The sequence below is a fragment of the Rhodococcus sp. T7 genome, from assembly GCF_009872365.1.
Taxonomy (GTDB): Bacteria; Actinomycetota; Actinomycetes; order Mycobacteriales; family Mycobacteriaceae; genus Rhodococcus_F.
On the sequence record NZ_WXYH01000022.1, the window covers coordinates 1 to 57082 of the forward strand.

Here is a 57082-nt window from a genome sequence, read left to right on the forward strand (position 1 = left end):
CGGGTCTGACACCCCCAGCGTCCGCTGGGAACCATGAGGAGCGGGAGCCCCCCGCCCCTTTTCCATCACATCAACCGGGGGCGGTTGACAAGTACTCACGGGCCGTAGACCTGGCTATTAATCGCCATAGTCAGCAATGTACACCTGGCTATGGTTATGGCAAGTCAGGTGTGATGAACGCCTCGGATCGACGGTTTGTGCTGCGTATATCCCGCGTCGGTCCTAACGTGAGGCATGGCTGTTCTGACCCCCGGCTTCCACGGCAGACCGCGCAGCGAGCACGCCCTCCCGCCCGGTCAGTACGAGGTCACCGATTTTCCGGTCCTCTCCGCAGGGCCGACGCCCCGCGTCCCGACCGACACGTGGACCCTGACCGTCACCGACGAGACCGGCGGGCGCCGCGAGTGGTCGTGGGCCGAATTCATGGCGCTGCCGCAGGAGCGCCCGACGGTCGACCTGCACTGCGTCACGCGATGGTCGAAGTTCGGCACCTCCTGGAAGGGCGTCTCCCTCGACACCCTGTTCGCGGATGTCGAGACGTCCGCGGGATTCGTCCTCGTCGGGTGCGACGGCGGCTACACCACCAACCTCCCCGTCGCCGACCTTCTCGGCGGCAAGGCGTGGATCGTGCACACCTACGAGGGTTCGCCGCTCGCGCCGGTGCACGGGGGTCCGGCCCGCCTGCTCGTGCCGCACCTCTACCTGTGGAAGTCCGCGAAATGGGTTCGGTCTATCCAGCTCGTCCCCCAGGACGTTCCCGGCTTCTGGGAACAACTCGGGTATCACGATCGCGGCGACCCGTGGCGGGAGCAGAGGTATCAGGGTGACCAGTGAACTCGTGGGCCGCGCCGTGCTCGGCTGGCGGGTGGCCGAACTCGTCGAGTCGTGGCCCGAGACGGCGAGTGCGCGTGCCCTGGTCCTCGAGGTACCCGACTGGCCGGGGCATCGCGCCGGGCAGCACGTCGATCTCCGTCTGACCGGACCCGACGGGTACACCACCGAGCGGAGCTACTCGCTGGCGTCGCCGCCCGCGCGCTCGTCCGGCGGGTGGCGCCTGCAGTTGGTCGTCCAGCGGGTGCAGGACGGTGAGGTGTCTCCGTATCTGACCGACGTGTTCGCCGCGGGCAATCTGATCGAGGTGCGCGGACCGATCGGTGGCTGGTTCGTGTGGTCGCCGCGCGAGGGCGGCGGCGCGCCTGTGCTTCTCGTCGCGGGTGGGTCGGGCATCGTGCCGCTGATGTCGATGATCCGGGAGCGCCGGTTCCGCCGCGATCGCACACCGTTCCGGCTCGTGTACTCGCTGCGGACGCAGGCCGACGAGTTGTTCGCGGACGAGCTGAACAGACCGGGGACCGGCGACGGGGGAGTCGAGACGTTCGTCCTCCGCACCCGTGAGGACTCGCCGCGGTCCGGCCGTCCGGCCGGTCGGATCAGCGCTGCCGATCTCGCGGCGTGGGGATGGCCCGCGGACTTCGCGCCGCGCTGCTTCGTGTGCGGGCCTACCGGTTTCGTCGAGGAGGTGGCTCGTCTGCTGCTCTCGCTCGGGCACTCGCCGGACGACATCAAGACCGAGCGGTTCGGTCCCTCCGGGCCGTGACCGGAGGAAGGGGCTTTCGATGAGTACGTTGCAGGGCAACGATTTCGAGGACGGAAACGTTCTCGGTGGGCCGTTCGCGGAGATCTTCGTCCACGACCTCACCGCGGCGACCGGCCGGTGCCGATTCTGCGGTCTCGACGGACCGATGGCCGCCGTCCACGTCTATTCGCGTGCGCCCGGCGTCGTCGCGCGATGCCCGGGGTGTCAGGAAGTACTAATGCGGCTCGTGTCGACTCCGCGCGGCCTCGAACTCGACGCCAGCGGTCTCGCGCACCTGTCCTGGAGGCTGTAGCTGCTGACTATGGAATCTGCAAGTCAGCTAGGCTGAGGTGCATGGATGCGGCACGGTTGGACGGCTTTCTCGCAGATCGCGACACCTGGCGGGCCACGCACTGCTCGATCGGCAAGGCGATGGACGTGATCGGCACGCGCTCGGCCGTCCTGATCCTGCGCGAGGCCTACTACGGCACCACGCGATTCGACGACTTCGCGAAACGGGTCGGCATCACCGAGGCCGTGGCGGCGTCCCGGCTGCGTGAACTGACCGCCGAGGGCCTGTTCGAGCGGCAGCCCTACAAGGAGCCCGGGCAGCGCACCCGCTACGAATACGTGCTCACCGAGAAGGGCCGCGACCTCCTGCCTGCCGTGCTCGCGCTGATGCAGTGGGGCGACAAATACCTTCAGGGCGAGTGCGGACCGCCGATCGGGCTGCGGGACGACGCCACCGGCGAACCCGTCCGCGTCGAGGTCCGCAGTCCGGGCCGGGAGGTGCCGCTGGCGGAACTGCGGCTGACCCCCAACTTTGCGGAGGGCGACGCCCGCCCGTGAGTACTTCTCAACCGCCGGCGGTTGATAAGTACTCACGGATCAGAGCCAGAAGCGCATCAGATAGTTGCCGTACTGCGCGTAGATCTCCGGCACCCCGGACAGTTCGAACAGTCGGTAGATGAAGTCGAAGAACACCACGTTGATCGACGGCACGAACAGCAGCGCCACGAGGATCAGCAGTCCGTACGGTTTGAACTGGTCGACGGACCTGCGGGTGCGGGGCGGCAGGAACGGCTCGAGTGCGGCGTACCCGTCGAGTCCGGGAACCGGCAGGAGGTTGAGGACGGTCGCCATCACCTGCAGGAATGCGAGAAAGCTCAGGCCCGTCCAGAACACCAGGTGGTCGCCGCCGAGCCCGAACCAGCGGATCACAGCGAGGAGGACGATCGCCGACACCAGATTCACGGCGGGTCCGGCGAGTGACACCCGTGCCTGCACCTTCGGCGGGAACAGTCCGGTGCGCAGGTACACGGCGCCGCCGGGCAACCCGATCCCGCCGAGCGCGATGAACAGCACCGGCAGGCCGATCGACAGCAGCGGGTGGCTGTACTTCAACGGGTTGAGCGTCAGGTAGCCGCGCACCTCGACGTCGGTGTCGCCGTGCCGCCACGCCGTGAACGCGTGCGCGAACTCGTGCAGGCAGAGCGTCACCACCCATCCCGCGACCACCAGCAGGAACACCCCGACATGCCCGAGGACCGATTCCCGCTCGGCACGCCACGCGAGGACACCGCCGGCGACCGCGACCGCGACGACGAGCAGGAAGACCGGACTGGGACGGACCGCGGTGGTCCGCGCCCTGGGCAGGTTCATCGGACCAGCAGCCACTCTTGGTCGTGGCGGTAGAACGTCGAACGCTTGACGTCGCGCGGGTTCGGCACGCCGTCCCGGGTGAGAGCCGCGGCGGGCGACCCCAACTGCACGGCGCGACCCTCGACCCAGCGGCGCGGCAGCCAGCGCCGGCGAGGTTCGATCGACGCCCGCAGACCGGGCATCCGCGGCGTCGGGGTGATGTTCATGTTCGTCGTCGTCCCCGAGAACAACCGGGTGTCGTCGACGTACGCCTCGCCGACGAGCGGGCCGCCGTCCGGGCCCGTGACGGTGGCGCATCCGACGAGCGCGATCCCCGCGTCGTCGCGGATGAGGGGGACCGGTTTGGCCGTGCCCTTCAGCGCGGTGCGGGCGCCACGCGCGCCGGCGGACAGGTGGTAGGCCTCCGTCGCCTCCGAACGGTGCTCCGCGACGTAGGCGAGTTCGATGTGCAGCCGTTCGGTGCGCATCAGCCGGGTCAGGGTGGCCGCGAGGGCGGCGTCGCTGCCGACCACGATCAGTCGCGGATCCGCGACCACATGCAGTTTGGAGAAGACCTCGTCGAAGTCGTCCTTGTCCGGAACCGTGGGTGCGCTCGAGGCGGAAATGGAGCCCAGAGGTAGGGGAAGCGGCGCGTCGCCGCAAATGAGCACTACGGGGGTCAACGCCACTCCTCGCCCGGATGTCCCGCCGCGATTTCCGCAGCTTCCCTTTCCGATCATCCTAGTGGCACGCCCGAGTTGGCCTCCCCAGCCGTACTGTGGGGTCTGTTCTCCGCGCCCTCGGCTAGACTGTTCCCCCGGCCACTGCCTACGAACGGCAGGACCACGCAGTCGGATACGACTGTACGTCGACCGTAGGAGACAACGTCATGCCGGCAATCGTCCTGATCGGCGCCCAGTGGGGCGACGAGGGCAAGGGCAAAGCGACCGATCTACTGGGCGGACGCCTGCAGTGGGTGGTGCGCTACCAGGGCGGTAACAACGCCGGACACACAGTGGTACTTCCGAACGGCGACAAGTTCGCACTGCATCTCATCCCGTCCGGAATCCTCACTCCGGGAGTCACGAACGTCATCGGAAACGGTGTCGTGGTGGACCCGGGGGTGCTGCTCACCGAACTCGCCGGACTCGAACAGCGGAGCGTGGACACCAGCCGCCTGCTGCTCTCGGCCGATGCGCACCTGATCATGCCGTACCACGTTGCCATCGACAAGGTCACCGAACGCTTCCTCGGGGCCAAGAAGATCGGCACCACCGGCCGCGGCATCGGGCCTTGCTACCAGGACAAACTCGCGCGTGTCGGCGTCCGCGTGCAGGACGTGCTGGACGAGAAGATCCTCACCCAGAAGGTCGAGGCGGCACTCGAGTTCAAGAACCAGGTGCTCGTCAAGATCTACAACCGCAAGGCCCTCGACCCGCAGCAGGTCGTCGACGAGGTGCTCGAGCAGGCCAACGGTTTCAAGCACCGCATCGCGGACACGCGCCTGCAACTCAACGAGGCGCTCGAACGCGGCGAGACGGTGCTGCTGGAGGGTTCGCAGGGCACGCTCCTCGACGTCGACCACGGCACCTACCCGTACGTGACGTCGTCCAACCCGACGTCCGGTGGCGCAGCGGTCGGTTCGGGCATCGGCCCCACCAAGATCACGACGGTGCTGGGCATCCTCAAGGCGTACACCACCCGCGTCGGTTCGGGCCCGTTCCCGACCGAACTGTTCGACCAGAACGGCGAATACCTGGCCAAGACCGGCGGCGAGGTGGGTGTCACCACCGGCCGTGCCCGGCGCACCGGATGGTTCGACGCCGTGATCGCCCGCTACGCAACGCGTGTCAACGGCATCACCGACTATTTCCTCACCAAGCTCGACGTGCTCAGCAGCCTCGACACCATCCCGATCTGTGTCGGCTACGACGTCGACGGTGTGCGGCACGACGAGATGCCCATGTCGCAGACCGACGTTCACCACGCGAAGCCGATCTACGAAGAAATGCCCGGCTGGTGGGAAGACATCTCCCACGCCCGGACGTTCGAGGAGCTTCCGAAGAACGCGCAGAACTACGTCCTGCGTCTCGAGGAACTGTCGGGTGCGTACATCTCCTGCATCGGCGTCGGCCCCGGCCGCGACGAGACCATCGTCCGCCGCGACGTGGTGCGGTAGTCCGACTTTCGCGCGCCGAATGTGGCATCGGCCGAGTTGAATTCAACCGGTGCGGCATTCGGCGATCCGCGATACATTCGAGCCGATGATCAGGACTGTTGAAGCGAGCACCCGGACACCTCCCGGTCGGTGGTATGACAGCTTTCACGCAGCGGCCACCGTCCTCGAGGCGTTCGGTTCCGGGCACGACCCTACGGATTCCGGCCGGTGCGTGGCGGTGGTGTCGACGGATCTCGGTGTCTGGGTATTCGAGGGTGATCCGAGGTCGACGGTGGATGCGTTCATCCACGCCGTGGAGCGGGCGATCGTCGCCGGCGGGCAGGCGTTCGTGCTGGGTTGTGCCGTTGTGAGCGGGACGGATCAGCGGGTCGTGCGGACCCTTCGGGTTCCCGACGGCGACAGGATGGTCGCGGCCGCCGCGATGGCGCGCGAACTCGTCGTCGATACGCAGGAGCCGATCAGAACAGCACCGGGTCGTCGAACCCGGGAGTGTGCTCGAGGGCCAGCAATTCGCGCTTGGTGAGGGTGCCGCCACCTGCGGAGAAGCCACCCACCTGCCCACCCGCGGCGAGGACGCGATGGCACGGGATCACGACCGGCAGCGGGTTGCGGCCCAGCGCCTGACCGACGGCCTGCGCGGCGCCCGGTTTGCCGAGTTCCGCCGCGATGTCGCCGTAGGTGAGGGTGGTGCCCGGGTCGATCGCGCGGGTGATGTCGTATACGCGGCAGTCGAATTCGGGGACCCCCTCGAAGTCGAGGTCGATCCACCGCAGATCGTCGAGTGCGCCGCCCAGATGTTCGCGTATTCCGTCGATGGCCTGCTGGACCGGTGTGGGTGGCTGGTGCTCCACCGCGTCCGGGAAACAGTGTTCGACCCGCTGCCGGGTGGACTCGGGTGAACCCTCGGGCAACTGCACACCCACGATCCCCGCGGCCCGCCACGCGATGGCGCACGTGCCGAGGGCGGTGTCGAACAGGGCGATTCCTGTGGTCACCAGCCCAGTATGCCTCCGACCTCCGACACCTACCGTCCGTGAACCGTGGCCGGCGGAGGTTCGATCAACTGCAGTGGCCGCCGGGGCGCCGAGGTCCCGGATCATGCCAGTCCGGATCTTCTGGACTGCTCGGCGGGTCGGGAAAGATGCCGCCGAGAGGGGCGCCGATCCGGAACTGCTCCAGGCGAAATACGCCCTTACCTCCCTCTTTCGGGCCGAAGTGTGCGACCGCGGCGGCCAGGAGAGCCATGCACAGGAGCGTGATCAATGTCGTCATGGATCCGAGCTTCGTGAGAACTGGCTTGGAGTTGAATAGCCAAGAGGGTGATACTGGACTGCATGATGACTCGTGTACTCGGAGCTCGCTCCCTGGCCAGGGACCTCGGCAACTGGCAGGACGACAGCGGCCGCCGCTCGGCGGCGCGACCCGCCTACCGGGCTCTGGCGGAGAGCATCCGCCTGCTCGTGCACGACGGTCGCATCCCGCTGGGTGTCGCGTTGCCGAGCGAACGCGAACTGGCGTCGGTGCTGGAGTTGAGCCGCACCACGATCACGTCGTCGTACTCGGTGCTCCGGGACGAGGGGTATCTCATCAGCAGGCAGGGGTCGCGCAGCACGGTCGCGTTGCCGCTCGGGGCGCGGCAGAACGGGCTGATGTTCCGGGCGCACCAGCCCGGATCCGACGGTGCGGTGGTCGACCTCAGTTACGCCGCGATGGCCGCGCCCGCCGAAGCGGTCGAACAGGCCTACGCCTATGCGCTGCAATCACTTCCGCAGTTCCTTCCGACTCACGGGATGGAGCCGGTGGGGATCGGCGCGTTGCGGGAGGTGATCGCGGCCCGCTACCGGGCGCGGGGGCTGGAGACCTCGCCCGAGCAGATCATGGTCACGTCCGGGGCCCAGCACGCGCTGCGGCTGCTCCTGAACGTGCTGACGGCGCCGGGGGAGCGGGTGCTGGTCGATCACCCCACCTACCCCAACGCGCTGGAGGCGATCCGCAGGGTCGGCGCGCGTCCGGTCCCCGTGCCCGTCCGGCCGGAGGGCGGTGCGTCGGGGGCGTGGGATCTCGACGGAATCCGCAGCGCGGCCCGGCAGACCGCGGCCCGGATGGCGTACCTGATTCCGGACTTCCACAACCCCACGGGGCTGTGCCTGGACGCGTCCGGACGGGCCGAGCTGGCGCGGATCGCGCGTGACACCCGCATGACGCTGGTGGTGGACGAGACGATGGTCGACCTGTGGCTCGACGAGCCGTCACCCGGTCCGGTCGCGGCGTACGCCAAGGGCGCGGCGAAATCGGAGGTCGTGACGATCGGGTCGGCGGCCAAGTCGTTCTGGGGTGGGCTGCGCGTCGGCTGGATTCGCGCGGATCCGGCGCTGATCACCCGGCTCGCCGGGGCACGGGCAGCGGTCGACCTGGGGACACCGGTGATGGACCAGCTCGCGGCGGCGCATCTGCTCACCGACGACGAGCTCGTCCTCGCGCGTCGCCGGGCCGAGCTGCGGGAGCAGCGGGGCGCGATGCTCGACGCGCTGGCCGACCGCCTCCCGGACTGGGTCCCGACCATCGGTTCGGGAGGGATGTCGCTGTGGCTGCGCATGCCTGCGCCGGTCTCGACGGCGCTGGCCGCGACGGCCCCCAACTTCGGCGTGCTGCTGGCCGCTGGACCGCGGTTCGGGGTGGAGGGTGCGTTCGAACGGTTCGTTCGGCTCCCGTACGCGCGGACGTCCGACGAGTTGCGCCGCGGCGTCGACGGCATCGCGGCGGCGTACGAGACGCTGGCCGTCGACCGTGAGCTCGCGGAACCGTCCCTCGTCGTCTGAGCACGTGAGTGGCAAAGTGTGCCGGGGCACGCGTTGCCACTCACCTGCGGTCAGGTCCAGACGGTGTCGATGTCGACGCCCTCGCGGGCCGGCGGGGTGGGAGCGCCGGCGGGGGTGCGGGAGAACCGGGGCGCCGGGGCGTGCTGGGTGACGCCGTCGAGGTCGATCAGCGAGCCGCGGGCGGCGAGGTGCTCGTTGGCGGGTGCCTCCGCGAACGTCAGCACCGGCGACACGCAGGCGTCGGTGCCGAGGAAGATGGCAGCCCACTCGTCGCGGGTCTTCGACAGGAACTTCTCGGCGAAGACCTTCTTCATCTGCGGCCACGCCGACACGTCCATCTGCTGCGGCAGTTCGGCGGGGTCGAGTTCGAGGCCCTGCAGCAGCAGGGCGTAGAACTGCGGCTCGATCGAGCCGACGGCCATGTACTTGCCGTCGGACGTCTCGTAGGTGTCGTAGAACGGCGCACCGGTGTCGAGCAGGTTCACGCCCCGCTCGTCGGACCAGACGCCGCGGCCACGGAACGCCCACATCATGTGCGACAGCGCCAGCGCGCCGTCGACCATCGCCGCATCCACGACCTGCCCCTTGCCGGACGACTGGCGTTCCACCAGCGCCGACAGGATCCCGAAGATCAGGAACATCGAACCGCCGCCGAAGTCGCCGACCATGTTCAGCGGCGGCACGGGACGCTCACCCTTGCGGCCGATGGCGTGCAGGACCCCGGTCAGCGAGATGTAGTTGATGTCGTGGCCGGCGGCGCTGGCCAGTGGACCTTCCTGGCCCCAGCCGGTCATCCGTCCGTATACGAGTCGCTCGTTGCGCTCCAGGCAGACGTCCGGGCCCAGGCCCATGCGCTCGGTGACACCGGGCCGGAAGCCTTCGATCACGACGTCGGCGCGCTCGATCAGCCCGAGCACCTTCTCGACCTGTGCGGGGTCCTTCAGGTTGGCCTCGACGACGCGGCGGCCGCGCTGGATCTGGTCGTACGGACCGCCCGGTGGGATCACGCCGGGGCGCTGGACGCAGACCACGTCGGCGCCGAGATCGGCCAGGAGGGCGGCGGCGTGCGGGCCCGGTCCGAGGCCTGCGAATTCGACGACGCGAATGCCCGCGAGGGGGCCCTTCTTCTCTGAAACTGGAGCAGACACGCGAGTTCCTCATTCCGGTGCGAGACGACCTGTCGAATCGACGTTAACTTGCGGTCGCCGGGCCGTGTGCCCCGGGTCACGGGATACCGCCGCTGGTGACGTCGCACTCTTGCCTGTCCACGGGTGCGCGGGGCACAGTTGATTCATGAGTCTTCAGGGTGAGCTCGTGAGTTTCGTGGCCAGCACCGACCTGGACGTCTCGGAGATGTTCTACGTGGAGACCCTGGGGCTGACGCGCGTCTCGCGGGACGAGTTCGCGTTGGCCGTCGACTGCAACGGTGCCCTGCTCCGGGTCACGCTGGTGCAGGCGAAATCAGACACCGGGTACACGGTGCTGGGGTGGAAGGTCGCCGATCTGAACGGGGTTGTCGATTCGCTGCGCAGCAAGGGCATCGAGTTCACCGAGTATCCGGGGATGGATCAGGACGAGCACGCGGCCTGGCTCGCACCGGACGGCATCCGGGTCGCGTGGTTCCGGGATCCGCACGGCAACGTGCTGTCGCTGTTCGAGGATCCGACCTGACGAGCGTCAGCCGCGGCCGGCGAGCAGTGCCTCGGTAGCGGCCCACAGCCGTGCGGCGAGTGCCGCGTCCCGTGCGTCCTTGCCGGGCTGAACGGCCTTGCAGCCCTTGATGTATTGGCCGGTGAACTTGCCGCTCTCCGTCGCGGTGGCGGTCCACACCGCGGTCTCCGCTGCCTTGGCGACCTCGGCCATGAACGGTGTGAGGAGTGTGCCGACCACCTGGTGGCCGAACGGCAGACCCCGGCCGAGCGCGGTGCCGCGGACGAATCCGGGGTCGGCGCAATTGACGACCAGCCTCGCGGGATCGGACCGGCGCGCCAACTCGCGGGTGAACAGGGTCAGGGCGAGCTTGGAGTTGTTGTACGCGCGCTGGCCGTGGAACGTGTCCTTCGTACCGTCGAGGTCGTCGAAGTCGAGGCTGCCGCCGCGATGCCCCGACGAACTGATGTCGACGATGCGCGACGGACGCCGGTGACCGGCGGCGTCGGCCGTCGACGCCCGCGCCATCGCCGGTGCCAGCGTCGTCGCCAGCACGAAGGGCGCGAGGTAGTTCACGGCGAACGTCTCTTCGATGCCGTCCACCGTCAGCCGGCGCTGTCCCACGTCGACGCCCGCGTTGTTCACCAGCACGTCGATCCGCGGGAACCGATGCAGCAGTTCCCCGGACAGCGTGCGGACCCGGCCGAGCGAGGACAGATCGGCCGGCGCCGAATGCAGCCTGTCGCGGTCCGCGCTCTCGGACAGGTCGGCGATCGCCGCGTCGATCCTGTCCTGGTCCCGGCCGACCAGGACGACGGTGGCGCCGCGCCGCGCGAGTTGGCGGCAGGTTTCCAGGCCGAGGCCCGAGGTGGCGCCGGTGACCACCATGGTGCGGCCTGCGAGGTCGTTCGACTCGGTCATTCTCGCCTCCCGAATGCAGGTCTCTACGAGAGTAGGGCAACCGGGAGGGCCGCAACGGGGAACGCGCTGTCGGTCCCGCTAGCGCCGGTGCCCGTACCCCAGCCAGGCCCGCCGGCGCTGACCGAGCGGATCGTTCTCCACCCTGCTCGTGTCGTCGATGACGAGCGTTTCCCGGCGCTCCGGCGAGTACCGCGGCCATCCCGGCGCGGGGGTCCCGTGCCGGGCGAAATGCAGCCAGTGCGACTGGACGGTGTCGGTGACGGCCCGCAACCCGCGGCGTCCGCCGAGCGCGGTGAGCAACCGCGCCCACGGCCCGGTCAACCCGAACACCGCGTACAACTCCGTGGCGTGGGTGGCGCCCAACCCGAGGACGTGGAGCAACCGGGGTGCGAAGTCGTACCGGTAGCTGTAGGTCGGGGCGACGGTCGTGTGGCCCTGTGCGCACAGGACGGACGGTTCCCAGAACGTCACGTCGCCGCCGAGGTCCGCGGCCGCACGCCGGCCGGGGTAACCGGGGTAGGCGGCGATCGCCCGCTCCTTCACCGACGCGTCCACGTGCGAGAACATCTTGTCGATCCGGGTGGGATCGGTGGGCAGAATGTTCAGGAACCGGGGAAAGACCCTGCCCTCGTGGCGGTTCGTGCCGATGATCAGCGGGACCGGGTGCCCCGATCCGGACGCGAAACTGTCGAGCGGATGGGTGGGAAGGAAGAAGCCGTCGACGACGGGCGCGAATGCGCGGGTGCCGGGTTCCTCGTCGGCGCCCCGGTGCGCCAGCGTCGTCCCCGCCGCGACGAAGTCGGCCGGATCGGCGGTCTCGAGCCACGTCGCGGCCTCGGACAGCGGGACCCCGGCGATCTCGAGGAATTCGCGCGACCACCGGGCCGCCCGCTCGGGGTGGTAGGCGGAGGCCACCGGCGGGCTCTCGGCGATGGCCCGCGCGAACAGGCCTTTCGCGGCGGGTGTGGTCATCAGGGTGGTGACGGCGTTGGCGCCCGCGGATTCGCCGAAGACGGTGACGTTGTCGGGGTCGCCGCCGAATTCGGCGATGTTGCGCTGCACCCATTCGAGTGCGGCCACCTGGTCGCGGAGGCCGAGGTTGGAGTCGAAAGGTCTTTCGGGGGTGGAGAACTGGGTGAAGTCGAGGTATCCGAGGGATCCGAGGCGGTAGTTGATCGACACGTACACGATGTCGCCGCGGCGGACCAGCGACTGGCCGCCGTAGAGCGACGAGGACGAGGTCCCGCCGGAGTAGGCGCCGCCGTGGATGAACACCATCACCGGTCGCGGCGTCGCGGATGTGGGACCGGGGGCGAGCACGTTGAGGGTGAGACAGTCCTCGTCGGTCCCACTGTCCTGCGGTGCGGGGGACCCGAAGTGGAACGCCCGCCGAACCCCCGACCACGGCTCGACCGGGTGCGGGGCCCGCAACCGCAGCGGCCCGACCGGGGGAGCGGCGTAGGGGATGCCCCGCCACGCTGCCAGGTCGTCGATCCGGCGCCCTCCGACGGCGCCGGCATCGGTGTGGACTTCCAGACCGCTCACAGGCCCTGCCCGTGATAGCCCGCGTACCCCTCCCACGCCAGCCTGCGCTCCCGGCGCGGGTCGTCCTGGACGGTGGTGACGGTGTCGAACACGAGTGTTGCCCTCCGGTCGGTGTCGTACTTCGGCCACGACACCAACGGTGTTCCCCGCGAGGCGAAGTGCAGCCAGTGTCGCTGCACATTATCCGTCACGTCCTTCAGGCCGCGTCGTCCGCCCGGCAGGGTGAGACCGCGGCCGATCAGAGTGTCGGCGATGTCGAACACGGCGAACAGTTCGAACCCGTGCGTGGCGTCCAGACCGAGCCACTTCATTGCACGCGGCGCGAAATCGAAACGGTAACTGAAGGTGGGGGCGTACGCGGAATGGGCTTCGGCCAGTTCGATCGACGGCCTCCAGAACGTCAGGTCGCCGCCCAGATCGACGGCGGCGTCCGGTGCCGGGTAGCCCGGATACGCCGCGGTGACGCGGGCCTCGGCGGCGGGGTCGGTGAGTGCGAACATCCGCCCGATCCGGTCGGGGTCCGTCGGCAGTGCGTCCAGGAATTTCGGGAACAGGGTGCCCTCGCTGGCGTTGGTGCCGATGATCAGCGGAACCCGGTGCGCCGAGCCGTCGGCGAACGCGTCGAGAGGCGGCTTCGGCAGGAAGGCGCCGTCGATCACAGGTCCGAACGGGTGCAGTCCCGGCGTCTCCGAGAGCACCTTCGCGCCGAGACGGTTCCCGGCCCGGCCCAGCGCGCCGACGGGTGACGACGCGAGCGCCTCTGCGGCAGTGCCGGGTTCGGCTCCGAGTAGCGTCACGTAGTCGGATGCCCACCGGGCGGCTCGGTCCGCCGTCGTGACGAGACCGGGCGCGGAACTCTCCGAGATCGCCCGCGCGAAAAGGCCTTTCGCGGCGGGTGTGGTCATCAGGGTGGTGACGGCGTTGGCGCCCGCGGATTCGCCGAAGACGGTGACGTTGTCGGGGTCGCCGCCGAATTCGGCGATGTTGCGCTGCACCCATTCGAGTGCGGCCACCTGGTCGCGGAGGCCGAGGTTGGAGTCGAAAGGTCTTTCGGGGGTCGAGAACTGGGTGAAGTCGAGGTATCCGAGGGATCCGAGTCGGTAGTTGATCGACACGTACACGATGTCGCCGCGGCGGACCAGCGATTGTCCGCCGTAGAGCGCGGTGGCCGACATGCCCAGCGTGTACGCGCCACCGTGGATGAACACCATCACCGGGCGCGCCCCTGACGTGCCGGGCGTGGCCAGCACGTTGAGCGTCAGGCAGTTCTCGCTGCTCGGCTGATATTTGCCCGGCCGCAGCGCGGTGAACTTCTTGTGCTGCACGGCGGCGTCGCCGAACTCGGTGGCGTCGAGTTCCCCGGACCACGGCGTGACCGGGTGGGGTGCGCGCAACCGCAACGGACCCACCGGGGGAGCGGCGTAGGGAATTCCCCGCCACGCGACCAGGTCGCCGACGCGCCGGCCCCGGACCGCCCCTGCGGTCGTCCTCACCAGCGTGTCGGTCGTGAGAGTGTCAGACGCCATGTCGGCGACTATACGGAGACCGTCTGAGGAGACGCTGTCATCCGCCGGTGGTGCTCCGTGCGGGTCAGCGCCGCGCCTCCAGCAGTCGCAGCCACACCTCGCTCACGGTCGGGTACGACGGGACCGCGTGCCACAGCGTGTCGAGCGGCACCTTCCCGACCAGGGCGACGGTGGCGGCGTGGACGAGGTCGGCGACGTCGGTGCCCGCGAACGTCGCCCCGACCAGGGTGTCGGTGGCCCGATCGACCACGAGTTTGGCGTGACCGCTGAAATCGTCGCGGGCCAGTGACGAACCGGCGACGGCGATGTCGACCTCCACGGTCTCGACGTCCACACCGGCGTCGCGCGCCTCCTGCTCGGTGACCCCGACGGCCGAGACCTCCGGATCGGCGAACACCACCTGGGGGACCTGCCCGTGGTCGGCGGTGGCCCGGAATCGGGACCCGTCCAGCGGCCTGCCCTCGGCGCGAGCGGCGATCACGTCTCCGCAGACGCGGCCCTGGTACTTGCCCATGTGAGTGAGCAGCGCGCGACCGTTGGCGTCGCCGACGGCGTACAACCACTCGTCGGCCGTCGTCAGATGGTCGTCGGTGGTGAGGTATCCGCGGGAGTTCAGCAGCCGCGCGTCGAGGCCGAGCGACGACGTTGCCGGGGTACGCCCGGTCGCGACCACGATCTCGTCGACGACGATCGGGTCCTGTCCCACCACGTCCAGGGTGACCGGACCGCCGTGGATGCGACCCATGCCGGTGTCGCGGGCGTCGGCCCGTTCGACGCCGCGAAGGTCCGCGCCGAACAGGATCCGCGCACCCTTCTTCTCCAGGTTGCGGGCCACCCGTTCACCGGCGAACGGCTCGTTCTTCGGGAGCAGCGCCCGGCCGCGGACCACCATCGTCAGTTCCTGAGCGCCGAGGTCCAGCAGCCACGTCGCGCTCTCACAGGCCACGACGCCGCCGCCGATCACGGCGACCCGGCGCGGAATCTCCTTCAGGTTGGTGGCGTCCCGCGAGATCCACGGCAACGCCGCCCGCAGGCCGGGGGTGTCCGGGACCGCGGCGGTCGTCCCGGTGGCGACCACGACGGCGTGCCGGGCGCGCAGCTCGCGGGAATCGCCGACCGTCACCGTGCGGTCCCCCGTGATGCGTGCCGATCCCCGGATGACGTCGATCCCCGCCGCGTCGGCCCACATCACCTGCGACGAGTCGTCGTGGTTGTTGGTGAACGAGTCGCGGCGCGCCAGCACGGCGTCCACGTCGAGCGGCCCGGCCGACACCCCGGGCATGTTGCGGGCCGCACCGAGGACCTCACCCGGACGCAGCAGCGCCTTGCTGGGCATGCAGGCCCAGTAGGAGCATTCCCCGCCGACGAGCTCGTGCTCGATCAGCGCCGCCGTGCGGTCGCTGCCGGCGATGGCGTAACTCGCCGCGTTCTCACCCGCGGGGCCGCCTCCGATCACGATGACATCGAACTCTTCCGCGCCGCTACCGGAGTCAGTCATACCTGTAACCGTAAGCCGGTCGGTGCACGATGTCAGAGGTTCCGGCGGGCCTCCCGCGTTGTTACCGCCGAGTAGATACTGTGTCGGGATGACGCGGCAGAAGATTCTGATCACGGGGGCGAGCTCGGGGCTCGGCGAGGAGATGGCCCGGCGGTTCGCGGCGCAGGGCCGGGACCTCGCGCTGTGCGCGCGCCGCGTCGAACGACTCGAGGCCCTACGTGACGAATTGCGGGCGTCGCATCCCGGGATCGCCGTCGCCGTCCGCGAACTCGACGTCACCGACCACGACGCCGTCGTCCGGGTCTTCGGCGAACTGCGCGACGAACTCGGCGGACTCGACCGCGTCGTCGTCAACGCCGGACTCGGTAAGGGCGCCAGGATCGGAACGGGCCGGGCCGACGCCAATCTCGCCACCGCCCGCACCAACTTCGTCGGCGCCCTGTCGCAGTGCGAGGCGGCGCTCGGCATCTTCCGCAAGCAGAACTCCGGGCACCTGGTGCTCGTGTCCTCGGTCAGCGCGGACCGGGGTCTGCCCGGCCCGAAGGCGGCGTACTCGGCGAGCAAGGCGGGGGTCTCGGCCCTCGGCGAGGCGCTGACCGCGGAACTGTCGAAGAGCCCGATCGCGGTGACCACCCTGCTTCCCGGGTACATCGCCACCGACATGTCGAGCAAGGCGGGCGACAGTTCCGGGCTGACGGCAACCCTCGCCGACGGCGTCGACGCGATGGTGGCGGCCATCGAGAAGGAGACGAGCCGCGCTGCGCTGCCGGGCATCAAATGGCGGGGAATCGACGTCGCATTGCGCTTCCTTCCTCATGCATGGACATCCCGGTTCGTGTAGGACTGACCTATGACGACCGCCCAGGAATCCTCGTCCCTCGGCCTGCAGCGTTCGCGACCACGGGTCGTCATCATCGGGGGAGGGTTCGGCGGCATCTACGCGGCCCGCCGGCTGCGCGACGTCGACGTGGACGTCACCCTGCTCGACCGCGGAACCAGCCACGTCTTCCAGCCGCTGCTGTACCAGTGCGCGACGGGCCTGCTGTCCGAGGGCGAGATCAGCAGCCCGCTGCGCCACCTGCTGCGCGGGATCCGCAACGTGCACGTCGCCCTCGGCGAGGCGCAGGGAATCGACGCAGCCGGCCGGGTGCTGACCGCCAGCCGCTTCGACGGCTCCACGTTCGAACTTCCCTACGACTACCTGATCGTCGCGGCGGGCATGCGGCAGGCGTACCACGGGCACGACGAGTACATCCAGTGGGCGCCGGGAATGAAGACCCTCGACGACGCACTCGCCATTCGCCGAAAACTGATCTCCGCCTTCGAGATGGCCGAATCGCTGCCCACCGCGGAGGAGCGCAGGCCGTGGCTCACGTTCGCCGTCGCGGGCGGTGGACCCACCGGAGTCGAACTGGCGGGTCAGATCCGGGAACTCGCCGTGCACGCGCTCGCCAACGAGTTCCAGTCCATCGACCCCTGCGAGGCCCGGGTGCTGCTGCTCCACGGCGGCGACCGCGTTCTCCCGTCGTTCAACCGGAAACTGTCCGCGGCGGCGCAGCGGACACTGGACAAGGTCGGCGTCGAAACGCACCTCGGTGTGCACGTCACCGACGTCTGCGAGACCAGCATCGAGACCACGGCCAAGAACGCAGCCCGCACCAAGAAGCGTTACGGGGCCCGCACCGTCCTGTGGACCGCGGGCGTCGAGGCCGTGCCGTTCGCCGCCGCTCTCGCGAATGCGCTCGGCGTGAAGCAGATTCAGGGCGGGCGCATCGCCGTCGAACCAGACCTCACGGTGCCAGGACATCCGAATGTCTGGGTGATCGGCGACCTGATGTCGCTGAACGACCTTCCCGGTGTGGCCGAGGTCGCGATGCAGGGCGGCAGGCACGTCGCAGGATGCATCGCCCGCACGATCGAAGGCGGAACACCCGACCGCAAACCCTTCAAGTACCGCGACCTCGGCAGCGCCGCGTACATCGCCCGCAGGCATGCACTGCTCCAGGCCGGCCCGATCCAAATGTCCGGGTTCCTGGGCTGGGTGTCCTGGGGCGCCATCCACATCGCGTTCCTCGCCGGGTACCGCAACCGGTTCGGCACCCTGCTCAACTGGGCCGTCACGCTGGCGTCCCGGACGCGACGGGAGCGGGCGATCACGTACGGCGATCCGGAGTCGGCGCGGCAGCCGTACACCGATCTCACGACCGAGTCCATAGCCGTCACCAGGCCCGAGCGGTGACCCCGTGCCGGGCGAGGACCTCGCCCGCCCGCTCGCGGAGCGCCGTGCGGTCCGGGCTGTCCAGCGACTCGAGCGCGAGGGTGTAGCTACCGCCGAAGCGGCTGAGATAGGCGGACAGCCGGGTGCGGCTGGTCACGACACCCGGATGGACGGCGCGGGTGGCGATGCCGGTGGCCCGGTGTCCGCCGATCGTGACGAGCGCGTCGGGCAGCGGTCCGATGTTGGAACACAGCACGTCCCGCTCACCGGGATTGCCCGTGAGGGCGTGCGCCACCCGGTCGGGCACCAGTTGCAGCATCTCCTCGGGAAAACCGGCCGGGCTGGTCATCGCGGGTGCGGAGAAGGCGGCGCGGCTTTTCGCCCGCACGTCCCCGACGGTGTCCCGCGGGGACACGTCCACCTCGACCACGGCGACGGAGTTCGCGGTGCCCGGCTGGTCGCCCTTGTCGCGCAGATCCATCGGCACGCTGATCATCAGCGGCCGGGTCTCGCCGTCCCGCCGCGCCAACTCGCCCACCACGGTCAGGAACAGGCTGTTCGGGGTACCGCCTGCCTGCTCCGCGACGGCGTCCCACCGTTCGGCGTCCACGTCCAGCACCATCCCCACAGGTGAGTGGCAAAGAGTCCCGGGGGACGCTTTGCCACTCACGTGCAGGAAGCGGCGCAGCTCCGCGCGACGGGACCCGCTCACCACCAGACCGGCGACCGCACGGGCCGTCCCCTCCGTCACGCGGCGGGCGAGCCGGGTGGCGTCCCACATGTCCGCGACCGCGCCTCCCGCGCCACCCGCGTCCGACGGCGGCGCGCCCTGCAGGGCCGCCGCGATCGCGGCCGCCAGTCCGCGCGCGTCCGCGATCACGTGAGAACACACCAGCGACAGCACCGTGCCCCCGCCGGCCGGTCGTGCGCAGGCCAGCCGCCAGCCCGGACCACGTTCGGGGTCTACCGGCAACGAGGCCTGCTCGTCCGCCCACGCCAGGACCGCCCCGGCCTCGATCTCCGCGTATTCGACGGGAAAGGCGTCCGCGCTCGGCTCGAACCGGGGCCGCGCGCCGGGGACCCGCGGGCGCACCACCCGCCTGCCCAGCGGTCCCCGCGCGAGGTCGGCGATCAGGGAATCGAGCGTCGCGGCGTCCACCCGGCCGTCCGTGCGCCACAGTCCCTGCATCACGATCGGCGTTCCCCACCCCCGGTGGGTGCGCAGGAACATCTCGTCGACGACGCTCAATCGGGCGCTCACCAGCGAAGTGTACGACCGGTTGCGTCGGTCGCCGCAGGTCGGCCTCTGGACAACCGGCGCATACTGGAAGTGCAGCGCTGTACGGGACCGCACACGGAGAACACCATGGTTAGCGTCGAGAAATGGAAGGTGTGGGGTTCCGTCGTGGAGGTCGACGTCACCGAGGGCGCTGCCCTTCCGGAGGCCGCGGCGCTGATCGCGGCCGTCATCGACGAGGCCGAATCGGTCTGCGACATCCACCGCGGCGACGCCGAGATCCACGCCGTCAACCTGTCCCAGGGTGCGCCCGTCAAGGTCAGCAGGCGGATGTCCGCACTGCTGCGTTCTGCGCTCTGGGCGGCCCGGATGACCGACGGGGTGGTGAACCCGCTCGCCACCGAAACCCCCGACGAGGACCTGATCCCCACCGTGCATCCGGAACCCAGTTTCCTCGACGTCCAGATCGACGACGACGTCGTGTTCGCGCCGTGGGGTGCGTCGTTCGACATCACCGACACCGCCAAGGCCGACACGGTGGATCGGGCGGCGGAACTGGTCGCCCGGCAACTCGAGTGCGGGGCCGCGGTCCGCATCGGCGACGTCATCGCGACGGCCGGACACTGTCCCGCCGGCGGCTGGCAGATTCCGGTGCCCGGCGACGGGGAGGTCGAACTGGTGAACGGGACGGCGATGGCGACGGCGGTCGCGCCACCGGTCACCGAACCACCCACCACCACCGAATGGGAGACGGTGACGGTGATCGCCGACGACGCACTCTGGGCGTACGCGGCCAGCGTCGCCGCCCTCGCCCGCGGTATCGGCGCGCTCCGGTGGATCGAACAGCACGAACTGCGTGCCCGGCTGGTGGACCGCTCCGGCCGGGTCTACACCACCGAGAGTTGGTGAGTCAGGCCCGTCCGCGCTGACGGCGGTACCAGCGCACCAGGCTGTCCGTCGACGAATCGCTCTGCACGGCGGGTTCTTCCGCGGCGGTGAGCACCGGCTGCAGCTCCACGGCCTGGGTCTTGCCGAGCTCGACACCCCACTGGTCGAACGAGTCGATGCCCCACACGACACCCTCGACGAACACCTGGTGCTCGTACAGGGCGATCAGCTGCCCGATCACCGACGGTGTGAGCTTCGGCGCGAGGATCGTCGTGGACGGCCGGTTGCCGGGCATGACCTTGTGCGGCACCAGCTCTTCGGGGGTGCCCTCGGCGGCGATCTCCTCGGCCGTCTTGCCGAACGCCAGGACCTTCGTCTGCGCGAAGAAGTTGCTCATCAGCAGGTCGTGCATGCTGCCCGTGCCGTCGGCGGTGGGCAGGTCGTCCGTGGGCTCGCCGAAACCGATGAAATCGGACGGCACGAGCCGCGTGCCCTGGTGCAGGAGCTGGTAGAAGGCGTGCTGGCCGTTGGTTCCGGGTTCGCCCCAGAAGATCTCACCGGTGGACGCGGGGACGGGGGAGCCGTCGGCGCGCACCGACTTGCCGTTCGATTCCATCGTCAGCTGCTGCAGATACGCCGCGAACCGCACGAGATCGTTGGAATACGGCAGCACGGCACGGGATTCGGCGCCGAAGAAGTTCGAGTACCAGAGTCCGATCAGGCCGAGCAGGACCGGCGCGTTCTCCTCGAGCGGCGCCGTCCGGAAATGTTCGTCCACGGCGTGGAAGCCGGCGAGGAACTCCGCGAAACGTTCCTTGCCGATCGCCGCCATCACCGACAGTCCGATGGCGGAATCGACCGAGTACCGGCCGCCGACCCAATCCCAGAATCCGAACATGTTGGCCGTGTCGATGCCGAACTCCGCCACGCGGTCCGCGTGTGTCGAGACGGCGACGAAATGCTTTGCGACCGCTTCGTTTCCGAGGCCCAGGCCGCCGAGCAGCCACCGCCGGGCGGCCGTGGCGTTGGTGAGCGTCTCGAGGGTCGAGAACGTCTTGGACGCCACGATGAACAAGGTGGTGGCCGGGTCGAGGCCGTTCAGGCTGCGCACCAGGTCTGCGGGATCGACGTTGGAGATGAACCGGACGCCGATGCCGGCGTCGGCGTAGTGCCGCAGCGCGCGGTACACCATCACCGGGCCCAGATCCGACCCGCCGATGCCGATGTTGACGACGGTCTTGATTCGCTCGCCCGTCGCGCCGCGCCATTCGCCGGAGCGCACCCGATCGGTGAAATCGCCCATGCGATCGAGGACGTCGTGGACGTCGGCGACAACGTCCTGACCGTCTACGACGAGAGACGCGTCGGCAGGCAGCCTCAGCGCGGTGTGGAGGACGGCGCGGTCCTCGGACGTGTTGATGTGCTCGCCCGCGAACATCGCGTCACGGCGGGCCTCCAGGTCGACGCTGCGCGCCAACTGGAGCAGCAACCCGATCGTGTCGCGGTCGATGCGGTGCTTGCTGTAGTCGATGTACAGGTCGCCGGCCGAGACGGTGAGTTCCCGTCCGCGTGCCGGGTCCTTCTCGAAGAGCTCTCGAAGATGGACGGTCTGAATCTGGGCGTGATGATCACGCAATTTCTGCCAGGCCGCGGTTCCGGTGATGTCTGAGCTCACGAGATTCGAGCTTAATGCCCGCGCGTCGAAACTTCCGTGCGAACTTCGGTGCGGCGCATGATGGACGTCATGGATGCTGTCGAACTCATGCGAACCGTTCCCACGACCCTCTTCCTCGGCGGCGAGAAGCGCGACGCCGAGAACGGTGCCACGTTCACCGTTTTCGACCCGGCCACCGGCGACGCCCTCACCGAGGTGGCCGACGCCAGTCCGGGCGACGCGATGAAGGCCCTCGACGCCGCGGTGGCGGTGCAGCGGGAGTGGGCCGCGACCCCGGCACGGGAGCGCGGGGAACTGCTGCGCGCGGTGTTCGAGAAGATCACCGCCCGGGCCGACGACTTCGCGCTGCTGATGACGCTGGAGATGGGCAAGGCGCTGCCGGAGAGCGCCGCGGAGGTCAAGTACGGCGCCGAGTTCTTCCGGTGGTTCAGCGAGGAAGCGGTGCGCATCGCCGGCCGCTACACCCCGGCGCCCGCGGGGAACGGGCGCATCCTGGTGACCAAGCAGCCCGTCGGACCGTGTCTGGCGATCACGCCGTGGAACTTCCCGCTCGCGATGGGCACCCGCAAGATCGGGCCCGCGCTGGCCGCAGGCTGCACGATGATCGTCAAACCCGCCTCCGAGACGCCGCTCACGATGCTGCTGCTCGCCGAGATCATGGCCGACGCCGGACTGCCGAAGGGCGTGCTGTCCGTGCTGCCGACGTCGAAGTCGGGCGAGGTGACCGGTCCGCTGATCGACGACCCGCGGCTGCGCAAGCTCACGTTCACGGGCTCGACCGGGGTGGGGCGGATGCTCGTCGAGAAGTCGGCGAAGGGGCTGCTGCGTACGTCGATGGAGCTCGGCGGGAACGCGCCCTTCGTGGTCTTCGACGACGCGGACGTCGACAAGGCGGTGGCGGGCGCCCTCCTCGCCAAGATGCGCAACGGCGGCGAGGCCTGCACCGCGGCCAATCGGTTCCACGTCGCGAACAGTGTGCGGGAGGAGTTCACCACGAAACTCGTGGACAAGCTGTCCTCGTACAAGCTGGGCCCCGGCACGGACAGCGACACGACGCTCGGCCCGCTGATCAACGCGGACCAGCTCGAGAAGGTCGGGGAACTGGTGCAGGACGCCGTCGGCGCGGGCGCCCGGGTGCGGCTCGGCGGCGTCGCCCCGGAAGGTCCCGGCTACTTCTACCCGGCGACGGTGCTGGACGAGATTCCCGCCCAGGCTCGGATCCTGAAGGAGGAAGTGTTCGGGCCGGTGGCCGCGATCGCCGGGTTCGACACCGAGGAGGAGGGGATCGCCGCCGCCAACGACACGGAGTTCGGGCTGGCGGCGTACATCTTCACCCGCGACCTGGATCGTGCGCTCCGGGTAGCCGACGCCATCGAATCGGGCATGGTCGGCGTCAACCGAGGGGTCATCTCGGACACCGCTGCCCCCTTCGGCGGCGTCAAAGCGTCAGGCTTCGGGCGCGAAGGGGGCAGTGAAGGCATCGAGGAGTACCTGGAGACCAAGTACGTCGCACTCGAACCGTGACGACCGCCGTCGGGGGACGGCCGGCCGCTTCGGGAAACTCAGTGACCGAGGCGGCCGCGCCCGAGGCGCAGCAGCAGCATGGCGAGCGTGTGGCCTTCCTGGCCCAGCTCGTTGAACCGCTCGAGCACCTTCATCTCACGGCTGTGGACGAGGCGGGGACCGCCGGACGCCATCCGGGTGCGCCCGATGAGCTGCGAGACCTCGGCACGACGCTTGATCGCGGCGAGAATCTCGGCGTCGAGCTTGTCGATCTCCTGGCGGAGAACCTCGATCTCGGCCTCGCTGGTGGGCACAGCGGTTTCCTTGGCGGCTGAAGCGACGGTCTGAGTGCTCATTGGTTCGTCTCCCTCTTGTCAGAACTTGGATCGTTGTTTTGGCTCGAGTCGTTACCGATCCAGGCTCATTTGACGAAAAAAGCCCCGGATCCGGTGCGGACCTCGGGGCTCGTGAGCTGTTCAGTTCACGGGCACCGGAGGCCGGTACCCGTAAAAAAATCGCCACAGGGGGCGCGACGGCGGACTGAACATACGTACCAGTTTGCCATGGCGGCACCGCGCAGGCCAAGCCGCTGTGACGCTGTCGGTACACGCCGGTAAGTTGGATACCTGATGAACACTATCTCCGGCACCGCTTCTCCCCTGAGCGCCGAGTCGACTCCGCCCGCCGCCGCGCCGGCGCGCACGGGGTCCGACGCGCTCCTCCAGGGCCTCAACCCACCGCAACGGGAAGCGGTCGTGCACGCCGGATCTCCGCTGCTGATCGTCGCGGGCGCAGGCTCGGGCAAGACAGCTGTGCTCACCCGTCGCATCGCATACCTGCTGGCCGAGCGGGGGGTGATGCCCGGGCAGATCCTGGCCATCACGTTCACCAACAAGGCCGCCGCCGAGATGCGGGAGCGGGTCGCCCACCTCGTCGGCCCCCGGGCGAACAGCATGTGGGTGTCGACGTTCCATGCGAGCTGTGTGCGGATCCTGCGGGCCCAGGCGGCGCTGCTTCCGGGCCTCAACTCGAACTTCTCCATCTACGACGCGGACGATTCGCGGCGACTGCTGACGATGATCTCCAAGGATCTGAACATCGACACCAAGCGCTACTCGGCGCGGCTGCTCGCCACCCACATCTCGAATCTCAAGAACGAGTTGATCGGCCCGGAGCAGGCGAGCGCCGACGCCGACAAGGAACCGGCGGAACTGCCGCGGTTGATCGCCAAGGTGTACGGCCACTACCAGCAGCGGTTGCGGTCGGCGAACGCACTGGACTTCGACGACCTGATCGGCGAGACGGTTGCGATGCTGCAGGCGTTCCCGCAGGTGGCCGAGTACTACCGCCGACGGTTCCGGCACGTGCTGGTCGACGAGTACCAGGACACGAACCACGCCCAGTACATGCTGGTGCGGGAACTGGTCGGCGGCACCGCGGACGGCGAGGACGCGGACCACCGGGTCGCCCCGGCCGAGCTGTGTGTGGTGGGTGACGCGGATCAGTCGATCTACGCGTTCCGCGGCGCCACGATCCGCAACATCGAGGAATTCGAGCGCGACTACCCGGACGCCCGCACCATCCTGCTGGAGCAGAACTACCGCTCCACCCAGAACATCCTGTCGGCGGCCAACTCGGTGATCTCGAAAAACACCGGACGGCGCGAGAAGCGGCTGTGGACCGATTCGGGCGAGGGTGAGCTCATCACCGGCTACGTCGCGGACAACGAGCACGACGAGGCGTCGTTCGTGGCGTCCGAGATCGACAAGCTCGTCGATTCGGGCGATGCCAAGTTCGGTGACGTCGCGGTGTTCTACCGCACCAACAACTCGTCCCGCGCCCTCGAAGAGATCTTCATCCGGCTCGGTGTTCCGTACAAGGTCGTCGGCGGGGTGCGGTTCTACGAGCGCAAGGAGGTGCGCGACATCGTCGCGTATCTGCGGGTCCTCGCCAACGAGGACGACACCGTCAGCCTGCGCCGGATCCTCAACACCCCGCGCCGCGGCATCGGCGACCGCGCGGAGGCGTGTGTGGCCGTCCATTCCGAACAGCGGGGCATCAGCTTCGCCGAGGCGCTGCGGGACGGTGGGGAGGGCCGGGTGCGGCTGCTCAACACCCGCTCCCAGAAGGCCATCGCGTCGTTCCTCGAGCTGATGGACGGACTGCGGGTGCTGATGCCGCCCGAGACCACGGCCGACGACATCGTCCCCGACCAGCTCGGCGACATCGGCGACGTCGTCGAGGCGGTTTTGGAGCGGACGGGCTACCGCGCCGAACTCGCGGCGAGCAGCGACCCGCAGGACGGGGCGCGCCTCGACAACCTCAACGAACTCGTCAGCGTGGCGCGGGAGTTCAGCTCCGACGCGCGGAACGCCGCAGGGCTGGTGGAACCGCCGGAGGACGGTGACGTCGACGCCAGGGACGGTGAACCCGACCCCGGTTCCCTCGCCGCGTTCCTCGAACGGGTGTCCCTCGTCGCGGACTCCGATCAGCTGCCCGACAACGACGAAGGCGTCGTCACGCTGATGACCCTGCACACCGCGAAGGGGCTCGAATTCCCCGTCGTCTTCGTCACCGGGTGGGAAGACGGGCAGTTCCCGCACATGCGGGCGCTCGGCGACCCCACGGAACTGTCGGAGGAGCGTCGGCTCGCCTACGTGGGCATCACCCGGGCCCGGCAGCGGCTGTACCTGACGCGGGCCGTCATGCGGTCGGCGTGGGGTCAGCCCATCCAGAACCCGGAGTCGCGGTTCCTGCAGGAGATCCCGTCGGATCTCGTGCACTGGCGCCGCGAGGACCCGGGCCCCCGTATGGGTTCCGGTGGTGCGATCGGCGGTGGCCGCGCGCGCGGATCGGGATACGGGCAGGGGTTCGGCGGCGGTTCCGGTTACGGCGGCGGTTCGGCGAGCACGAGCATCCCGAGCTTCGGCGCCGCGCGCTCCCGCAACAACAACCTGGTCCTCGCGGTCGGCGACCGGGTCAGTCACGACAAGTACGGCCTCGGCACGGTCCTCGAGACCAAGGGCGCCGGGCCGACCGCGACGGTCACCATCGACTTCGGCAGCGCGGGCAAGGTCCGGCTGATGCTGATCGGTGGCGTCCCGATGATCAAGCTGTAGAGACACGAAACACGACTGCGGCGCATGCAATGCATGCGCCGCAGTCGTGTTGTGTTCGGGGTGGTTCCGGGAGGTCAGTCCATCTCGGGGCCGAGGCTGATGCCGCGCGAGGCCAGCCAGGGCAGGGGATCGATCTTGTTCTCGCCGGCGAGGTGCACCTCGAAGTGCAGGTGGGGGCCGGTGGAGAAGCCGCGGTTGCCGACGGTCGCGATCTGGTCGCCCGCCATGACCTTCTGGCCGACGGTGACGGTGGAGGTGTTGATGTGGCCGTAGACGGTGATGGTGCCGTCGGCGTGCTTGAGGCGGACCCACATGCCGAACCCGGAAGCCGGACCCGAGTCGATGACCTCGCCGTCGGCGACGGCCACGATGGGAGTGCCGATGGGGGCGGCGATGTCGACGCCGGCGTGCAGGGTGCCCCAGCGGGTTCCGAAGTTGGAGGTGAAGGTTCCCACGGCGGGGAGGACGAACAGGGGGCGGCGGGCAGCGGCTTCGCGGGCGGCGCGCTCTTCGCTGAAACGCTGTCCCTTGGCGAGCAGGTTGCTGAACTGCGACAGGTCGGTCGGGTTCGCGATGTTGAGGACCTGCGGGGCGTTCGAATCGGCGGCGGCGGTGTCGGCGACCGTGGAGTACTGCGCGGCCTGCGGCTCTGCGGTGGTTCCGATGGCGCTCGACTCGTCACTGGCGAGGGCGACCTCGGAGTGATCGGAGGAGCTGGACGATCCGCTGGTGACTGCGGCCTGGCCTGCGGCGACTACGGCGCCTGCTGCGACTGCGAGGACTGCGGCGCGGCCTTTGAGAGCTGAGGGGGGAGTCGGGATGCGGTGGGCTCCGCGGCGGGAGTGGGAGGGTGCGCCCTCGAAGGACTCGGAACCGCTGCGGGGGATGAAGCCGGGGATCTCGGACTCGGTGTCGACGGTCGCGATGCCGTTGCCGGTGTCGACGCTGTCGTGGGTGGAGCGTGTGGACTGCGAATTGCGGAAGAACATGCTGGAAATCTCAGAACTATCGGTCTCGGGATAGTGCTCGACCGACTGTGGGGGATACGTGGGCGCGACTTCGTCGTTGTGACCCCGCAACTCGTCATCGTGGTGACTCACAAAACGGCTGGCCGTGAACTGGCTGCGATGGTGCATACGCCCGTCCGTCCTCCTGCTCGTGACCTGCCTGTGACTAAGACCTTGGCGACGGTAACGAAACGGTTGCGATGCGCGCAACCTGTAACGCAGAGGAACGGCTACATGTGACCGGCATCACAAACTGAGCTGGGGAAACGTCGAACCCACTTTTCGTCTCGGTTCAATCTCGCCCGTGCGCACGCGTGTCACAACCCGGGGGAGGCGGTGGGTAAGCGCTAGCGTCGGCCTGTGGCGTCATCAACTCGATCCCCGGACGGGCGCAGGGCCGAGCCCGAACGCATTCCTTCGTCCGGCGGCACCGGTTTGACGGCCGTCGACGAGCCCGATCCCGTCCGCGCGCGCCGGGGGACTTTGCTCGCGGTCGTGCTGGGCCTCGTCGGAGGTCTCGGGGTGGCGTCGGCGCCCGTCCTGCAGGCCGTCCGCGCGGTCGACGGGGCGGCAGCGCCGTCCGCGATCGGCGCGGCCGCGGTGTTTGCCGCCGTCTTCGCCGTTGCGGCACCGGTTCTGGCCGTTCCTGCGGTTCTCGCCCGCCGCACCGCGGTGGCGGGGGCATTGCTGGCCGGTGCGGGCGCCGTGTCCGTCGGCGCCGCCGTCCTCGACACGCAGCTGTGGACGGACGCCATCGACGCCAACCGGCTCGAATTGTTCCGGCCCGACACCGCGGCCGAGTTGGCCGCCGGGACCGGCGCCTACGCCGCCCTCGCCGGGCACGCGTTGATCGCCTTTGCGGGCCTGCTCGGCATGGTCGCCGTGCACCGGGCTTCGCTGATGGACGGATATGGCGACGCCCGCAGCGCCGAACAGGTCGGGCGGGCGACGGGCGCCCGCATCGGGTTCCTGCCGTCCGCCGTCGCGGTGGCCGCCGCCGTCGTCCTGGTCGGCGCGCTGTTCGCTCCCGCCTTCGTGTCCGAGGACCCCGTCATCCTCGTCCCGACCGTCGTCGAGTCGGACCTCGCCGCGTCCGCGGGCGCCGGGATCCTGGCGGCGGCCGTCCTGATCGTCGTCGCTTCGGCGCTGGCGTCCATCTCGCCCCCCGTCGCGTCCGGTGCGCTCGTCGGGGCGGGTCTGGCCGCGCTCGGCGTGGTCGGGACGCGCCTGGTCGCGGGGCTTGCCGCAGGCGAACGGATCCAGCCCGGTCCCGGCGCGGTGTGGGGGACCGTCGGCGCCGGCCTCCTGGTGCTCGTCGGCGTCTGCATCCCGATGATCGACCGGGCCCGCGACGGCAGGATCCTGAAGACACTCGCCGCCTCGCCGACCGCGCCGGCGCAGGGCGGCCCGCCGAAGCCCGGGGCGGTCACCCCGTCCGCGAAGGGCGTCGCCAAGGCGGCGCTGCGAGCCGAGGCCGCCGCGGCCCGCGCCCGGATCGCGCGATGGCACGTCGCCGCCGGGGCCACCGGAATCGTCACAGCCCTCCTGGCCGCCGCCGGAGCGCTGCTGCCCGTCCTCGACATCCCCGGCGACACGGCGCGCCCCGACGTCTACGCCACCCGGGTCGTGCTCGTCGCGGCCCTCGTCCTGGTCGTCGGGTGCGTCTGGCTGCTGCTGTCGGAGTTCGCGTCCGCCGTCCGGCCCGCGATCGGGGTGCTGTGGGCGACGATCCCGTACTCCGTCGCCGCGGTGTCGCAGTCGGTGGTGCTCGCGACCGACGTGCCGGGGATCGGCGCCGGAATCGGTGCCGTGCTGCTGTGGTGCGCGGCCGTCGGCGCCGGTGTCACCGGCGTGCTGACGTGGTTCGCGGGCTCGGCGGAACGCGAGGAGATCGACACGTCCGAGGAGCCGTCCACCTCGACCGCGGTCCTCGTGGTCGGCGGGCTCGGTGCCGTCGCCGCGTTCGCCGGACTGGGACTGCCCCTCTTCCACGGGACCGACGCACGCGGCGACGAGTACGCGCCCGCGTCGTTCGCGGAAGTCCCGTGGAACCTCGACGTGTGGGGACGGGTGCTGCTCGGCGTCGCGGTCGTCCTCGCAGTGATAGTTGCCTCACGTGCCCGGCCCGCCAGGGCGGTCGCGTTGTTGCTCGGTTCGGCCGTTGCCGTGGGCGTATACCTCGTGTCGTGGCCGCTGACCGTCGCCCGGGTCACCGACCCCGAAATGGGGGCCGGTGTCGTCCCGGCAACGGTGGGCATAGTGTTGATTGCGGCTGCCGCGGCCCTCACTGCACGCCGCAGAAATCGGTGAGGTCCGCCCCGTTTGCAGCGGTGAGGCCCGCCTCAGTGCGTGATATCGCGTGATGTGGACCACATAGCAGACACGCGGGCGCAGAGCGGGCCCGGCAACTGGTTAAAGTCCAAAACAGACCCGCTCCTACCCCTCGAGCGGGTGTCAACGCAGACGAGACGGTGAGCAGATGGATCTCTTCGAATACCAGGCGAAGGAACTCTTCGCCAAGCACGAGGTGCCGACTTCGGCTGGGCGTGTTACCGACACGGTGGCCGGCGCACGCGAGATTGCCGAAGAAATCGGCAAGCCCGTGATGGTCAAGGCGCAGGTCAAGGTCGGCGGCCGCGGCAAGGCGGGTGGCGTCAAGTACTCCGCCGACGCCGACGCAGCGCAGGCCAACGCCGAGGCGATCCTGGGCCTCGACATCAAGGGTCACGTCGTCAAGAAGCTGCTGGTCGCAGAGGCGAGTGACATCGCCGAGGAGTACTACATCTCCTTCCTGCTCGACCGCACCAACCGCACGTACCTGGCCATGTGCTCGGTCGAGGGTGGCGTCGAGATCGAGGTCACCGCCGAAGAGAACCCCGACGCACTCGCGAAGATCCCCGTGGACGCCGTCAAGGGCGTCGACCTCGCGTTCGCGCGCAGCATCGCCGAGGCAGGAAAGCTGCCCGCCGAGGTGCTCGACGCAGCGGCCGTGACGATCCAGAAGCTGTGGGAGGTCTTCATCAACGAAGACGCTCTCCTCGTCGAGGTCAACCCGCTCGTCCGCACGCCCAGTGACGAGATCCTCGCGCTCGACGGCAAGGTCACGCTGGACGAGAACGCCGCGTTCCGTCAGCCCGGCCACGAGGCGTTCGAGGACCGGGACGCCACCGACCCGCTCGAGCTCAAGGCCAAGGAAAACGACCTCAACTACGTCAAGCTCGACGGTGAGGTCGGCATCATCGGTAACGGCGCCGGCCTGGTCATGTCGACCCTGGACGTCGTCGCCTACGCAGGTGAGAAGCACGGTGGCGTGAAGCCCGCCAACTTCCTCGACATCGGTGGCGGCGCCTCCGCAGAGGTCATGGCGAACGGCCTGGACGTCATCCTGAACGACGCGCAGGTCAAGAGCGTGTTCGTGAACGTTTTCGGTGGCATCACCGCGTGTGACGCGGTCGCCAACGGCATCGTCGGCGCCCTGAAGACGCTGGGTGACGAGGCCAACAAGCCGCTGGTCGTCCGCTTGGACGGCAACAACGTCGAAGAGGGTCGTCGTATCCTCGCCGAGGCCGCCCACCCGCTGGTCACGGTCGTCGGAACCATGGACGAGGCTGCCGACAAGGCCGCCGAGCTGGCCTTCGCCGCAAAGTAAAGGGACTTAAATCACATGGCTATCTTCCTGACCAAGGACTCCAAGGTCATCGTCCAGGGCATCACCGGCGGCGAGGGCACGAAGCACACCGCGCTGATGCTCAAGGCCGGCACCCAGGTCGTCGGCGGTGTCAACGCCCGTAAGGCCGGCACCACCGTCACCCACGACGGCGGCGTCGAGCTGCCCGTCTTCGGCACCGTCGCCGAGGCCATCGAGAAGACCGGCGCGGACGTCTCCATCGCGTTCGTTCCCCCGGCCTTCGCGAAGGACGCCATCGTCGAGGCCATCGACGCGGAGATCCCGCTGCTCGTGGTCATCACCGAGGGCATCCCCGTGCAGGACTCGGCGTACGCCTGGGCGTACAACGTCTCCAAGGGCAACAAGACCCGCATCATCGGACCCAACTGCCCCGGCATCATCACCCCCGGCGAGTCGCTGGTCGGCATCACCCCGGCCAACATCGCGGGCACCGGCCCGATCGGCCTCGTGTCCAAGTCGGGCACGCTGACCTACCAGATGATGTTCGAACTGCGTGACTTCGGCTTCTCCACCGCCATCGGCATCGGCGGCGACCCGGTCATCGGCACCACCCACATCGACGCCATCGAGGCGTTCGAGAAGGACCCCGAGACCAAGGTCATCGTGATGATCGGTGAGATCGGTGGCGACGCCGAGGAGCGTGCCGCCGATTACATCAAGGCGAACGTCACGAAGCCGGTCGTCGGCTACGTCGCGGGCTTCACCGCCCCCGAGGGCAAGACCATGGGCCACGCAGGCGCCATCGTCTCCGGTTCCTCGGGCACCGCGCAGGCCAAGAAGGACGCCCTCGAGGCTGCCGGCGTGAAGGTCGGCAAGACGCCGTCCGAGACCGCTGCGCTCGCTCGCGAGATCCTGCAGAGCCTGGCCGTCCAGGCCTAGGCCCTCCGGGCCCGTGCGCCTTTCTGGTTGCTCCGGCTACCAGAAAGGCGCACGGGTCGTTCAGGCGTCGACCCACATCTCCCCAGCCGGATCGAGTGTCCCCGTCCCCGACGTGACGGCAGCGACCAGATCGGCCAGCTCCGCAGAGTCCCTCGCCGCGAGGGTGAGGACCGCGGATTCCGCATATGTCGTGTCCACCACGACGACGCCCCGCCCCCGCAGTTCCGACTCGACCCGGCCCGCCTCGGCGTGACCCACGGCGAGAGTGTGCAGGTGGCGGCGTTCCCTCCCCACGAGCGGTGCGGCATCGACCGCGGTGGCCACCGCGCCCGAGTAGGCGCGCACCAGTCCGCCCGCCCCCAGCTTGATTCCCCCGAAGTACCGGGTCACGACGACCGCGACGTCGACGAGGTCGCGGGCCTTGAGTACCTGCAGCATCGGAATGCCCGCGGTGCCACCGGGTTCGCCGTCGTCGTTCGCACGCTCGACCCGGTCGCTGGGCCCGTTACCGACGATGAACGCCGAACAGTGATGTCGCGCATCGGGATACGCGCTGCGACGATCCTGGACGAAAGCCTGCGCCGCCTCGGCGTCCTCGACGCGCCGCAGGGCCGCGATGAAGCGTGAATGCTTCACCTCCGTCTCGAGGATGAGATCGGCGGTGCGTGGAGCGAGGGTGTACGGCACCGGACCATTGTCTCCTGTGCTGCTCCCGGCTCCCGCGCACGTGACCGACAGCGGTGACCGACGGGTATACGTAGGCTAGCGTCGGAAGAGCGCACGCAGACGACCACTTGTCGACTAGGAGAAGTCATGACGTTCACGCCCGGCGGGCCGAATTACGGTCCGCCCGCGCAACCGACTGCAGGGAGAGAATCGAAAGGCCTGGGCTTCTTCCTCCTCATCGGTGTCGCAGTTCTCGGTGTCCTCAACCTGCTGCTCGGATTCGCGCCGTATGCCACGCTGGCGCGAGAATCCGTGAACTCGTTCGAAGCCAACACGGACGGGCTCGGACTGCTGTTCCTCGGTGGTCTGCTCGCGGCGGCATCCCTCCTTCCGAGGCAGTCCTATGCGGGTGCTGCCGCAGCGGCGTCCATCGCGGGCTGGATCGTCGCGTTGTTCGTCTTCCTGAACGTCGACGCGGATTCCGGGTGGGGCGCAATTTTGATCCTCGTTCTCGGCTTCATCCAGTCGGCTGTGGCCGTGGCGGCGGCGCTGTTCGACATCGGCCTCCTCAAGCAGCCGGCGCCGAAGCCCGCCGCGGCCGCGGGCTTCGGTCAGCCCGGCCAAACTCCTCCGCAGGGTTACGGCCAGAGCGCCGCGCAGGGGTACGCGCAGGGCTCGCAGCAGTCGTACGGGCAGCAGCAGCCGCAGGGTTACGGCCAGAGCGCCCCTCAGGGCTACGGGCAGCAGGGCCAGTCGCAGCCCGGCTACGGGCAGCAGAACCAGCCCGGCTACGGCCAGCAGGGTTACGGCCAGCAGGGTCAGCCGTCGCAGGGCCAGCCCGGCTACGCCCAGGGCTACGGGCAGCCTCAGCAGCCGGGTTACGGAGCGAGCACGGGTGCCGGATCCGGGTCGTACGATGCCCCGACCACCGCCTACCAGCAGCCGCAGTACCAGGGGTACTCGCAGCCGTCGACGCCGTCGCAGCCCACCGGAACGCCCAGCTCGCAGTACCCGGCCGGGACCAGCTACGGATCGGCGCAGCATGCGGCGCCGGCATACGGGTCGCAGGCCGAGTCCTCGCCCGTGGAGCGCACTCTGGAGTACGGCGAGCAGCCGTCCACCGAGGCGAAGCCGGCCGAGTCGGCCGAGAAGTCCGAATCGGAGGGGTACAGCGCGCCGACGCAGGCGTTCGACACGCGCGCCGACAGGGACGACAAGTAGCGGTCCATCCAGTAGGTGGCCTCTGACCGAACCTGGTCGGAGGCCACTTCTGTGCGGCGCGCCTGACCGCTGTCGCGGCGTCGGAGTGCCACTCTCGAGGGGATGAGTTCTTTGGTTGATCGTGCTCAGCGCGTCGCACAGGGTGCACGACGGCGAGCCGTCCGTGATGACGGGCGGCGAGCGGTCCGTGACGATGCGCGGCGAGCCCCGCGACAGCGTCCGGTGCCCGACGCGGACGAGATGCGGGCGCTGCTGTCTGTCGCGTTCCGGCCCGCGGGGGTCACGGTCGTCCTGCTGTCCGCGCTCATCGTCGTCACGCTGGTGGCGGCGAACAGCGACCTCACAGGAACGTTCGGTGCCATCGCGGCGTCGTGGCTGGCGATTCACCAGGTGCCGTTGACGATCGACGGCACGTCCCTCGGTGTCCTCCCGCTGATCCCGACGGCGGGGATGATGTGGGTGGTCGCCCGCGGGTGCGCGGCGGCGGTGCATCCAGCGTCCTCGCGGCGGTACGCCCTGCAGGTGATCGGCGCCGCGGTGGCCGGACCGCTGGTCGTGACGGCCATCGCCCTCGCGGTCATCGCGGACGCGTCGGCGGTCATCCCGCTGTCCTCCCCGAATGCGCTCGCCGCGTTCGGGTGGGTGCTGGTGGTGCACCTGCTCGCGGCGGGGATCGGTGTGGCGGTCGCGATGTGGCCGACGCTCGGTGCAGAGGTTCCGTCGTGGGTCCGGGACGCGGTGCGGCCGGGACTGCGCGCGATGGCGGCGATCGTCGGTGCCGGCGCGGTGCTGGTCACGATCTCGCTGCTGATGGAGTGGTCCACGGTCGGGGCGCTGCTCGAACGCGGCGACGGCGTCGTCGGGCTGCTCGGACTGACGATCCTGTCCGTGCTGTATCTGCCGAACGTGGTGGTGGGCGCGGCGGCCGCCGTCATGGGCGGGACGGCGCAGATCGGGGACGTCTCGGTCAGCGTGTTCGGGAACGTCGGTGGTTCGCTGCCGCCGTTGCCGCTGCTCGGCGCGGTTCCCGACGGGGTGTCGGGTGGTGCCTGGCCGGCGTTGCTGGTGGTTCCGCTGCTGATCGGTGTGATGCTCGGACGCGACTGTGGACGTCGCGTCGCCGGGCAGGAGGCGCTGTTCACCGTGCTGACCGCCGCCGCGGGTGTGGGTGTGGTGACGGCGGTACTCGGGCTCGTGTCGGGCGGCAGGCTCGGCGCGTTCGGAACGGTCGAGCTGAACTGGTGGGCGTTCGGGCTGCTCACGTTCGCGTGGCTCGGACTCGCGGGCGCGGTGACGGCAGTGGTCGTCGCCTGGCACCGGAGCCGGGGCGCCGACGACGAGGCCGGCACGGAGGACGAGGAACCGCACCTTCCCGGTGCGGAGGAGGTTCCGGCGATCGCCGCCCCGATCGCCGACGAGCCGGAGGCCCCGGTAGCCGCCGCTCCCGGCCGGGTGATCGAAGCCGAACTCGTCGACGACACCGAGGCGCCGGCGGCCCCCGTCGCACCGCAGGACACCGACGCCGAGGCCGAGGTCGTGGTGGATGCCGAGGTCGAGGAGGACGCGGCGACGGCAGAACCCGAGGGGGCCGGGAAGGCGGGCGAGGCCCCGGAAGCCGACCTGCCCCGCGGGCCTGCAACCCCCAGCGACTAGGCTCTTGGTCGGTCGACGATGCGACCGCCCCCTTTCGATTCACCCGGCCTTTCGATTGTTCAGGAGTAGAGCGCTGACTTCCTCGCGTGACCACCTGGGGCCCACGACCACTTCGCCGGTCGCGTCCGCGCCGGCGCGGATCGTCGTACTCGCCTCCGGTGCGGGAACGCTCCTGAAATCGTTGATCGATGCGACCCACACCGACGGGTATCCCGCCGAGATCGTCGCCGTCGGCGTCGACCGCGACTGCGACGCCATCCGGCACGCCGAGTCCGCGGGCATCACCCACTTCCGGGTCGGGCTGCGCGACCACGCCGACCGGTCGGCGTGGGATGTCGCGCTGACCGAGGCCGTCGCGTCGCACCAGCCGTCGCTCGTGGTGTCGGCGGGATTCATGAAGATCCTCGGCCCCGCCTTCCTGGACCGCTTCGGCGGTCGCATCATCAACACGCACCCCGCGTTGCTGCCCGCATTCCCCGGCGCGCACGCGGTCCCGGATGCGCTGGCCTACGGCGTCAAGGTGTCGGGTTCGACGGTCCACCTCGTGGACGCGGGCGTCGACACCGGACCGATCCTGGCGCAGGAGCCCGTGCCGGTGCTCGACGGCGACGACGAGTCGACCCTGCACGAGCGCATCAAGACTGTGGAGCGACGGTTGTTGGCGGACGTCATCGCCGCTGTCGCCACCCGTGGAGTTGTTTCCGATGGACGAAAGGCCGTGATCCCCAGTGAGTGAACGCAAGGCAGTACGCCGAGCGCTCGTCAGCGTCTACGACAAGACCGGTCTAATCGAACTGGCTACGGGCCTGCACAAGGCAGGCGTCGAGCTGGTGTCGACAGGGTCGACCGCAGCGAAGATCGCCGACGCCGGCATCCCGGTCACCCCCGTGGAGGCGCTGACGGGCTTCCCCGAGTGCCTCGAGGGCCGGGTCAAGACCCTGCATCCGCGGGTGCACGCCGGCGTCCTCGCGGACACCCGGAAGCCGGAGCACCTCGCGCAGCTCGAGGAACTCGGCATCGAGGCATTCCAGCTGGTGGTCGTGAACCTGTACCCGTTCACCCAGACCGTCGCCTCCGGTGCGACCCCCGACGAATGCGTCGAGCAGATCGACATCGGCGGTCCGTCCATGGTGCGCGCGGCCGCGAAGAACCACCCGTCGGTGGCCGTCGTGGTCGATCCCGCCCGCTACGACGATGTGCTCACCGCGATCGCGGACGGCGGTTTCACGCTGCCCGAGCGCACCGCCCTCGCAGCGCAGGCGTTCCAGCACACCGCGTCGTACGACGTCGCGGTCGCGAGCTGGATGACGTCCACGCTGGTGGACAGCGGTGACTCGCAGTTCCCCGAGTGGGCAGGCGCCACCTGGGACCGCTCGGCGGTCCTGCGGTACGGCGAGAACCCGCACCAGGCCGCGGCCCTCTACGTGAACTCCGCCGCCCCGGCCGGTCTGGCCCAGGCCGAGCAGCTGCACGGCAAGGAAATGTCGTACAACAACTACACCGACGGCGACGCGGCATGGCGTGCGGCGTTCGACTTCAGTGAGCCGGCCGTCGCGATCATCAAGCACGCGAACCCGTGTGGCATCGCGGTCGGAGCCGACATCGCCGAGGCGCACCGCAAGGCACATGCCTGCGACCCGGTCAGCGCGTACGGCGGAGTCATCGCCGCGAACCGCGAGATCACCGTCGAAATGGCCGAGCAGGTCGCCGAGATCTTCACCGAGGTGATCATCGCTCCGTCCTACGCCGACGGCGCGCTCGGTGTGCTGCAGCGCAAGAAGAACGTCCGCGTCCTTCTCGCGAAGGCGCCCACCGCGACGGGAATCGAACTGCGTCCCGTGTCCGGTGGGGCACTCCTCCAGGAGCGCGACGTGCTCGACGCCGAGGGCGACGACCCCGCCAACTGGACCCTGGCCGTCGGCGACGCCGCCGACGAGCAGACCTTGAAGGATCTCGAGTTCGCGTGGCGCGCGTGCCGTTCGGTGAAGTCCAACGCCATCCTGCTCGCCTCCGACGGTGCGTCGGTCGGCGTCGGCATGGGCCAGGTCAACCGCGTCGACTCCGCGCACCTCGCGGTGCAGCGGGCCGGTGACCGGGTGGTCGGGTCGGTGGGCGCGTCGGACGCGTTCTTCCCGTTCCCCGACGGACTGCAGGTGCTCGCGAACGCCGGCGTCAAGGCAGTCGTGCAGCCGGGTGGTTCCGTCCGTGACAACGAGGTGATCGATGCGGCGAAGGAAGCCGGCATCACCATGTATCTGACGGGTGCGCGGCACTTCGCGCACTAGCGTTCAGCTTTTCTCGAACGGGTCTCGGCATCGCGCCGGGGCCCGTTCTGCGTTGTCAGGCCGCTGCGGCCCCGTGCACGCGGCCGGTGCCCTCGAGTTCCCGCGGCGAACCGGTGATGACGACGCGGGCGGCACCGCGACTGCGGACCTCGCTGATCAGTTCGCCCAGTCCGGCCTCGTGGGCGGCGTCGCAGTGCGACAGGTCGAGGGTGACGGCGTAACCGGTGAGGTCGTCCGGCAGGTCCAGATACGGGGGCGAGGTGGACAGTTGGTTGATGCGAAGTTTCATGTGGTGCTCCTGAAAGTGAAGGGTAAAAGAAAAGGCACCCGAGGGGTTTGCCCTGGGTGCCCGAGAACGACTTGGTTGAGTCTCAACGTTCTCGGGGTGCGCCGTACTTGGTGATGTGCTTGTCGGCGGAGCATCGACGCCATGCGGGTACGGATGCGAAGAGCGCGTGAAGCTGCATCATGGCCGTACCTTTCTGCGTGTCGTTGCTGGTTGGTAGATGACCGTACAGCACCGGTTGAGGGTTTGCACTTCCATTATCCGGCCACCGTGCAGGAATGCGCGGTTGAGCAGCGACTCTTCGCCCAGAGTTGCCGTGCCGTTCACATCCGCAGATCGATTCGGCGGACGCGCGGGCAATTGCGTGGGAATCCGGCGAATCGGTGGGCGTCCGTCGCATCCCACCACTTTGGTTACAGGTTGCTTTCGATCCGGACTCGAGCGGCACGAACGCGCGGTGCAGCTGATTCACTCGGGGCTGATGTGACTCGAGTGGCACCTGTGGAAGGAGAGTGGCGCCCGGACTGCGACGGTGCGCCCATCCCCGTTATGAACCGTTTTGCGATCAAGGCCGGCCTCGGCGCCTGCGTTCTGGGTGCGTCCGTGCTCATCCCTGCTCAGGTGTCGGCGGAACCCGCGGCGACGGCGACGGGCACCGAATTGTCCGGGATGACGGTGTTCCTCGACCCCGGACATCAGGGTTCCAGCGAGGGTCACGACCTCGCGCAGCAGGTGAACGACGGCCGCGGCAACACGAAGGACTGCCAGACGAGCGGCATGACGTCGCTCGGCGGGGTGCCGGAGCACACCATCAACTGGAACGTCACCCAGCTGGTGAAGAGCAGCCTCGAGAGCCTCGGCGCGAAGGTCGTCCTGAGCCGTCAGGACGACACCGGCTGGGGCGGGTGCATCGACGAAAGGGCCCGTGCGGCAAGCGAATCGAACGCCGATCTGGCGGTGAGTATCCACGCGGACTCGACGGCGCAGGGTGAGGACGCGGGCAAGCACGGGTTCCACATGATCATCCCGTCGCTGCCCATCCCCGACGAGAAGGCGGACGCGGCGCAGTCCGGCGGCGGGCTCGAGGCGTCGAAGATGATGCGCGACGCCTACAAGTCCGACGGCTTCGTACCCGCCAACTACGCAGGCGTGAACGACGGCCTGCAGACCCGCGCCGATGTAGCCGGGCCGGCACTGACCCAGGTTCCGCTGGTGTTCGTCGAGATGGGCAACGGGTCCAACAAGGAGGACTCCGCGCAGCTGGAAAGCTCCGACGGCCAGCTGAAGCACGCCATCACCATCACGACGGGCATCGTCACCTACCTGCTGACGGGGTCGGAGACGGCGCCGGCCCAGGAGCTGGCGGCCGCGCCGGCCGCGACCACGGCACCCGAGGCGAGCGAGGACAGCGCGTCGTCGACCACCACCACGACCCCGAAGGTGACCACCCCGAAGTCGACGAACCCCAAGTCGACGGCGCCGGACTCGGCGCAGCTGTCCGAGCTGATGGAGATGCTCGCACCGCTGCTCGAGGTCCAGGGGCTGGACGGCCTGCAGGACCTCGTGAACGACAAGAACCTCGGGCTCGTATCCGATCTGGCGAGCACACTGATGGCCGTGATCACCGGGGCCGGCGGGAACTGATCACAGCGACGCGATCCACCGGCCGAACGGTTCGGTGAACTCCGCCGAGTAGGGCAGCGGTTCCACGTAATCAGGTCCGGTGGACGGACGGTCGCCGACGTCCTTGAGGACGTGATTGGCGTTCGTCATCCGCACCGGCGTCAGCGCGGTGTGCGCGAGGGCGTCGTTCAGGCCGTCGACGTCCGCGAGTTGCACCTGAATGTCCTTCGCGGAGCAGCTCGTGAGAACCGGGAACCCGGCGGGCAGCCGGCCGGCCAGTGCGCGGGGGTCGAGGGCGTCCTCCTCCGCGAGGGCCTTGGCGTTGGCGTGGACCAGCCCGGCGTTCTGCAGGGGTTCCGGCAGGTCGTCGGGGATCGTGCCCGACGTGCGGAGCGACTCGACGGTGTCCGCGAGCGCGAGCCGCAGTTCGTCGGCCAATTCCACCGGCAGCTGCCCGGCGCCGACGACGGCGTCGAGCTGTCCGTGGATCTGTGTGGTGAGCAGGTCGAGGAGCCGGACGCTGAGCGGTTCGAGCAGTCCGACGGCGCGCACCCGCGACTCGTTTTCCGCGGTGGCGAGCGCGAGGGCGACGAGACCGCCGTCGCTGTGTCCGATGACGATCAGCTGCGACGGGTCGACCCCGGGTTGGGCGGCCAGGAAGTCGAGGCCCGCGGACGCGGCGTCGACGAAGGTGGTGAAGCCGAGAGCGCCGACCTCTTCCACCTCGTACGGGCCGAGGGCGGTTTCGCCACTGCCGATCTTGTCGTAGCGCAGGCTCGCAAGTCCGTGCTGCTCGAGCACGTCGGCGAGGTGGCGGAGGGTTCCGATGTCACCGGGGAGCAGGGCGCTGTCGCCGTTGCGGTCGGTCGGACCGCTACCGGCGAGCAGCAGTGCGGCGGGCGCCGACCCGTTCGCGTCGGCGGGGGTACGGAGGCTGCCGTAGTAGGTGACGGCACCGCTGGCGAAGGTGATCTCGGTGTCAGGCATGGGGACTGTCTACCAGTTCACGTCGCGCGCAGTCGCTTGGTCATGGCACGCGGGCATCGCGGCCGAGATCTCAGAGAAGCATCACAGAACTCACAAATTCGGCGATTAGCGTCAGCATCACCAGTTGTTCCAACGGATTACGTCCGAGAAGAGCTCCCGACTCCAGGAAGGTGCCGCATCATGAACGTCGTACAGTTGACCACCGGTGATTTCGTCGCCGCCATGTTCTCCCTCGACTTCGTCGACGGCGGGTTCCGCCGGGAGGCCGTCGAGCGGATTCACCGGGGCGCGATCGACGAGTGGGTGTCTGCGCTCACAGGGTCGGGTCTGTTCTCGAACCGCGCGGTCGCGAACGTGGTCCGGGCATGGCGAGCTGATCCGCGACTCCTGCTGGACTCGCTTCTGACGGCGGCCGATCCGGTGACGGTCGAGCAGTACCGCGCCGCGTGGAGCGAGTTGGACGCCGCGTCGTCGTACGCGGTTGCGGCGTAGGAGCGCAGTGCTCCGACGGCGCCGCCGAGCATTAACCGCGTGCCGATTCGCCCGAACCCTCGTAGCGTGGAGTGGTGACGTCATCGGAACACAGACCTTCCACCGTCGGCGAGCTCCGCGAGTCGGGCCACGTTCAACGCACCGTCAAGGAAGAGATCCGCGAGAATCTGCTCGCGGCCCTACGCGACGGTCGTGACCCGTGGCCCGGCATCGTCGGTTTCGAGGAGACGGTGGAACCGCAACTCGAACGGGCACTCATCGCAGGTCACGACGTGGTGTTGCTCGGCGAACGAGGTCAGGGCAAGACCCGCCTCCTCCGCACCCTCAATCTGCTCCTCGACGAATGGACCCCGGTGATCGCCGGTTCCGAACTCGGGGAGCATCCCTATGAGCCCATCACCCCGGCGTCGATCCGCCGGGCGCAGGAACTGGGCGACAGCCTCCCCGTCGCGTGGCGGCACCGCAGTGAGCGGTACTCGGAGAAGCTCGCGACCCCCGACACGTCGGTGGCAGACCTCGTCGGCGACGTGGATCCGGTGAAGGTCGCGGAGGGCCGGAGCCTCGGCGACCCGGAGACCATCCACTTCGGTCTCGTTCCGCGCGCGCACCGGGGCATCGTCGCCATCAACGAGTTGCCCGACCTCGCCGAACGCATCCAGGTGTCGCTGCTCAACGTCATGGAGGAACGCGACATCCAGGTCCGCGGGTACACGCTCCGGTTGCCGCTGGACGTCCTCATGGTGGCGAGTGCGAACCCGGAGGACTACACGAACCGCGGTCGCATCATCACTCCGCTGAAGGACCGGTTCGGCGCCGAGATCCGGACCCATTACCCGACGCGTCTCGACGACGAGGTCGCGGTCATCCTCCAGGAAGCGCACCTCACCGCCGAGGTGCCCGAGTATCTGCTCGAGATCCTGGCCCGGTTCACTCGGCTGCTCCGCGAGTCGACGTCGGTCGATCAGCGGTCGGGGGTGTCCGCCCGCTTCGCGGTGGCCGGTGCCGAAACCGTCAGCGCGGCGGCGGTGCATCGCGGTGCCGTCCTCGGTGAGGCCGATCCGGTCGCGCGGCCCGTCGACCTCGAGACCGTCGTCGACGTGCTGCGGGGCAAGGTGGAATTCGAATCCGGTGAGGAGGGGCGCGAGATCGAGGTCCTCGAGCACCTGCTCCGGCGGGCGACGGCCGACACGGTCCGCACCCGGCTCGGCGGCATCGACCTCGCCGAACTCGTGGACGCCGTCGAACAGGGCGACCCGGTGGTCACCGGCGAACGGATCACGGCGAAGGCGTTGCTGAACGAACTGCCCGAACTCGAGGTCCTCGACGTGCTCGCCGAGCGGCTGGGCGCGGAGTCCGACGGCGAGCGGGCCGCGGCGGCCGAGTTCGCGCTCGAAGGGCTGTACCTGGCGCGGCGGATCTCCAAGAACCCGGACATCAACGGGCAGACGGTGTATTCGTAATGTCCCGCAAGGCGGAACGCGGGCCGCACAATGCGCGGTACGGGCCGTACGAGGGTGGTGATCCGCTGGCGGCGCCGGTCGACCTGCGCGAGGCGCTCGCCGCGATCGGCGACGACGTGTTCGCGGGCAGTTCGCCGCGGCAGGCGTTGCGTGAGATGCTGCGCCGTGGCAACCGGGACATGCGCGGGCTGGACGAGCTTGCGGCCGAGGCCAATCGGCGCCGCCGCGAACTGCTGAAGCGGAACAATCTGAACGGCACCCTCGAAGAGGTCCGGGAACTCCTCGACCGCGCGGTACTCGAGGAACGCAAGACGCTGGCCCGCGCGCTCGACGACGACGCACGCTTCTCCGAGATGCGTCTCGAAGAACTGTCGCCCTCCACCGCGCAGGCCGTGCAGGAACTCGCCGACTACGACTGGCGCAGTTCCGAAGCCCGCGCCGACTACGAGAAGATCCGGGACCTGCTGGGCCGCGAGGTGCTGGACCAGCGGTTCGCCGGCATGAAACAGGCGCTCGAGGGTGCCACGGAAGAAGACCGCGAACGCATCCGGGAGATGCTCGCCGATCTCAACGACCTGCTCGACAAGCATTCCCGCGGCGAGGACACGCAGGAACAGTTCGACGAGTTCATGGACAAACACGGGGAGTACTTCCCCGAGAACCCGCGCAACGTCGAGGAACTGCTCGACTCGCTGGCGCAACGGGCGGCGGCGGCGCAGCGGCTGCGGAACTCGCTGTCGCAGGAGCAGCGCGACGAACTCGACGCGCTGGCGCAGCAGGCGTTCGGCGATCCGTCGCTGATCGGACAGCTGGACCGCCTCGACCAGCACCTGCAGGCGGCGCGTCCCGGCGAGGACTGGCAGGGCGCGCAGCGGTTCCGCGGCGACGACGGCATGGGCCTCGGTGAGGGCACCGGCGCGTTGCAGGACATCGCGGAACTCGAGTCGCTCGCCGAGCAACTGTCGCAGCAGTACGCGGGCGCACAACTCGACGACATCGACGCCGAAGCCCTGGCCCGGCAACTGGGCGACGAGGCGGCGGCGGACGCGCAGACCCTCGCCGAACTCGAGAAGGCCCTGCGGGACCAGGGTTTCTTCGACCGCGGGGCGGACGGCCAATGGCGGCTGTCGCCCAAGGCGATGCGCCAACTCGGTCAGACGGCCCTGCGGGACGTCGCGCAGCAACTGTCTTCACGTGGCGGGCAACGGGAGACGCGGCGCGCCGGGGCGATGGGGGAGCCGACGGGCGCGTCCCGCGAGTGGGCGTTCGGCGACACCGAGCCGTGGGACGTCACGCGCACCATCACCAACGCGGTGCTGCGGGCGGCGTCCGATCCGGTCGAACGCGGTCGCGTCCCGGTCCGGCTGTCCGTCGCGGACGTGGAGGTGATGGAGACCGAGCAGCGGTCGCAGGCGGCGGTCGCGTTGCTGGTCGACACGTCGTTCTCGATGGTGATGGAGGGGCGGTGGGTGCCGATGAAACGCACCGCCCTCGCGCTGAACCACCTGGTGAGCACCCGGTTCCGCAGCGACGAACTGCAGCTCATCTCGTTCGGCAGGCACGCGCAGGTGCTGACGCCGTCGGAGCTGGCCGGGCTGGACGGCGCCTGGGATCAGGGCACCAACCTGCACCACGCGCTGCTGCTGGCCGCCCGGCATCTGCGCAGGCACCCCAACGCGCAGCCGGTGGTCCTGATCGTCACCGACGGTGAGCCGACGGCGCATCTCGAGCCGGACGGCTTCGCGTATTTCGACTACCCGCCGAGCGCCCGGACCCTCGGTCTGACGGTCCGGGAACTCGACACCCTCGCCCGGCTCGGCGCCCATGTCACGTTCTTCCGGCTCGGTGAGGATCCCGGTCTCGCGCGGGTGGTGGACCGGATGGCGGAACGGGTCGGCGGACGCGTCGTGGCCCCCGGCCTGGACGGTCTCGGCGCCGCCGTCGTCAGCGACTACATGCGTCGCAGGCGCTGACCCGTGAGTACTTCTTAACCGCCGGCGGTTAAGAAGTACTCACGGGTGCGTCAGCGCACGGCGGCGGGCTGGTGCTGGGTGATGCAGTGGATGCCGCCGCCGCGCGCGAAGAGCGGGCGGGCGTCGACCGGCACGACGGTGCGTCCGGGGTAGGCGGCCGACAGGATCGCGACCGCTTCCTCGTCCGCGGGATCGTCGAAGCTGCACGCGATGACGCCGCCGTTGACGACGAAATGGTTGATGTAGCTGTAGTCGACGAAGCCCTCTTCGTCGCGCAGGATCTGCGGCGCGGGGACGGTGATGATCTCCCACGACTCACCGCGGGCGTCCGTGGTCTGCTTCAGCACGTCGATGACGGCCTTGCTGACCTCGAAGTCGGGGTGCTCGGGGTTGCGCTGATCGTGCACGAGGACGACACCGGGCGACGGGATGGCGGCGACGATGTCGACGTGCCCGCGGGTGCCGTACGTGTCGGAGTCACGGGTCAGGCCGCGCGGCAGCCAGATCACCGTGGTGGCACCGATCGTGCGGGCGAGTTCCGCCTCGATGTCGGCCTTCGACAGGTCCGGGTTGCGGCCGGGGTCGAGTTGCACGGTCTCGGTCACCAGCACGGTGCCGAGGCCGTCGACCTGAATGCCGCCGCCCTCGTTGACGATCGGCGAGTCGACGAGTTCCGCCCCGGACCGCTCGACCACCAGGGCGCCGATCTTCGAGTCCTTGTCCCACTGGGCCCAGTCCTGGCCGCCCCAGCCGTTGAAGATCCAGTCGACGCCGCCGAGGCGTCCGTCTTCGGACAGCACGAACGTGGGTCCGATGTCGCGCATCCAGGCGTCGTTCAGCGGCGCCTCGACGATGTCGATGTCGGCGGACAGGTACTCCTTGGCCGCGGGTACCTCACCGGGGTCGACGACGACGGTGACGGGTTCGAATCGGGCGACGGCGTGCGTCACCTCGGCCCACGTTGTGCGCGCCTCGTGCTGCTCCTCGGGGGTGTCGCCCAGGGAGTAGCCCGCGCTGGGGTAGGCCATCCAGGTGCGTTCGTGCAGTTCGCCTTCCGCGGGCATGCGCCAGGTCATCAGTTCCTCCCGAACGGGGACGCGTGATCGACGGGCTCGGTGAGGACGCCGTACGTGTCGGGGCGCCGGGTGGCCAGGAACGGGAACAGGGCCAGCCAGTCCTCGCGCTGCTGGAGGTCGAGGTCGGCGACCAGCACCGCGGATTCGTCGCGCGGGGCCTGCGCGAGGATGCGGCCGTACGGGTCGGAGATGAACGAAGAGCCGTAGAACGTGATGAGGCCTTCGCCGCCGTGGCGGTTGGGCACCACCATGAACGTGCCGTTCGCGATGCCGTTGCCGACGATCACCTGCTGCCACAGCGGCTGGGTGTCGAACTGCGGGTGGTCGGGTTCCGAGCCGATCGCGGTGGGGTACACCAGGATTTCGGCGCCGCCGAGCGAGTAGGCGCGGGCGACCTCGGGGAACCATTCGTCCCAGCAGGTGGGGAGTCCGAGCTTGACGCCGCCCAGTGCCTCGGCGGTGTGGACGGGGTACGGGTTCTCGGCGGGGCCGCCGCGGAAGTAGGTGTCCTCGTAGTAGCCGGCGGTGACGGGGATGTGCAGCTTGCGGGTGCGCGCCAGCAGTTCTCCGGAGGGGGCGACGAGGATGGCGGTGTTGAAACCGAGCCCGTCCTCGTACCGGACGCCGTTCTCGGAGTCGTTGCGCTCGTATAGGGACGCATGGACGAGGACGCCGTGTTCGGCGGCGGCCTTGGCGGCGAACGTGAACGTGGGCCCCGTGAGCAGGTCCTCGGCCTGGCGGCCGGGGTTGTCACCGCCTTCGACGAAGGCGGGGTACCGGCTCAGCGTGAGTTCGGGGAGGAACACCACGCGCGCCCCGAGCTTGGCTGCCGCGGCGATGCCCTCGTCGAGTTCGGCCCGCAGATCCTGCTCGTTCTCGTGCCAGCGGTGCTGGACGAGGCCGACGCGGAGCGGGGTGCGTCCGGTCTCGCGCGTCCTCGACAGGGACTCGGGAGGGGTGAGGGCGGTGATCGTCAACATTGTGATTCCTCGGATGTTCGGTTCGGCGAGCGCCTAAAACGAATTGGATTCGTTAAGTATGGTGGGTAAACGCTCGGCGATCAAGGGGCGGGGAGCGAAGATTTCGATTCCTTCGGTATCCGCCCTGGTCTCCGGTGACACACACCGACCAGGAGGGCACCCATGCCACGGCCATCACAGCGACTGCTGTCGCCGGAGATCATCACCGAAGCCGCCATGCGCATGGTGGACCTCACGGGTGATTTCACGATGCCGGGTCTCGCCGAACGGCTGAAGGTGCGGCCCTCCTCGCTGTACAACCACGTGTCCGGGAGGGCGGAGATCATCGAACTGATGCGTGCCCGAATGATGGCGGGCATCGTGGTGGCGGACCCCGACGGCAAGTGGAGCCAGACGGTGGCCGGCCTGGCGCGCGAATATCGGCGCAACTACGCCGAGCACCCTCGGCTGATTCCTCTGTTCACCGCGCACACAGTGCAGTCCGGTGTGGCTTTCGCTCTGTACAACGCTCTGGCACAGGCGTTCTCGGACGGCGGCTTCACGCCCGAGGAGATTCTGCACGCCATCACGACGGTCGACAGTTTCGTGCTGGGGTCGGCTCTGGACCTCGCCGCACCCGAGGTGGTCTGGGCGACCGCCCCGGAGGCGAACGAGTCCATGCGGGCCGCCCTGGCCACGTCCGGGCCGAACCCCGGACGGGCGGATGCAGCATTCGAGTTCGGGCTGCGGACGCTTATCGCTGGCTTGGTGGCGCAGGCTCCGAACGAGCCGTGAGATCGCCCTCGTCCCGCAATGCGGAGGTGTCGCGGTTGAGGGTCTTGCCCTCGAAGAACGCGGGACTGCGGAAGCGCATGATCATCATCAGCACGGCGCCGAGCAGGAGGATGCCGAAGCCGAGGAAGAAGACCAGGCCGATGCCGCCGATGGAGGCGCCGCTCGCGTTGTCCGGGTTCATGCTCTCCTCGATCGAGATCACGAACACCGCGAGCAGCATGAGGCCGCCGAGGAGCGGGAACGCGAACCGGAAGACGATGTTGCGGAAACTCGTGAACAGGCTGTCCCGGAAGTACCAGACACACGCGAACGCCGTGATGCCGTAGTACCAGCAAATCATGATTCCCAGAGCGGCGATCGTGTCGAGCAGTGTGCGCTCGGACAGGAACGTGACCACCGTGTAGAACACCGCGGTGACGACACCGGCGACGACCGTGGCATACGACGGGACCAGGAACCGGGGGCTCACGTCGGCGAGCTTCTTGGGGAATGCGCCGTAGGCGCCCATGGCGAGCATGGTCCGCGCGGCCGGCAGGAACGTGGTCTGCAGGCTCGCGACCGAGGAGACGAACACCGCGAGGAACAGCAGCATGCCACCCCAGTTGCCGAGCACCGGATCGGCGAGGGCGCCGAAGACGTTCTCCGAGTTGTCCGGGTTGCCCAGTCCGAGACCGTCCTCGCCGACGCCGGCGTACATCATCGCGGCGACCGACACGAGCAGGTAGGTCAGCAGAATCGTGATCACGCACAGCAGTCCGGCGCGACCGGGGGTCTTCTTCGGGTTCTTCGACTCCTCGCCCAGCGTCAGGCAGGTGTCCCAGCCCCAGAACGCGAAGATCGAACCCGTCAGGCCGATCACGAACGCGCCGACGGCCAGTCCCGTGAACGGGTTGAACCAGCTCAGATCGAACGACAGCCCGGCGGGGGCGTCCCCGTTGCCGACGTGGACCAGTGCCACCACCGCGAACGCGATGAGCAGGACCATCTGGAAGCCGACGAGCGCAAACTGCAGCTTCTCGCTGGTGGTGATGCCGCGACTGGCGATCCACGTGGCGAGCGCGATGAAGAGCAGGGTGGTGCCGACGTTCACGAATTTGTTGCCGGGCAGGTCCGCGATGCTCGGGGCGTCGAACAGTTTCGCGATGAACAGATAGAAGAACTGCACGGCGATCGCCGCGAGGTTCGAGAGCACGATGATCGTGGCGATCACCATGCCCCAGCCGCACATCCACCCGACGTACGGTCCGAACGCCTTCGTCGACCACGTGAACGACGCGCCGCAGTCGGGGGATTCGGAGTTGAGTTCCCGGTAGGCGTACGCCGTGAGGAACATGGGGATGAAGCCGGCGATGAAGATGGCGGGCATCTTCAACCCGACCGCGGCGACGATCAGCCCGATGCTGGCCGTCAGTGTGTAACCCGGTGCCACGGAGGAGATTCCGAGGATCGCCCCGGCAAAGGTTCCGACCGCGCCGGTGGCCAGCCCTTTGGTGCTCACGGCAACGCCGGACGAGGCCGGTGCGCCTTCGCTGTTCGTCATGTCTGAACCTCCGGTCGGGAACGATCGTGGATCCGGGGTGGGTGTCGCGGACGGTTTACTCACTGTTGGGGAACTCCTGCTTGGGGACGACGACCATGGGCACCGGCAGGACGCGGAGCATCTTGGCCGCGGTGGATCCCAGGAACAGTCGACGAGGTTGGGCGAGACGGCTGGAGCCGACCATGACGAGGTCGCCGTCCTGCCAGTCGAGTTTGCGGACGGCCGATTCGACGGCGTCGCCGTCGGCGATCGTCACGGAGACGGGGAAGTCTTCGGGTAGTGCGGACTTCGCCTCGTCGAGGGTGGACTGCGCATGGGCGACCGCACGCTCGCGGACGCTCTCGGAGGTGTCCCGATGATCGCGAAGGTGGTGGTGCGGGTCCAGTTCGACGAGCGAGACGAGGCGCAGCGGGGTTTCCATCCGCTTGCTGGTCCGCACGGCGGTGCGCAGCAGCACGTCGGCGCCGACGCGCGTCCCGAGTGCGCACGTGACCTCGCGGATCTTCTTCGCGGAGGAATGCCGATGGCCGCGCGGCGCGAGGCAGATGGGCACGTGTGCGGAGTGCAGCAATTCCGTCGACACGGATCCGACCGAGTGCCTGCCGAGCAGGCCGTCACCCGCGGCGCCGACGACGATCGCGTGCGCGTGGAGGCGGGTGACCTCGTCGAGGAGGCCCTGCGCGAACGAGTCGTGGAAACTCAGGTGCACGTCCACGTCGATATCACTCGGCACCGACGACTTCGCCTCGTCCAGCCAGCGCTGCGCGCGGGAGGCGAGGATGTCGTCGTAGCCGGTCTCTGCCGGAACTCTCGCCGGGACCGTGCGGTCCGGCGGGAGAACCATGCAGATGTCGAGCTGTGCGCCGAGACTGCGGGCGAGCTGCGCCCCGAGGGCCAGACCGTCCTGCCCGCTGGGGGTGGCGAGATATCCAACGACCAATCGCATGGTGACGGTTCCGTTCTGTCTCGGGGCGGGGGGTTACGCGAAGCCGACGTACTTGGTCTCGAGGTACTCCTCGATGCCTTCGGTGCCGCCTTCGCTGCCGAGTCCGGACTGCTTGACTCCACCGAACGGCGCGGCCACGTCGGAGATCACTCCACGGTTGACGCCGACCATGCCGCTCTCGAGCTTGTCGGCGACGCGGAACGCGCGTTCCACGTTCTGCGTGTAGATGTAGGCGGCGAGACCGTATTCGGTGTCGTTCGCGGCGGCGACGCCCTCGGCCTCGGTGTCGAATCCGGTGATCGCGGCGACGGGTCCGAAGATCTCCTCGCGGACGATGCGGGCGTTCGCGGGCACCTCGTCGAGGACGGTGGGCTGGAAGAAGTAGCCGGGACCGTCGACGGACTTGCCGCCGGTGCGGACGCGGGCGCCCGCGGCGACGGCGTCGTCGACGAGGGACGCCACGTTCCGGCGCTGCTTCTCGTTGACGAGGGGACCGACGTTGGTGCCGTCCGCGCTGCCCGGTCCGACGGTGAGCGCCGCGATCCGGTCGGTGAGCTTGGTGGTGAACTCCTCGCGCACCGAGTTCGCGACGATGAGGCGGTTGGCGGCGGTGCACGCCTCGCCGCCGTTGCGCATCTTCGCGGCCATCGCGCCCTCGACCGCGGCGTCGACGTCGGCGTCGTCGAACACCACGAACGGGGCGTTGCCGCCGAGTTCCATCGATGTGCGCAGAACCTGCTGGGCGGACTGCTCGATGAGGATCTTGCCGACGCGGGTGGATCCGGTGAACGTCACCTTCCGCAGCCGCGGGTCGGCGAGCAGCGGTTCGGTGACGGCGGCGGCGTTCGACGCGGGCAGCACCGACAGCACGCCGGCGGGCAGGCCTGCCTCGGCGAAGATCTCGGCGAGCAGCAGCATGGTGAGCGGGGTGTCCTCGGCGGGCTTGACGATGATCGTGCAGCCTGCGGCGAGCGCGGGCCCGATCTTGCGGGTGCCCATCGCGAGCGGGAAGTTCCACGGTGTGACGGCGAGGGTGGGTCCGACGGGCACCTTGGTGACCATGATCCGTCCGCTGCCCGACGGCGACGTGGTGTAGCGGCCCTGGATGCGGACGGCTTCTTCGCTGAACCAGCGCAGGAACTCGGCGCCGTAGTTCACCTCGCCGCGGCTCTCGGGGAGGGCCTTGCCCATCTCCATCGTCATGAGCAGCGCGAGGTCGTCGGTGCGCTCGATGACCTTCTCCCACGCCGACCGCAGGATGATCGACCGCTGCCGGGGTGCGGTCGCCGCCCATTCCTCCTGGACCGCCGCGGCGGAGTCCAGTGCGCGCATCGCGTCCTTGCCACCCGCATCCGCGACGTCGGCGATGAGGGTCCCCGTTGCCGGGTCGTATACCGGGAAGGTGCCGCCGTCGATCGGGTCGGTCTGGGCGCCGTCGATCCACAGACCGGTGGGCAGGGTGGCGCGGAGCCGTTCGAAATCAGTCATCGGAGTCCTCGTGGTGGGGATGGTGGTGATCGCACGCCTCCGGGGTGGGGGCGACGTCGAGGGCGGGGTTGCGGTCGAAGAATCCGGCCGGCTTCAGCCAGAAGGACACGGTGTCCGCAGGCATGATCGGCCAGTCCTCCGGCCGCGGAATGTGGTGGATCCCGAACGTGTACCAGAGCACCACGTCGGTGTTCTCGATCGGGCGGTCGGCCGCGGTCCAGGCGGGGAGTCCGTGATCGACCTTGCTCTGGTTCACGAATTCCCCGGCGGGCCAGCGTTCGTCGGGGGAGTTGGGCGTCACCCAGACGGTGTGGCCGATGGCGCCGGTGCGCTGGAAGATGGGGGACGCCGGGTCGAACATCGACGGGATCGCGCCGCCGGGAACGAGTTTGTAGGCGGGGGCGGTGCCGAGCCCGGTGGTCGTGTTGTCGTTGACGACCTTCCACGCCCGCTGGCTCTGCCAGTCGAAGTCCTGCCTGCCTTCGAGTTCGGTGCGCAGCGGGGTGTTCTTCTGGCGCAGTGCCAGACCCAGGGGATTGTCCGGGCCCATCGGCACGATCTCGGTCTCGGTGGCGTACACCGTGTTCTCGGTGCCGTCGACGTCGAGATCGAGCCGCGCGACCAGGAAGTGCTGGTGGAACGGCGCGTACGTGCGGTTGTCGACCAGCGTCCCGCTCGGGTGCTCACCGCCTTCGGGGAAGTGGCTGACCACCATGATCCCGGTGGCGCGGACCTCGCACTCGATGTTGCCGTCCTGGTAGAACCGCCAGTAGACGAGGTACTCGTAGTTCGCGACCGTCACGTGCGTCGACACTGTCAGCCGCCGCATGCGGCGCACCTCGGCGCCGTCGTGGTCGACGTGCTTCCAGAGGACGGCGTTGTCCTCCTCGTGGATGCAGATCGCGTTCTCGATCGTGAACGGCACGCCGTGGCTGTCGTGGAGGACGGCGTCGAGGTACCGGATCTCGCCGAGGCAGTCGCAGCCCAGGGTGAGCGAGGTGGTCATGAACCCGATGCCCCACTCGCCGATGTCGAAGGCGGTGCGGCGGTAGTGATCGGGGCTGGTGTCGCGGTACGGCACTGCCATCTCCGCGAACGACATCCGGTTCGCGATCGAACGCACCCGGCCGTTGTCGTTGTAGGTCACCGCGTGCAGGGTCATGCCCTCGCGGTAGTTGAACCCCACCCGCAGCGACCAGTTCTGCCATTCGAGTTTGTTGCCCTCGAGGGTGAACGACGGTCCCTCCGGCTGGACGATGTCCAACGCCTTCAACGGCGGCCGGGTGCTCGCGTTCCGGATCCGCTCCGGGATGTGGCGGGGCACGTACTCGCCCATGACCTCGGGACGTTCGACGCTGAACGTGTCCTCGATCTCGAGCAGTTCCATCTTGTTGACGTCGATCACACAGTGGAAACCGTTGACCGGGCCCGCATACGGGTTGGCGCCCTCGGCCGGCCGCACCCAGGTGTCCGACCACCCGAGCCGGCGGCCCCTGTACTTCTCCGGGGTCACCGCGTCGCCGTACGTCCACACGTCCATGAACACCAGGCTCATGTCCGTGATCCCGCGTTTCGCGAGCGCGGCGATCACGTCCGGGTGCCCGCGGAGGAAGGCGTCGGCCTCTTCCCATTCGTCGACCGTGAAATTCGCCTGGACGTCCGGGATGTGCTGCCAGGAGACCACGTTGTCTCCGGTTAGCGAGACGAGCGCCTTGTAGGTGTCTCCGCTGCCGCGGTCGAAGCACACGACGATTGCCCGGCGGTCCGGGACGGTGCCCGAACTGTCGAACGCCGACACCGCGGCCTTGTCCGGTTCGGCGAGTTCGATCGACGCGAACCGCCAGCCGTCCCCGACCCCGTGTTCCCGGGCGAGGACGGCCGCGGCCTTCGCGAATTCGTCCGCCCCCAACGGGTCCAGAGGATGGAACGTGCCGGTGGTCGTCCGGGTCATGATGTCTCCTCTGGTCGATGGGTGGGCGGTTCGTGCTCGTGCGCCTTTCCGGTAGTGGTGGCTACCGAAAAGGCGCACGGGTCAGACGAGCGAGCGCACGATCTGCTCGATCACGGTCAGGGCGTCGTCGAGCAGGTCGTCGCCGATCACCAGCGGCGGAAGCAGCCGGATGACGTTGCCGTACGTACCGCATGTCAGCAGAATGACACCTTGTTCGAGCGCACGGGCGGCAATGGCCTTCGTCAGTTCCGCGTCCGGCTCGGTCGTGCCGGGCTTGACGAACTCCATCGCGAGCATCGCGCCGCGTCCACGCACCTCACCGATGACCCCGACCTCGGCGGCGAGGGCCTGCAGCCGCGGCAGGGCCAGGTCGCCGATGTGCTGTGCGCGACCGGGCAGGTCGAACTTCCGCATGCTGTCGATCGCGGCGAGCGCGGCGGCACACGCGACGGGGTTGCCGCCGTACGTGCCACCCAGTCCGCCGGGGTGCACCTTGTCGAGGAGTTCGGCGCGGCCCGTGATCGCGGACAGCGGCATGCCGCCCGCCATGCCCTTGGCCATCGTGATGATGTCCGGGACGATCTCCTCGTGCTCGCACGCGAACCAGGCGCCGGTGCGGGAGAAGCCGGTCTGCACCTCGTCGGCGATGAACACGACGCCGTTGGCGCGGGCCCACTCCACCAGGGTGGGGAGGAATCCTTCGGCGGGAACGATGAATCCGCCCTCGCCCTGGATCGGCTCGATGATGATCGCCGCGAGCGAATCGGCGCCGATCTGCTTCTCCATCTGGCTGATGGCGCGCTGAGCGGCCTGCTCGCCGGTCAGTCCGTCCTGGTCCCGGTACGGGTAGGACATCGGGAGCCGGTACACCTCGGGCGCGAACGGGCCGAAGTGGGCCTTGTAGGGCATCGACTTGGCGGTGAGGGCCATCGTCAGGTTCGTGCGACCGTGGTAGGCGTGGTCGAATGCGACGACGGCGTCGCGGCCGGTGGCGAGGCGGGCGACCTTGATCGCGTTCTCCACCGCCTCGGCGCCCGAGTTGAACAGGACGGTGCGCTTCTCGTGGTCGCCGGGGGTGAGGGCGGCGAGTTCCTCCGCCACGCGGACGTAGCCCTCGTACGGGGTGACCATGAAACAGGTGTGGGTGAAGTGCCCGACCTGCTCCCGGACCGCCTCGGCGACGGCCGGATCGGACGCGCCCACGCTGGTGACGGCGATGCCCGAGCCGAGGTCGATGAGGGAGTTGCCGTCGACGTCGACGACCACACCACCGTCGGCATCCGCCGCGTACACGGGGACGCTGGAGCCGACGCCCGCGGCCACGGTGGCGCGGCGACGTGCGGTGAGGGCCGCCGACTTCGGGCCGGGGAGCTCGGTGACCAGGGCGCGCTTCTGCGGCAGCCGGTACTGGATGTCGTTCATGATGGTGCAGTCCTCAAAGGTCGTGACGTGGATGGGTATGGGTGGGAGCGACGTCAGTCGTTGGAGCTCATGACGTGCTTGATGCGGGTGTAGTCCTCGACGCCGTAGCCGGAGAGGTCCTTGCCGTAGCCGGAGTACTTGAATCCGCCGTGCGGCATCTCGGCGACCAGCGGGATGTGGCAGTTGATCCAGACGGCACCGAAATCGAGTGCGGCCGAAAGTCGTTGCGTGACGCCGTGATCGTTGGTCCACACGCTCGACGCCAGACCGTACCGGACATCGTTGGCGAGGGTCACGGCCTCCTTCTCGTCGGAGAAGCTCTGCACGGTGAGGATGGGACCGAACGTCTCCTCCTGCACGATGTCGTCGCGCTGGTCGACTCCGGTGATCACGGTCGGTTCGAAGAAGAAACCCTGCTCTCCCGAACGCTTTCCGCCGGTGACGATCTTCGCCGACGTGGGGAGTTCGGCGATCTTGGAGCTGACCGCGTTGAAGTGGTTGACGTTGTTGAGCGGGCCGTAGAACGTGTCCGGGTCGTCCGGCAGGCCGGGCTTGAGCGTCTCGGCCTTGCGGACGAGGGCGTCGACGAGCTGGTCGTGGATGGACTCGTGGACGAGGACGCGGGTGGCGGCGGTGCAGTCCTGGCCGCCGTTGAAGAAGGCGGCCTCGGCGATGCCGCTCGCGGTCTTCTCGATGTCGACGTCGCCGAAGACGATCGCGGGAGCCTTGCCGCCCAGCTCGAGGTGGGCACGCTTGAGCTGGCGTGCGGCGGAGACGGCGACGGCGATGCCCGCCCGCACGGATCCGGTGATCGACACCAGGCCGAGGGCGGGGTTCTCCACGAGGGTGGCGCCGGTCTCGCCGTTGCCGAGGACGACGTTGAAGACACCGTCCGGGAGGATCCCCTTGGTCAGCCGGGCCAGGACGAGCGTGCTGTTCGGGGTGGTGTCGCTCGGCTTGAGGACGATCGTGTTGCCCGCGGCGAGCGCGGGGCCGATCTTCCACAGGGCCATCATGAACGGGTAGTTCCACGGGGTGACCTGACCGACGACGCCGATCGGCTCGCGGCGCACGTAGGACGTGAAGCCGTCCATGTATTCGCCGGCGGCCTTGCCTTCGAGCATGCGGGCCGCGCCCGCGAAGAAGCGGAGCTGGTCGGCGCCCACCTTGATCTCTTCGTCGGCGATGACCTGCTTGGGCTGTCCGGTGTTGCGGCACTCGGCCTCGACGAGTTCGTCGCTGTGCGCCTCGATCGCGTCGGCGAGCTTCAGCAACGCGGTCTGCCGCACGCTCGGAGTGGTCTTGCCCCACGTGACGAACGCCCGCTCGGCAGCCTCGACGGCCGCGTCCACGTCGGCCTTGGTGGAGACGGGCGCCCGCCCGACGACGCTCTCGTCCACAGGGTTGATCAAGTCCAGCGTCTCCGTCGCGGATGAGGCGACGAACTCACCGTTGATGTAGTTCTCGAGTACGTCGATCGACATCGGTACCGGTTCCTCTCGTGGGGTCGAAACTCGTGGTCCGCAGCGGTCCGTCGGTGGAACGGTCCGACCGGGGCCCGGAGTTGCAGAACATCTGAAAACAAGTGTGCGCTGTCTCACAAGCCGGAGGCAGCTGACAAAATGGTGAAAGACGCGCCCCCCGCCGCGCCGAGTTGTCCAATCCGGCGTCACCCGTGCGAGCAGGTGTGCCCGGCCGCTCCGGAACCGGCGAACGGCACGTCCGCGGGGGCGCTCGCGACGGCGGCGTCGTGCACGACCTCGCCGCCGACGAGGGTGAGGTCGGCCCGCTGGTCCAGCAGGTCTCCGGGTTCGAGCGCGTAGAGGTCCGCCGACCAGACGACCAGGTCGGCGTGGGCGCCGGGACGGATCACCCCGAGGTCGTCCTCGGCGTGCCAGGCCCACGCGCCGCCGCGGGTGTACGCCCGCAACGCCGAATCCAGGTCCATCCGTTCGTGCGGAGTCCAGTCGGTGCGGCCGTCGAGACCCGAGCGGGTCAGCGCGGAGTAGAGGCCGATGAGCGGATCCATCTCCCCGACCTGCCAGTCGCTGGAGAACGCCAGCGTCGCGCCCGACTCGGCGAGCGAACGGAAACGCCACGCCCGGTCCCACCGGTCCTCCCCGACGTTCTCCATCCACGTCCCCGCGACGAGGTCGGGCGAGCAGTGCCGCGGCTGCATCGCCGCGACGACGCCGAGGTCCCGGAACCGGGGAAGGTCCTCGGGATGCAGGCACTCGACGTGAACGATGCCGTGCCGCCGGTCGGTGGTGCCGTTCACACGGGCCGCGTGCTCGATCGAGTCGAGCGCCAGCCGGATGCCCCAGTCGCCTGTCGCGTGCGTGTGCGTCTGGAAACCGAGACGGTCGAGTTCGGTGAGCATCGCGGTGAACTCCGGCGGCGGCAGGCTCGGCGCTCCGCGGTGGCCCGGCCGGTTCGCGTAGTCGGCGAGCATGGCGGCGGTGTGCGGCTCGATCACGTCGTCGGCGTACAGCTTGACCGGCCCGAGCCGGAGCATGTCGTCGACCGACGCGCCGTCGACGGCCTCCCGCAGGTCCCGGCGGAACGCGGCGTCGGCGCCGACCGGGTGGAACGGGCGGTGATCACCCGTGAATGCATCCGCCCCTCGGCGCGCGCCCGGTACATCAGGTCGAGTTCGGCCAGCGGGACCTGCGGTTCGACGACGGTGGTGA

The 57082-nt window shown here is 69.0% G+C and carries 48 protein-coding genes and 1 pseudogene (1 of these 49 cut by a window edge); 24 read left to right on the plus strand and 25 right to left on the minus strand.

Annotation, left to right across the window (positions count from 1 at the left end):
- The first annotated feature begins 234 nt into the window (after positions 1–234).
- From MLGJGCBP_RS03130 to MLGJGCBP_RS03145, 4 genes are read left to right on the plus strand one after another with little or no spacing between them, the layout of a single operon-like run.
- Positions 235–834 (plus strand): sulfite oxidase-like oxidoreductase, encoded by a 600-nt coding sequence (locus MLGJGCBP_RS03130; protein ID WP_160094023.1) that lies wholly within the window; start codon positions 235–237, stop codon positions 832–834.
- On the plus strand, positions 824–1597 hold the full coding sequence (locus MLGJGCBP_RS03135) for a ferredoxin reductase (protein ID WP_087561421.1): 774 nt from the start codon (positions 824–826) through the stop codon (positions 1595–1597). Before MLGJGCBP_RS03130 ends, MLGJGCBP_RS03135 begins: the two co-directional genes overlap by 11 nt.
- Positions 1598–1616: 19 nt before the next feature.
- Positions 1617–1889, plus strand: a complete 273-nt coding sequence (locus MLGJGCBP_RS03140) for a DUF6510 family protein (RefSeq protein WP_160094024.1) — start codon at positions 1617–1619, stop codon at positions 1887–1889.
- 41 nt (positions 1890–1930) lie between these two features.
- Positions 1931–2425, plus strand: a complete 495-nt coding sequence (locus tag MLGJGCBP_RS03145) for a winged helix-turn-helix transcriptional regulator (protein WP_160094025.1) — start codon at positions 1931–1933, stop codon at positions 2423–2425.
- Between the two features lie 39 nt (positions 2426–2464).
- On the opposite strand, the gene MLGJGCBP_RS03150 is transcribed toward MLGJGCBP_RS03145, so the two are convergent.
- Positions 2465–3238, minus strand: a complete 774-nt coding sequence (locus tag MLGJGCBP_RS03150; RefSeq protein ID WP_160094026.1) for a site-2 protease family protein — start codon at positions 3236–3238, stop codon at positions 2465–2467.
- Complete coding sequence (locus MLGJGCBP_RS03155; RefSeq protein ID WP_236580904.1) at positions 3235–3888, minus strand: hypothetical protein; 654 nt, start codon at positions 3886–3888, stop codon at positions 3235–3237. Before MLGJGCBP_RS03155 ends, MLGJGCBP_RS03150 begins: the two co-directional genes overlap by 4 nt.
- A 218-nt stretch (positions 3889–4106) precedes the next feature.
- On the opposite strand from MLGJGCBP_RS03155, the gene MLGJGCBP_RS03160 reads away from it, so the two are divergent.
- The gene (locus MLGJGCBP_RS03160) at positions 4107–5396 is read left to right on the plus strand and encodes an adenylosuccinate synthase (protein ID WP_087561426.1); all 1290 of its coding nucleotides are present in this window, start codon (positions 4107–4109) and stop codon (positions 5394–5396) included.
- Positions 5397–5854: 458 nt separating this feature from the next.
- On the opposite strand, the gene MLGJGCBP_RS03165 is transcribed toward MLGJGCBP_RS03160, so the two are convergent.
- Both MLGJGCBP_RS03165 and MLGJGCBP_RS03170 read right to left on the minus strand, forming a co-directional pair.
- On the minus strand, positions 5855–6391 hold the full coding sequence (locus MLGJGCBP_RS03165) for a methylated-DNA--[protein]-cysteine S-methyltransferase (RefSeq protein ID WP_087561428.1): 537 nt from the start codon (positions 6389–6391) through the stop codon (positions 5855–5857).
- A 64-nt stretch (positions 6392–6455) separates the two neighbouring features.
- Positions 6456–6668, minus strand: a complete 213-nt coding sequence (locus MLGJGCBP_RS03170) for a hypothetical protein (protein WP_160094028.1) — start codon at positions 6666–6668, stop codon at positions 6456–6458.
- A 62-nt stretch (positions 6669–6730) separates the two neighbouring features.
- On the opposite strand from MLGJGCBP_RS03170, the gene yczR reads away from it, so the two are divergent.
- Positions 6731–8215, plus strand: a complete 1485-nt coding sequence (gene yczR / locus MLGJGCBP_RS03175) for a MocR-like transcription factor YczR (RefSeq protein ID WP_087561430.1) — start codon at positions 6731–6733, stop codon at positions 8213–8215.
- A gap of 50 nt (positions 8216–8265) precedes the next feature.
- On the opposite strand, the gene MLGJGCBP_RS03180 is transcribed toward yczR, so the two are convergent.
- Complete coding sequence (locus MLGJGCBP_RS03180) at positions 8266–9363, minus strand: CaiB/BaiF CoA transferase family protein (protein WP_160094029.1); 1098 nt, start codon at positions 9361–9363, stop codon at positions 8266–8268.
- Between the two features lie 145 nt (positions 9364–9508).
- Between MLGJGCBP_RS03180 and MLGJGCBP_RS03185 the strand changes: the two genes are divergently transcribed.
- Entirely contained in the window at positions 9509–9886 is a 378-nt protein-coding gene (locus tag MLGJGCBP_RS03185; RefSeq protein WP_160094030.1) for a VOC family protein, read from the plus strand.
- 6 nt (positions 9887–9892) lie between these two features.
- Here the strand turns inward: MLGJGCBP_RS03185 and MLGJGCBP_RS03190 are convergent, their stop codons facing one another.
- The 4 genes from MLGJGCBP_RS03190 to MLGJGCBP_RS03205 all read right to left on the minus strand — a co-directional run bounded on the left by MLGJGCBP_RS03190 (position 9893) and on the right by MLGJGCBP_RS03205 (position 15355).
- A complete protein-coding gene (locus MLGJGCBP_RS03190) occupies positions 9893–10786 on the minus strand; it encodes an SDR family NAD(P)-dependent oxidoreductase (protein ID WP_160094031.1) in 894 nt (297 codons plus the stop codon).
- A gap of 78 nt (positions 10787–10864) precedes the next feature.
- Positions 10865–12331 (minus strand): carboxylesterase/lipase family protein, encoded by a 1467-nt coding sequence (locus MLGJGCBP_RS03195; protein WP_160094032.1) that lies wholly within the window; start codon positions 12329–12331, stop codon positions 10865–10867.
- Positions 12328–13857 carry a carboxylesterase/lipase family protein gene (locus tag MLGJGCBP_RS03200; RefSeq protein WP_160094033.1) on the minus strand — a complete coding sequence of 510 codons (1530 nt, stop codon included), beginning with the start codon at positions 13855–13857 and terminating at the stop codon, positions 12328–12330. The genes MLGJGCBP_RS03195 and MLGJGCBP_RS03200 overlap by 4 nt, the downstream gene beginning before the upstream one ends.
- A 64-nt stretch (positions 13858–13921) precedes the next feature.
- The gene (locus tag MLGJGCBP_RS03205) at positions 13922–15355 is read right to left on the minus strand and encodes a dihydrolipoyl dehydrogenase family protein (RefSeq protein WP_160094034.1); all 1434 of its coding nucleotides are present in this window, start codon (positions 15353–15355) and stop codon (positions 13922–13924) included.
- Between the two features lie 88 nt (positions 15356–15443).
- On the opposite strand from MLGJGCBP_RS03205, the gene MLGJGCBP_RS03210 reads away from it, so the two are divergent.
- Both MLGJGCBP_RS03210 and MLGJGCBP_RS03215 read left to right on the plus strand, forming a co-directional pair.
- The gene (locus MLGJGCBP_RS03210) at positions 15444–16196 is read left to right on the plus strand and encodes an SDR family oxidoreductase (RefSeq protein ID WP_160094035.1); all 753 of its coding nucleotides are present in this window, start codon (positions 15444–15446) and stop codon (positions 16194–16196) included.
- Between the two features lie 9 nt (positions 16197–16205).
- Positions 16206–17594 (plus strand): NAD(P)/FAD-dependent oxidoreductase, encoded by a 1389-nt coding sequence (locus tag MLGJGCBP_RS03215; protein ID WP_160094036.1) that lies wholly within the window; start codon positions 16206–16208, stop codon positions 17592–17594.
- Here MLGJGCBP_RS03215 and MLGJGCBP_RS03220 read toward each other — a convergent pair.
- The gene (locus MLGJGCBP_RS03220; RefSeq protein ID WP_160094037.1) at positions 17575–18834 is read right to left on the minus strand and encodes a hypothetical protein; all 1260 of its coding nucleotides are present in this window, start codon (positions 18832–18834) and stop codon (positions 17575–17577) included. The genes MLGJGCBP_RS03215 and MLGJGCBP_RS03220 overlap by 20 nt on opposite strands.
- A gap of 105 nt (positions 18835–18939) precedes the next feature.
- On the opposite strand from MLGJGCBP_RS03220, the gene MLGJGCBP_RS03225 reads away from it, so the two are divergent.
- Positions 18940–19719: an FAD:protein FMN transferase gene (locus MLGJGCBP_RS03225; protein ID WP_160094038.1), complete on the plus strand. Its 780-nt coding sequence runs from the start codon at positions 18940–18942 to the stop codon at positions 19717–19719.
- 1 nt (position 19720) lies between these two features.
- Here the strand turns inward: MLGJGCBP_RS03225 and pgi are convergent, their stop codons facing one another.
- Positions 19721–21373, minus strand: a complete 1653-nt coding sequence (gene pgi / locus MLGJGCBP_RS03230; protein WP_160094039.1) for a glucose-6-phosphate isomerase — start codon at positions 21371–21373, stop codon at positions 19721–19723.
- 69 nt (positions 21374–21442) lie between these two features.
- On the opposite strand from pgi, the gene MLGJGCBP_RS03235 reads away from it, so the two are divergent.
- A complete protein-coding gene (locus MLGJGCBP_RS03235) occupies positions 21443–22897 on the plus strand; it encodes an NAD-dependent succinate-semialdehyde dehydrogenase (RefSeq protein ID WP_201452947.1) in 1455 nt (484 codons plus the stop codon).
- A 38-nt stretch (positions 22898–22935) separates the two neighbouring features.
- Here the strand turns inward: MLGJGCBP_RS03235 and MLGJGCBP_RS03240 are convergent, their stop codons facing one another.
- Positions 22936–23232, minus strand: a complete 297-nt coding sequence (locus MLGJGCBP_RS03240) for a chorismate mutase (protein ID WP_005238528.1) — start codon at positions 23230–23232, stop codon at positions 22936–22938.
- Positions 23233–23505: 273 nt separating this feature from the next.
- Between MLGJGCBP_RS03240 and pcrA the strand changes: the two genes are divergently transcribed.
- Positions 23506–25995, plus strand: coding sequence for a DNA helicase PcrA (pcrA, locus tag MLGJGCBP_RS03245; protein WP_160094041.1), 2490 nt, complete (start codon positions 23506–23508; stop codon positions 25993–25995).
- Between the two features lie 74 nt (positions 25996–26069).
- Here the strand turns inward: pcrA and MLGJGCBP_RS03250 are convergent, their stop codons facing one another.
- Complete coding sequence (locus MLGJGCBP_RS03250; RefSeq protein ID WP_160094042.1) at positions 26070–27131, minus strand: M23 family metallopeptidase; 1062 nt, start codon at positions 27129–27131, stop codon at positions 26070–26072.
- 306 nt (positions 27132–27437) lie between these two features.
- Here MLGJGCBP_RS03250 and MLGJGCBP_RS03255 point away from each other — a divergent pair, with 306 nt between their 5' ends.
- From MLGJGCBP_RS03255 to sucD, 3 genes are all read left to right on the plus strand, one after another.
- On the plus strand, positions 27438–29312 hold the full coding sequence (locus MLGJGCBP_RS03255; protein WP_236580898.1) for a hypothetical protein: 1875 nt from the start codon (positions 27438–27440) through the stop codon (positions 29310–29312).
- A 169-nt stretch (positions 29313–29481) separates the two neighbouring features.
- Positions 29482–30651 (plus strand): ADP-forming succinate--CoA ligase subunit beta, encoded by a 1170-nt coding sequence (gene sucC / locus MLGJGCBP_RS03260; protein ID WP_087558705.1) that lies wholly within the window; start codon positions 29482–29484, stop codon positions 30649–30651.
- 15 nt (positions 30652–30666) lie between these two features.
- Positions 30667–31569, plus strand: coding sequence for a succinate--CoA ligase subunit alpha (gene sucD, locus MLGJGCBP_RS03265; protein WP_160094044.1), 903 nt, complete (start codon positions 30667–30669; stop codon positions 31567–31569).
- A 60-nt stretch (positions 31570–31629) separates the two neighbouring features.
- Here sucD and MLGJGCBP_RS03270 read toward each other — a convergent pair whose 3' ends face one another.
- Entirely contained in the window at positions 31630–32256 is a 627-nt protein-coding gene (locus MLGJGCBP_RS03270; RefSeq protein ID WP_087558703.1) for an IMPACT family protein, read from the minus strand.
- A gap of 126 nt (positions 32257–32382) precedes the next feature.
- On the opposite strand from MLGJGCBP_RS03270, the gene MLGJGCBP_RS03275 reads away from it, so the two are divergent.
- From MLGJGCBP_RS03275 to purH, 4 genes are all read left to right on the plus strand, one after another.
- Positions 32383–33456 (plus strand): DUF5336 domain-containing protein, encoded by a 1074-nt coding sequence (locus MLGJGCBP_RS03275; protein WP_160094045.1) that lies wholly within the window; start codon positions 32383–32385, stop codon positions 33454–33456.
- A gap of 111 nt (positions 33457–33567) precedes the next feature.
- The gene (locus MLGJGCBP_RS03280) at positions 33568–35109 is read left to right on the plus strand and encodes a cell division protein PerM (protein WP_160094099.1); all 1542 of its coding nucleotides are present in this window, start codon (positions 33568–33570) and stop codon (positions 35107–35109) included.
- A gap of 55 nt (positions 35110–35164) precedes the next feature.
- On the plus strand, positions 35165–35845 hold the full coding sequence (gene purN / locus MLGJGCBP_RS03285) for a phosphoribosylglycinamide formyltransferase (RefSeq protein WP_143543077.1): 681 nt from the start codon (positions 35165–35167) through the stop codon (positions 35843–35845).
- Positions 35838–37394, plus strand: coding sequence for a bifunctional phosphoribosylaminoimidazolecarboxamide formyltransferase/IMP cyclohydrolase (gene purH, locus MLGJGCBP_RS03290; protein WP_160094046.1), 1557 nt, complete (start codon positions 35838–35840; stop codon positions 37392–37394). Before purN ends, purH begins: the two co-directional genes overlap by 8 nt.
- Positions 37395–37449: 55 nt before the next feature.
- Here purH and MLGJGCBP_RS03295 read toward each other — a convergent pair whose 3' ends face one another.
- Positions 37450–37683 (minus strand): hypothetical protein, encoded by a 234-nt coding sequence (locus tag MLGJGCBP_RS03295; protein WP_087558699.1) that lies wholly within the window; start codon positions 37681–37683, stop codon positions 37450–37452.
- A 546-nt stretch (positions 37684–38229) separates the two neighbouring features.
- Between MLGJGCBP_RS03295 and MLGJGCBP_RS03300 the strand changes: the two genes are divergently transcribed.
- Positions 38230–39324: an N-acetylmuramoyl-L-alanine amidase gene (locus MLGJGCBP_RS03300; RefSeq protein WP_160094047.1), complete on the plus strand. Its 1095-nt coding sequence runs from the start codon at positions 38230–38232 to the stop codon at positions 39322–39324.
- Here the strand turns inward: MLGJGCBP_RS03300 and MLGJGCBP_RS03305 are convergent, their stop codons facing one another.
- A complete protein-coding gene (locus MLGJGCBP_RS03305; RefSeq protein WP_160094048.1) occupies positions 39325–40290 on the minus strand; it encodes an alpha/beta hydrolase in 966 nt (321 codons plus the stop codon).
- Positions 40291–40470: 180 nt separating this feature from the next.
- On the opposite strand from MLGJGCBP_RS03305, the gene MLGJGCBP_RS03310 reads away from it, so the two are divergent.
- The 3 genes from MLGJGCBP_RS03310 (at position 40471) to MLGJGCBP_RS03320 (ending at position 44215) form a co-directional block, all read left to right on the plus strand.
- Entirely contained in the window at positions 40471–40782 is a 312-nt protein-coding gene (locus tag MLGJGCBP_RS03310) for a hypothetical protein (protein ID WP_160094049.1), read from the plus strand.
- Positions 40783–40856: 74 nt separating this feature from the next.
- Positions 40857–42242, plus strand: a complete 1386-nt coding sequence (locus tag MLGJGCBP_RS03315) for a sigma 54-interacting transcriptional regulator (RefSeq protein ID WP_015889399.1) — start codon at positions 40857–40859, stop codon at positions 42240–42242.
- Complete coding sequence (locus MLGJGCBP_RS03320) at positions 42242–44215, plus strand: vWA domain-containing protein (protein WP_095861249.1); 1974 nt, start codon at positions 42242–42244, stop codon at positions 44213–44215. The genes MLGJGCBP_RS03315 and MLGJGCBP_RS03320 overlap by 1 nt, the downstream gene beginning before the upstream one ends.
- Before the next feature lie 50 nt (positions 44216–44265).
- Here MLGJGCBP_RS03320 and MLGJGCBP_RS03325 read toward each other — a convergent pair whose 3' ends face one another.
- The gene (locus MLGJGCBP_RS03325) at positions 44266–45291 is read right to left on the minus strand and encodes an agmatine deiminase family protein (RefSeq protein WP_160094050.1); all 1026 of its coding nucleotides are present in this window, start codon (positions 45289–45291) and stop codon (positions 44266–44268) included.
- On the minus strand, positions 45291–46271 hold the full coding sequence (locus MLGJGCBP_RS03330; protein ID WP_160094051.1) for a nitrilase-related carbon-nitrogen hydrolase: 981 nt from the start codon (positions 46269–46271) through the stop codon (positions 45291–45293). The genes MLGJGCBP_RS03325 and MLGJGCBP_RS03330 overlap by 1 nt, the downstream gene beginning before the upstream one ends.
- Before the next feature lie 162 nt (positions 46272–46433).
- Here MLGJGCBP_RS03330 and MLGJGCBP_RS03335 point away from each other — a divergent pair, with 162 nt between their 5' ends.
- Positions 46434–47045 carry a TetR/AcrR family transcriptional regulator gene (locus MLGJGCBP_RS03335; protein ID WP_160094052.1) on the plus strand — a complete coding sequence of 204 codons (612 nt, stop codon included), beginning with the start codon at positions 46434–46436 and terminating at the stop codon, positions 47043–47045.
- On the opposite strand, the gene MLGJGCBP_RS03340 is transcribed toward MLGJGCBP_RS03335, so the two are convergent.
- The 7 genes and pseudogenes from MLGJGCBP_RS03340 to MLGJGCBP_RS53665 form a co-directional block, all read right to left on the minus strand.
- Complete coding sequence (locus MLGJGCBP_RS03340; RefSeq protein ID WP_087558692.1) at positions 47005–48585, minus strand: APC family permease; 1581 nt, start codon at positions 48583–48585, stop codon at positions 47005–47007. The genes MLGJGCBP_RS03335 and MLGJGCBP_RS03340 overlap by 41 nt on opposite strands.
- A 55-nt stretch (positions 48586–48640) precedes the next feature.
- Positions 48641–49531, minus strand: coding sequence for a universal stress protein (locus MLGJGCBP_RS03345; RefSeq protein ID WP_087558691.1), 891 nt, complete (start codon positions 49529–49531; stop codon positions 48641–48643).
- Positions 49532–49564: 33 nt separating this feature from the next.
- The gene (locus MLGJGCBP_RS03350; RefSeq protein WP_160094053.1) at positions 49565–51019 is read right to left on the minus strand and encodes an NAD-dependent succinate-semialdehyde dehydrogenase; all 1455 of its coding nucleotides are present in this window, start codon (positions 51017–51019) and stop codon (positions 49565–49567) included.
- Positions 51012–52970: a primary-amine oxidase gene (locus tag MLGJGCBP_RS03355; protein ID WP_160094054.1), complete on the minus strand. Its 1959-nt coding sequence runs from the start codon at positions 52968–52970 to the stop codon at positions 51012–51014. The genes MLGJGCBP_RS03350 and MLGJGCBP_RS03355 overlap by 8 nt, the downstream gene beginning before the upstream one ends.
- Before the next feature lie 81 nt (positions 52971–53051).
- Entirely contained in the window at positions 53052–54392 is a 1341-nt protein-coding gene (gene gabT / locus MLGJGCBP_RS03360) for a 4-aminobutyrate--2-oxoglutarate transaminase (RefSeq protein ID WP_087558688.1), read from the minus strand.
- A gap of 53 nt (positions 54393–54445) precedes the next feature.
- Positions 54446–55876, minus strand: a complete 1431-nt coding sequence (locus MLGJGCBP_RS03365) for a gamma-aminobutyraldehyde dehydrogenase (protein ID WP_087558687.1) — start codon at positions 55874–55876, stop codon at positions 54446–54448.
- Positions 55877–56061: 185 nt separating this feature from the next.
- A pseudogene (locus MLGJGCBP_RS53665) lies at positions 56062–57082 on the minus strand (amidohydrolase) (it continues 652 nt past the right edge of the window).

Coding starts and splice junctions, on each gene's coding strand:
- MLGJGCBP_RS03185 (WP_160094030.1), top strand. CDS start 9,509: ATGAGTCTTCAGGGTGAGCTCGTGAGTTTCGTGGCCAGCACCGACCTG.
- MLGJGCBP_RS03355 (WP_160094054.1), bottom strand. CDS start 52,970: ATGACCCGGACGACCACCGGCACGTTCCATCCTCTGGACCCGTTGGGG.
- MLGJGCBP_RS03170 (WP_160094028.1), bottom strand. CDS start 6,668: ATGACGACATTGATCACGCTCCTGTGCATGGCTCTCCTGGCCGCCGCG.
- MLGJGCBP_RS03145 (WP_160094025.1), top strand. CDS start 1,931: ATGGATGCGGCACGGTTGGACGGCTTTCTCGCAGATCGCGACACCTGG.
- MLGJGCBP_RS03300 (WP_160094047.1), top strand. CDS start 38,230: ATGAACCGTTTTGCGATCAAGGCCGGCCTCGGCGCCTGCGTTCTGGGT.
- MLGJGCBP_RS03305 (WP_160094048.1), bottom strand. CDS start 40,290: ATGCCTGACACCGAGATCACCTTCGCCAGCGGTGCCGTCACCTACTAC.
- MLGJGCBP_RS03240 (WP_005238528.1), bottom strand. CDS start 23,232: ATGAGCACTCAGACCGTCGCTTCAGCCGCCAAGGAAACCGCTGTGCCC.
- MLGJGCBP_RS03140 (WP_160094024.1), top strand. CDS start 1,617: ATGAGTACGTTGCAGGGCAACGATTTCGAGGACGGAAACGTTCTCGGT.
- yczR (WP_087561430.1), top strand. CDS start 6,731: ATGATGACTCGTGTACTCGGAGCTCGCTCCCTGGCCAGGGACCTCGGC.
- MLGJGCBP_RS03160 (WP_087561426.1), top strand. CDS start 4,107: ATGCCGGCAATCGTCCTGATCGGCGCCCAGTGGGGCGACGAGGGCAAG.
- gabT (WP_087558688.1), bottom strand. CDS start 54,392: ATGAACGACATCCAGTACCGGCTGCCGCAGAAGCGCGCCCTGGTCACC.
- MLGJGCBP_RS03235 (WP_201452947.1), top strand. CDS start 21,443: ATGGATGCTGTCGAACTCATGCGAACCGTTCCCACGACCCTCTTCCTC.
- MLGJGCBP_RS03215 (WP_160094036.1), top strand. CDS start 16,206: ATGACGACCGCCCAGGAATCCTCGTCCCTCGGCCTGCAGCGTTCGCGA.
- MLGJGCBP_RS03205 (WP_160094034.1), bottom strand. CDS start 15,355: ATGACTGACTCCGGTAGCGGCGCGGAAGAGTTCGATGTCATCGTGATC.
- MLGJGCBP_RS03210 (WP_160094035.1), top strand. CDS start 15,444: ATGACGCGGCAGAAGATTCTGATCACGGGGGCGAGCTCGGGGCTCGGC.
- MLGJGCBP_RS03350 (WP_160094053.1), bottom strand. CDS start 51,019: ATGACTGATTTCGAACGGCTCCGCGCCACCCTGCCCACCGGTCTGTGG.
- MLGJGCBP_RS03250 (WP_160094042.1), bottom strand. CDS start 27,131: ATGCACCATCGCAGCCAGTTCACGGCCAGCCGTTTTGTGAGTCACCAC.
- pcrA (WP_160094041.1), top strand. CDS start 23,506: ATGAACACTATCTCCGGCACCGCTTCTCCCCTGAGCGCCGAGTCGACT.
- MLGJGCBP_RS03320 (WP_095861249.1), top strand. CDS start 42,242: ATGTCCCGCAAGGCGGAACGCGGGCCGCACAATGCGCGGTACGGGCCG.
- MLGJGCBP_RS03365 (WP_087558687.1), bottom strand. CDS start 55,876: ATGTCGATCGACGTACTCGAGAACTACATCAACGGTGAGTTCGTCGCC.
- MLGJGCBP_RS03345 (WP_087558691.1), bottom strand. CDS start 49,531: ATGCGATTGGTCGTTGGATATCTCGCCACCCCCAGCGGGCAGGACGGT.
- MLGJGCBP_RS03310 (WP_160094049.1), top strand. CDS start 40,471: ATGAACGTCGTACAGTTGACCACCGGTGATTTCGTCGCCGCCATGTTC.
- MLGJGCBP_RS03295 (WP_087558699.1), bottom strand. CDS start 37,683: ATGAAACTTCGCATCAACCAACTGTCCACCTCGCCCCCGTATCTGGAC.
- sucC (WP_087558705.1), top strand. CDS start 29,482: ATGGATCTCTTCGAATACCAGGCGAAGGAACTCTTCGCCAAGCACGAG.
- MLGJGCBP_RS03340 (WP_087558692.1), bottom strand. CDS start 48,585: ATGACGAACAGCGAAGGCGCACCGGCCTCGTCCGGCGTTGCCGTGAGC.
- MLGJGCBP_RS03225 (WP_160094038.1), top strand. CDS start 18,940: ATGGTTAGCGTCGAGAAATGGAAGGTGTGGGGTTCCGTCGTGGAGGTC.
- MLGJGCBP_RS03330 (WP_160094051.1), bottom strand. CDS start 46,271: ATGTTGACGATCACCGCCCTCACCCCTCCCGAGTCCCTGTCGAGGACG.
- sucD (WP_160094044.1), top strand. CDS start 30,667: ATGGCTATCTTCCTGACCAAGGACTCCAAGGTCATCGTCCAGGGCATC.
- MLGJGCBP_RS03190 (WP_160094031.1), bottom strand. CDS start 10,786: ATGACCGAGTCGAACGACCTCGCAGGCCGCACCATGGTGGTCACCGGC.
- MLGJGCBP_RS03335 (WP_160094052.1), top strand. CDS start 46,434: ATGCCACGGCCATCACAGCGACTGCTGTCGCCGGAGATCATCACCGAA.
- MLGJGCBP_RS03325 (WP_160094050.1), bottom strand. CDS start 45,291: ATGACCTGGCGCATGCCCGCGGAAGGCGAACTGCACGAACGCACCTGG.
- MLGJGCBP_RS03275 (WP_160094045.1), top strand. CDS start 32,383: ATGACGTTCACGCCCGGCGGGCCGAATTACGGTCCGCCCGCGCAACCG.
- MLGJGCBP_RS03150 (WP_160094026.1), bottom strand. CDS start 3,238: ATGAACCTGCCCAGGGCGCGGACCACCGCGGTCCGTCCCAGTCCGGTC.
- MLGJGCBP_RS03200 (WP_160094033.1), bottom strand. CDS start 13,857: ATGGCGTCTGACACTCTCACGACCGACACGCTGGTGAGGACGACCGCA.
- MLGJGCBP_RS03130 (WP_160094023.1), top strand. CDS start 235: ATGGCTGTTCTGACCCCCGGCTTCCACGGCAGACCGCGCAGCGAGCAC.